Consider the following 47,403-nt stretch of genomic DNA (forward strand, 5'->3'; position numbering starts at 1 on the left):
TATAGAAAAAAAATATTCAGATATATTAAGTTAATGATCTCATAAATTATGTCTGTTTGTAAAAATCAACCTGTTCCTATAACTAATATCTTACCATTTGAAAATAGTTTTAGTAAAAATAATACTAATCCGCTTCAAGACCATGTGATCAATCTACTTAAAAAAGGAAATATTTTTTTGAAATTATAATAATTTTAGTTTAAACACTTCGCAAGTGCCCTCGTGGTGGAATTGGTAGACACAAAGGACTTAAAATCCTTGCCGCTTGCGGAGTGCCGGTTCGAGTCCGGCCGAGGGCACCATTCTTAGATCTTAATAATAAAATTTATAATTTAATATTATTAAATCTATAAAGATTTAAGTATATTGGATAAATTATTAGAAAATCTTTTACTGTCATAGAGTGGGGAACTAAGTTTATTGTTTTTAATTCTATTTTTTTCTTTAACTAAAAAATCAATATCCTTAGAATATTGAATAGCTTTATTTTTATATTCAATAATATCTTCACACACCCAATTATCCATTTTAATATTTTTATTAATGCTCAAGCCGCATCTAGTAAGAAAACTTTTTCCATAAATAGTTAGAACGGGTCTTTCCATGTAAATAGCCTCTAGTGTTGTGGTCCCGCCTGTATAAGGATAAGTATCAAGGACAATATCAATATTATTATATGCATTAAGCAAACTTGTTCTGTTTACATTACCTGTAAATTTTAAATTTTCTTTCTCTATGCCTTTTTGTGTAAAAAAGTTTGTAATTTTTTTTTTAAATATTTCATCATTAAATTCAGTTGATATTAAATGTATTTTTGAATTATCATTTTTTGATAAAATTTCTGACCATGTATTTAATAATGTCATATTAATTTTTGCAAACCTATTAAAGCATCCAAAAGTAACAAAGTTATTTTTTTCACATGGAAGATAATCTTTATGCTGAACCTCTTGAGGCTTGGAAAGGACAGTCCAAATTTCAGGCATATTTAAAATGTTTTCAGTGTAATATCTTTGCATTTCTTTTGGAGTACAATAAGGATCTCCCAGTATAAAATCCATATTTTCAATTCCAGATGTTGTTAAATGACCACACCAGTTAATTTGTATAGGGCATATTCTATTTTTAAAAATTTCAGTTTTATTATTTTTATTAAATCCTGAAAGTGAAAAAATATATTTCGAGCTTGTTTTTTTAATATTGCTTATCAATTCAGAATTGTTCATGTTATCAGTGTCAATCCAGTTTGATGCATAATTCTTAATTTCTTTTGTGATATCGTCGTTAATATCGGTATGATTAAAAATATTTATTTCATAGTTATTTGATAAATGTTTAATTACATCTTTAATTTGATGGGCTACAGCATGATTTTTAAGCTCACCAGATATAATTGAAATTTTTGATTTATTTGGATTTATGATGCTAAAAGTATTGAGTTCTTTTTTAAAATAACCCTCATATTCTTTAATAATTTTTGTATATTCTTCTTCATTTCTATTTGGAATAAAATCATTTAAAAAAATTAAGTTGGTTAAATATTTTTTTTTATTTAGTTTCTTGCAACTCTTTAAATAAAAAATAGATTTTTCATAATTTCCAAAATTTTTATAAAGGACTGATAGATTAAAGTTTAATTCATCATTATTTTTATCTATTTTTAAACCATATAGTCCAATTAGTAGAGATTTATAAAATTTTTTTTGCTGAAATCTTAGATGAGCATGTCTGTTGATAATATCAATATTTTTACCAAATTTTTTATAAGCGATATTAATATATTTTATTGCTTCTTTATATTTTTTTTGAAGAACATTTATTAGTATTAGATTTGTAATAATAGAAATTCTATCATCAACCAAGTTATAACTTTTTAAAAGTAGAGCTTCAGCTTTTTGATAGTTTTTATTTTCTATAAAAGTAAGAGATTCTAAAAAATGTTTTTTTGATTTCTCTAATTTAGCATCTGACATAGTTTTAAAATTAAATATCTAAAACTAAATTTTTTCCACTATTTTCCGAAATAAAGTTAAGTCTTTTTTCTGCATTTTTGCCCATAAGATCATCAACAAGTTTATTTGCTTTTTTAATTTTTGGTTTTTGAGTGGGCAAAGTTATTTTTATTAACTTTCTTGTTTCCTTGTTCATTGTTGTTTCTTTTAATTGAGCAGGCATCATTTCGCCAAGTCCTTTAAACCTACTAATTTCTATCTTTGCATTTTTATTTTCTTTAAGTAATTTATTTTTTTCATTATCATCAATGGCATAGGTTGATTTTCCAGAAATATTTAATTTATAAAGTGGCGGTACCGCTAAATATAAATGACCATCTAAAATTAATTGAGGCATCTCTGAAATGAAAAATGTTAAAAGTAGTGTTGAGATATGATCACCGTCAACATCAGCATCTGTCATAATAATAATTTTTTCATATCTTAAATTTTTTTTGCTGTAATTTTTCCCTCTTCCACAACCAAGCGCCTGTAGCAAATTATTAATTTCGCTATTTGCTAAAATTTTTGCTGCATTTGAACTTTTGACATTTAAAATTTTTCCCCTCAAGGGAAGTATAGCTTGAGTTATTCGGTCTCGTGCTTGTTTTGCCGAACCACCCGCCGAATCTCCTTCTACTATAAAAAGTTCAGTTCCTTCTGTTTTATCACTTGTACAATCTGATAATTTTCCCGGAAGTCTTATTTTTCTAAATGCGCTCTGTCTTTCAACATTTTGATTTAAATCATAAATATTTTTTTCTCTAATTTTTTCTTCTAAAACATTCAGTATATTTTTAGCTGATTTTGAGTTTCTATTTAACCATTCATCAAAAGCTGAACTTGTAAAGCTATCACAATATTTTTGAACAAAATTAGATGATAATTTATGTTTTGTCTGACCTTCAAATTCTGGGTTAGAGATATAAACTGAAACAATATAAGCTGCTTGATCAAATATGTCATCCTGTGTTGCTTTACTAACTACTTTGTTATTTTTATTTTTTGCATATTTTCGAATTGATTTCGCTATTCCAGATCTAAAACCTGCATCATGTGTACCACCATTCATGTTATAAACGGTATTACAGAATGCTTTATTATATTTTATCTTTTCCTTATTAAATTGAAGCGCAAATTCGATTTTACCTTTTTTATCTTCTAAGTTACCAGATTGGAAACACACCTTTTCATGAAGAACATTGTTTTGGTTAATTTCATTTTTTAAAAAATCTTCTAAACCTTTTGAGAATAATAATGTTTCTTTTGAGGGTACTGAACTTTTTCTATTAAGTAAGTCCTTGTTACATTCCCAATTAATTTTGATGCCTTTTTGAAGATACGCTTTGTTTTTAGCTAATTCATAAATTTTTTCTGGTTTAAAGTTTACATCTTTTCCAAAAATTTCAGGATCTGGAGAAAATGTAATCTGCGTACCGTTTTTTATTTTATTTTTACCTTTAGTTTTTAATTTATTTAATATTTTCCCTTTAGAATAATCTTGAGAATATATTTTAGAGCTTTTTGTAACTTGAATATTTAATTTAGAACTAAGAGCATTAACAACCGAGAGTCCTACACCATGCAATCCAGCTGATGATTTATAAACACTATCATTAAATTTACCTCCTGAGTGAAGTGTAGTCATAACTACCTCAAGAGCCGTTTTCTTTTTCTTTGGATGCTTATCTATTGGTATACCTCTTCCATCATCTGAAATTGTAATGGTATTTTTATTAACTAATTTAACGGCTATTTCTTTTGCATAACCAGCAACTGCTTCATCGATACTGTTATCTAATATTTCATTTGCCAAGTGATGATATGCGGTCTCATCAGTTCCACCAATATACATTCCAGGACGTTTTCTAACTGGGGCTAGACCTTCTAATACCTCAATGTCTTTAGCGGAATAAGTTTTTGAAACAACCATAACAAACCTTTAAGTAAAATTATGAAATTATCAATTATAAAAAAAACCCCGGGATTTAAGCCGGGGTTTTAATTATCGAAAAATTGTAAATATATTATGAGCTGTAATACATTTGAAACTCGATAGGGTGAGGGGTGTGTTCAAAATTATGAATTTCCTCCATCTTCAAGTCGATGTATGCATCAATTTGATCGTCAGTGAAAACCCCACCTTCAGTTAAGAATTTTCTGTCTGAGTCTAGCGATATTACAGCTTCTCTTAGTGAGCCACACACAGTTGGCACACCTTTAAGCTCTTCTTCTGATAAAGCGTATAAATCTTTATCAAAAGGTTTACCTGGATCAATTTTATTTTTAATTCCATCTAATCCGGCCATCAATAATGATGCAAAAGTTAAATATGGGTTACCCGCTGCATCTGGGAAACGTACTTCAACTCTTTTACCTTTAGGGCTTGTGCTAAAAGGAATTCTGCAACTTGCAGATCTATTTCTAGATGAATAAGCAAGTAATACTGGTGCTTCGAAACCAGGAATTAATCTTTTATAGCTGTTAGTTGTTGAGTTTGTAAAAGCGTTAATTGCTTTTGCATGTTTAATAATTCCACCAATGTAGTGCAAACAAGTATCAGATAAACCTGCATAACCATCACCAGCAAAAAGAGGTTTTCCATCTTTCCAAATTGATTGGTGGCAATGCATACCTGAACCGTTATCACCTTTAACTGGCTTCGGCATAAACGTTGCAGTTTTACCAAATGAGTTTGCAACTTGCTGAACAGCATATTTATAAACCTGCATGTTGTCTGCGTTTCTAGTTAAAGTGTCAAATAACACTCCAAGCTCATGCTGAGAGGGAGCTACTTCGTGGTGATGTTTTTCAACTTTTACACCCATATCCTTACATGCTTTTAAACATTCAGCTCTCAAATCTTGAGCAGAATCTACTGGAGGAACTGGGAAGTAACCACCTTTGATACCAGGTCTGTGACCTAAGTTTCCACCTTCATACCTTTTGTCTGTATTGTAAGGTCCTTCACTACTATCAATCTCAAAACTTGTTTTGTTCATTGAATTAGCAAACCTTACATCATCAAATACAAAAAATTCTGGCTCTGGACCAAAGTATACCGTGTCACCAACTCCAGATTTTTTTACATATTCTTCAGCTAATTTAGCCGTTGATCTTGGATCTCTTTCATATTTATCTTTTGTAATTGGATCATAAATGTCACAAAATAAAACTAATGTATTGTGAGACATAAATGGATCAATAAATGATCTACTTGTATCTGGTTTTAAAACCATATCAGACTCATTGATTGCTTTCCAACCAGCAATTGATGATCCGTCAAAAAACACTCCATCATTTAATAAATCTTCATCAACTGTAGAGATGTCTTGCGTTAAATGTTGAAGCTTACCTCTAGGGTCTGTAAATCTTAAATCTACGTATTCAACTTCTTTTTCTTTAATTGTTTTTAAAATATCAGCCGCGCTCATACTTTTACTCCTTTTTTAATTTTTCGATAACAGCTAATTATTAAAAAACGTTAAATATTGCAGTGTTTTTTAGTTATGTCAGATATGCATTTATGCATATATATATTAAAGAGGTTAAAATATATGAGAAAAAAGACTATCTTGGTTACTGGATCAACGGGGGCCATAGGGCTTTCTATAAGTGAGTATTTTTATAAAAAAGGCTACAATGTAATTATAAATGGCAAATGCAAACCTTCACAATTTAAACGCGTAAAAAAGAAATTTAAATCTTCTAGAGCGTTATTTTTTAATATCGATCTAACAAAAAGTTCAAATGTAAAGAGGGTTATAAATGCTACAGTTAAAAAATTTAAAACAATTGATGTATTAGTTAATTGTGCTGGAATCCAATATGTTGAAAGCATAGATAAATACCCTGAGAAAATATGGAGGAGCATGATGGACATAAACCTTACCGCTCCTTATCTTTTTATTAAAGAAACTCTGCCATTTATGAGAAAATCTAATTGGGGAAGAATAGTTAATATCGCATCTACCCACGGATTAATCGCTTCAAAGAAAAAATCAGCTTATACTGCATCAAAGCATGGATTAGTTGGTTTGTCCAAAGTGGTTGCTTTAGAAACTGCAGAAGAGAACATTACTTGTAACTCAATATGCCCCGGGTTTGTATTGACTGAGTTAATCCAAGATCAAATTGATGTAATTGCAAAAAACAAAAGATTATCAAACAAAGAAGCTGAAATTGAACTATTAAAAGAAAAGCAACCGTCACTAAATTTTATTAAAAAAGAACAGATTGCTAAATTAATTTACTTTTTATGCTCAAAAGAAGCGTCTGAAATTACAGGTTCTGCTATATCGATTGATGGAGCCTGGACAGCTCAATAAATCAAGGAAAAATCGATAATTGATAAAATGATCAAAAACATTATAAAAGCTGAAAATTTAACAGCGGGAGTGGTGGAATGGTAGACACGCTAGTCTTAGGAACTAGTTCGGCAACGAGTGAAGGTTCAAGTCCTTTCTCCCGCACCATTAAGGATTAAAATGAAAGTAAACGTAACATCATCAAAGGGTTTAGAGTCAAAGTTAAGCGTCATTGTAACTAAAAAAGAAATTCAAGAAAAAATTGATAAAAAACTCGATGAAGTAAAAGATACGATTAACCTTAAGGGATTTAGACCAGGGAAAGCTCCAAGGGAATTGTTAAAAAAACAGTTTGGAAAAGCTTTGTATGGTGAAGTAATAGAAAAAACTTTAAACGATTCTGCATTTCAAGCTTTAAAAGACAAAAACATTAAACCCGCTGGTCAACCAAAAATAGATATTAAATCTTCAGGTGAAGATAAAGATTTAGAGTTTACTATTGAAGTTGAAAAAGTTCCTGAAATTAAAAAAGTTGATTTAAGCAAAATAGAGATTGAAAAATATGAAGTTAAAGCAGATAAAAAAGATTTAGAAACAAGATTAAATTCATTAGCTGAAAGTTCTAAAAAATATAATGAAAAAGATGCATCAAAAACTGCTGCCAACAATGATTTAGTTGAATTTAATTATGAAGCTACAGTAGATGGGAAATCTTTTGAGGGAAACAAAGCTGAAAAACTTCAAATTGTTTTAGGTAAAGATCTTTTTATAAAAGGTTTTGATAAGCAAATTATTGGTGTTAAGAAAAATGATGAAAAGGTAGTTAAAATTAATCTACCAGATAATTATCCAAAAAAAGAACTTGCAGGCAAAGCTTCAGAGTTTAAATGCAAAATTACCAACATTAAATCACCCGAAGAGCAAAAAATTGATGATGCCTTTGCTAAAAACATGGGAGCAAAAGATTTATCAGATTTAAAATCAATGATTGAGAAACAAATTTCTAAAGAATTTGAAAGCATTACAGATCAGCTTTGCAAAAAAGAAATTTTAGATCAGCTTGATAAACAATTTAAAATTGATTTACCAAAGGGAATGCTAGATACTGAAGTTAAAACTGTAGAGCACACAATGATCCACGAGAAGATGCATGAAAAAGGTGAAAAGGATCATTCTAAAATTAAATTAGATGAAAATGATAAAAAAGAAGTTAAAAAAATTTCAGATAGAAGAGTAAAACTTGCTTTGGTATTAGCTAATATTGGTGAGGAACATTCAATAAAAGTATCTTCACAAGAATTACAAAGTGAACTTGAAAAACAACTTAGAATGTATCCCGGTCAAGAAAAAACAATTAGGGAGTATTACCAAAAAAATCCCGCAGAGTTAGCAAAACTTAGAGGACCAATATTTGAAGATAAAGTTTTGAATTTAATCAAAGATAAAGCAAAAACAAAAGTTAAATCAATTACTAAAGAAGAGCTTCAAAATATCATAAGCCCTAATTCAGATAATAAAACTAAATCTAAGACAAAAACTACCAAAAAAGCTACAGCCAAGAAGGCTAGTACTAAAAAAACTAGTAAAAAATAATCAATAGATATAAATTTAGCTCATCGATTCGTATGAAAGATCCTTTTGACGTTTACATGAATACATTAGTCCCAATGGTGATTGAACAGACACCAAGAGGAGAAAGGTCTTTTGATATTTATTCAAGACTGCTCAAAGAGAGAATAATTTTTTTAACAGGACCAATTAATTCATATATTTCAAGCTTAGTTTCTGCTCAGTTATTGTTTTTAGAGTCAGAAAATAACTCTAAAGAAATCTATTTATATATTAATTCTCCAGGTGGTGTTGTTACTGATGGTCTTGCAATTTATGATACTATGCAATTTATTAAACCAACCGTATCAACACTATGTATTGGTCAGGCTGCATCAATGGGTTCTTTCTTATTAGCAGCGGGTGAAAAAGGTTTGAGAATGTCTCTCCCGAATGCAAGAATAATGGTCCATCAACCATCGGCTGGTTTTCAAGGGCAAGCAACTGATATTGAAATACATACTAAAGAAATTTTAAGTACAAAAAAAAGGCTTAATGAAATTTACTCTAAACACACTGGCCAACCTGTAGAAACAATCAAAGAAGCTCTCGAAAGAGATAACTTTATGAGCGCTGAAGAAGCAAAAAAATTTGGTCTTGTAGATAAAGTCGTTGAAAAACGAGAAAATTAGAAAATATCCAATACAACTAATACTTGATTAAATGACTCTGACTGAGTTAATGTGAAGGATATTGATTCGAAATGTCTAAAGAAAATAAAAATACATTGTACTGTTCTTTTTGTGGCAAAAGCCAACATGAAGTTCGAAAATTAATTGCGGGACCCACCGTCTTTATTTGCGATGAATGTGTTGAGCTTTGTATGGATATAATTAAAGAAGAGAGTAAAAGTCATATTTCTAAAAATGAAGAGGGCGTACCGACTCCAAAAGAAATTTTTTCAATTTTAAATGAATACGTAATTGGACAAAAAAAATCTAAACAAATTTTATCAGTCGCAGTTCATAATCATTATAAAAGATTAGGACATACTGAAAAATCTTCTAGTGATGTTGAACTAGCAAAATCTAATATTCTTCTTATTGGTCCAACAGGATGTGGCAAAACTTTATTAGCACAAACCTTAGCTAAAATTTTAGATGTTCCTTTTACCATGGCTGACGCAACGACTTTAACAGAAGCGGGTTATGTAGGTGAAGATGTAGAAAATATAATTTTAAAATTGCTTCAAGCAGCAGATTATAATGTTGAAAAAGCTCAGCGTGGAATTGTGTATATAGATGAGGTTGATAAAATTAGCAGAAAAACAGAAAACCCTTCAATTACAAGAGATGTATCTGGAGAAGGTGTACAACAAGCATTACTGAAAATTATGGAAGGAACTGTTGCAAGTGTTCCACCTCAAGGTGGCAGAAAACACCCTCAACAAGAATTTTTACAAGTTGATACTACAAATATACTTTTTATAGTTGGCGGTGCATTTGCTGGAATTGATAAAATTATATCAGATAGAGGACAAGGCTCTTCAATTGGATTTGGCGCAAAAATAAAAGATAAAATAGAAAAGGGTGCTGGCGAGTTAATGAAAGATGTTCAACCTGAAGATCTTTTGAAATTTGGTTTAATTCCGGAATTTATTGGAAGACTACCCATCATATCTACCCTGGAAGATCTTGATGAAGAAAGTTTAGTTAAAATTTTAGAGGAGCCTAAAAATTCACTTACAAAACAGTATTCAAAATTATTTGAAATTGAAGGTGTTAAATTAACATTCGCGAAAGATGCCTTAAAGGCAATTGCTCAAAAAGCTATTGTTAGAAAAACTGGAGCAAGAGGTCTAAGGTCTATTATTGAAGAAGTTTTACTCGAGACAATGTTTGATCTACCATCGATCGAAGGGGTAGACGAAGTAATTCTGAATAAAGAGGTAATTAATGGAAAAACCAAACCATTGATGATTTACTCAAAAAATACTACAAAATCTGAAGATAAAGATACAAAAATAGCCAATTAATACTGGTGATAAATTCACATTATCATCTTGTTTTATAGGTTTTTATACTTATGTTTTATGTATGTCTGATGATCTAAAATCAATACCAGTATTGCCACTCCGTGATATTGTTGTATTTCCAAACGTTACAACACCACTTTTTGTAGGAAGAGAGAAATCTATTAATGCATTAGATTTTGTAATGACTGAGACAAAAAAAATTCTTCTTTTAGCTCAAAAAAATCCAGATGTAGATAATCCCAAAGATAAAGATTTGTATTCAATTGGGACAATTGCAGAGGTATTGCAGTTATTAAAACTACCAGACGGCACCGTTAAAATTCTTGTTGAAGGAAAGTCTGTAGCGAAAGTCTTAGAATTTAATAATAATGAAAAATTTTTAGACGTTAAAATTAATAAATGTAAATTAATTGAAGATAATAAAAATAATTTATTATCTCAAGCATTAGTAAATAAATTTAATAAACTATCCAAAACTTCAAAAAAATTTGGAGATGATAGTAATATAAATTTTAAAAATATTAGTAGTCCGGACATTATTGCTAATAAAGCTGTTTCAACCTTAGGTATTGAGCTTGAGGAAAAGCAAAAGATTCTAGAAACTCTAGATATTCAAAAAAAGTTAGAAATTATTATTGGGCATTTAGATAACGAACTTGAACTTATGTCAGTAGAAAAAAGAATTCGAGGAAGAGTGAAAAACCAAATGGAAAAAACCCAAAGAGAATATTATTTAAATGAACAACTTAAAGCCATTCAAAAAGAACTTGGAGAAATCGAAGAAGGAAAAGATGAATTAAAACAATTAGAAGAAACTATTAAAAAATCAAAAATGCCTAGAGAAGCAGAAGAAAAATGCTTCTCAGAATTAAAAAAGTTAAAAACAATGAGCCCAATGTCAGCAGAATCAACGGTTGTAAGAAACTATTTGGATTGGATGACTTCTATCCCTTGGCATGAAAATTCTCCTGTTAGTACAGATTTAGAAAAAGCTGAAAAAATTTTAGATAAAGATCACTACGGTTTAGAAAAAGTTAAAGACAGAATTTTAGAATTTTTAGCAGTTCAATCTAGAATAAAGAAAATTAAAGGACCTATATTATGTTTGGTTGGACCCCCGGGAGTTGGAAAAACTTCTCTAGGTAAGTCAATTGCAAAAGCTACTGGAAGAGAGTTTGTAAGAATGTCTTTAGGTGGAGTAAGAGACGAGGCTGAAATCAGAGGTCATCGAAGAACTTATATCGGTAGTTTGCCAGGTAAAATTATTCAAATGATGAAGAAAGCTGGAAAAAAGAATCCATTGTTTTTACTAGATGAAATTGACAAAGTTGGAATGGATTACAGAGGGGATCCATCATCTGCATTGTTAGAAGCTTTAGACCCTGAGCAAAATAAAGACTTTAATGATCATTATTTAGAAGTTGACTACGATTTATCAAACGTCATGTTTGTTACGACTGCAAATACACTGAATATACCTGGTCCTTTGCTAGATCGAATGGAGGTAATAAGGTTGGCAGGATACACTGAGGATGAAAAATTACAAATTGCAAAAAAGTATCTTTTACCAAAGCAGCTTAAAGATAACGGATTAAAAGAAAATGAACTTAATATTGGTGATGAACAAATTCTTGATGTGATAAGAAGTTATACTAAAGAATCTGGGGTAAGAAGTTTAGAAAGAGAACTTTCAAAAGTTGCTCGTAAAAGTGTCAAAGAAATTGTTTCAAATAAATCAACAAAAATAACATTAGATCAAAGTAACATCTCTGACTATCTTGGAGTGAAAAAATTTAAATATGGAGAAATAGAGAAATCAGATTTAGTAGGCGTTGTTACAGGTTTAGCTTGGACAGAAGTTGGAGGTGAATTACTTTCTATAGAGACCGTTGTTATGCCAGGTAAGGGAAAGTTAGAACATACAGGTAAATTAGGTGATGTAATGAAGGAGTCTATTAAAGCAGCAAAATCATTTATTAGATCAAGAAGTTTGGATTACGGTGTTATTCCTCCAGTTTTTGAAAAAAAAGATTTTCATGTTCACGTTCCTGAAGGAGCTACTCCAAAAGATGGTCCTTCAGCTGGTATAGCTATGGTAACCTCTATTGTATCTGCATTAACAAATATCCCTGTAAAAAAAGATGTAGCAATGACCGGAGAGGTTACATTAAGAGGCAGAGTACTACCCATTGGAGGTCTAAAAGAAAAACTTTTAGCAGCATTAAGAGGGGGAATTAAAACTGCAATAATACCATCAGAAAATGAAAAAGACTTAAAAGAGATTCCGCAAAATGTAAAAGATGGGATTAAAATTATCCCTGTAGAAAATGTTGAAGAGGTATTGAAAATTGCTTTAGTTAAGTTACCTGACCCTGTTAAGTGGATAGAGGTAGAGAACTTTCCAGAGGAAAACAAAGAAAATTTCAAAGAGCAAAAGTCTTCTCATTAAAAAAAATAGTTCTTTTCTATTTTGTTTATTTTGATAATAGTCAAATTTAGAGTTAGGGCGGTTAGCTCAGTTGGTAGAGCATCTCGTTTACACCGAGAGGGTCGGGAGTTCGAGTCTCTCACCGCCCACCAAAAACCGGGGGTGTAGCTCAGCTTGGTTAGAGCGCCTGCCTGTCACGCAGGAGGCCGCGGGTTCGAGTCCCGTCACTCCCGCCAGTCATTAAACATTGTTATTTTTTGGTTTGTTCTAATTTAATTTTAATATTTTTAGCTGTTTCTAATATTTGGTTTTTAATTTTTCTGTTAAAATTGCCATCTAAGTTCACAATTTTACAGGATTGAGCTGTGTCAGCGCATGACCTTTTAAAAGATTTTATTTGAAATGAACTTGCTTTTAGTTCGTTAGAAGTAAAGCTGACTTGGATTTTAATAGACTCATTACTTTTTTCATTTGAATACCAATCAGTAATTATAATTCCACCTGAGTAATTTGCCGTTGCCAAAGGTACAAAATCTACAGTTTGCATAGCAGCCCGCCACAAAACATTCTCTGCAGCAAATTGAGCCACTCCTCCGTCGCCACCTCTTAGAATTCCCTTTTTACCAAATATGATACCACCATCATACTCTTCTGCTCTTTTTTTAAGATTGTGATCTCTCTTTTTCTTCTTTAAGACACTCTGTTCGCTATTCTCTTCCTTGTTTTTATCCTTGTTTTTGTCAAAATAACTGCAGGAAAGGGTATTTGCTGCAATAAATGCGATTAATAAATAGCTAAGGATTTTGTTAATTTTTTTCATTTAAGCTATGTTGCATATATACAACACATTTGATTTTATTTTTGCTTAATAGCAGTTTTTATAGTGAGAATCAAAGTTTTAATTTAATTATCATCTCGTTAGTACGTACTAACTTAACATTCATATAGAAAGGTAAAAAATATGAAAAAACTATTAGCGACTACAGCATTAGTATCTGTAATGGCTGCACCAGTTTTAGCTGAAACTAAAATTGCTGGATCATTAGAGACTACTTTTGCTGATAAAGAGACTCCAACTACTGGAGCTCAATCAAGCACAGGTGCTGCTTTAGGTCATGAAACTAAATTTGAATTCGTATCAACTAAAGAATTAAATAATGGTTGGTCTTCAAAATTAGACATGGAAGTAATGGAAGTAGCAGGTGATGTAGCTGACACTGAAGTAACAATTTCAAACGGTGAAGGCCTAAACCTATACATCTCTAAAGATGGTGGTTCTTTCCACGATTGGGGAGTTGTTCCAGGTGCTTACAATGCAAGACCAGGCGATAACGCTGGTAATGACAGTGCTGCTATGGATGCAAACACTATCCACGGTGTACATAACTTCGGTATTGGTTACAAAACTGACTTCGGTACATTTGGATTAAGATATGCTCCAGATCACCAAGCTTCAAACACTGCAGGTGATAAAACTACTGGTGCTGGTGGTGGATCAGGAATGGAATATGGTTTCACTGGTTCATTAGGTGTTGACGGTCTAGCAGTTGGTTTGTCACAAGCTATCAAGCAAAACGAAGTAAGTAATGGCAATGACGACGCTGAGTCTACTCACTATGGTGTAGCATACAACATGGGTCAGTTTGCTTTTGGTGTAGAGAGAACTACTTTCTCAGACAAAAACAACTCAGACAATAATACATCAACTACAACTAACGATGTAGATTACACTTTATACGGTGTAACTTACGCTGCTTCAGATAACGTAACTTTAGGTATCAACATTGCAGAAACTGATGAAGATTCTAAAGCTGAAACTGAAGAAACTACTCAGTTAGAAATTGCTTATAACTTAGGTGGTGCTACTGTAGCGTTCTCTCACCAACAAACAGAGGACAACGGTGGAACAGCTGGTTCTGATGCTGACGCATGGTCAATCACGTACAAGCAATCATTCTAAGTTAATTATTTAACTTAAAATAATTTAAGGGCCCGTTTATCGGGCCCTTTTTTTTTGGTATAAATGATTGAATATTATTGCTGCAGAATTTGAAACATTTAAACTGTCGATTTTATCATTTTGATTAATTTTAAAAATTTCATCACTATTTTGAAGAAGTAATTTTTTTACCCCTTTAGACTCAGAACCTAAGATTATACAGTTGTTTGTATGAAAACTTATCCCTTCTAAAAACTTTTTTGAATTTAATGAAGATGCATAGATATAGAAATTATTTTTTTTTAACAAATTGATAGCGTTATTTAAATTTGAAACTTTAATAAAATTTATATGTTCTGTGGCACCAGATGCAGATTTGAATAGATAATGACTATCAATATTAATTGATTTTTCTAAAATGATATATTTAAAATCAAATGCTACAGCAGACCTAATTATTGAGCCAATATTCCTGGGATCTTCAATGCCATCCAGCATGACAATATTTTCGTTACTAGGAATGGTGTTTAGTGATTTATCTTTATCTGAATAAGTTTTTTCTACTTGTGCAGCAATTCCCTGGTGGACAAACAAGCTATCTTTAAAAATATTGTCAATTTCTAAGTTATTACAAACCTTAGGTTCAATATCTTGTTTTTCTAAATTGAATTGATTGTTTTTTGTTAAAAAAAGTTTTTTAATACGTCTTTTTTTTGATTTAATTACCTCAAGGACAGTATTTTTGCCGCCAATCCAAAAAAGGTTATTTTCTTGCTTCATAAAAAAAAAATAATAAATAGGTTTCTATTATTAATATACATTAATAATAAAGGAGGGGTACCAAAGCGGTCAAATGGGGCGGGCTGTAAACCCGTTGACTTCGGTCTTCGAAGGTTCGAATCCTTCCCCCTCCACCATAAAAAACCACTTGAAACTAAGGGTCAAATGAGTAAATACCCCCTTTACGCGGGTGTAGTTCAGTGGTAGAACTCCAGCCTTCCAAGCTGGTTGCGTGAGTTCGATTCTCATCACCCGCTCCAGATTGGAAAAATATAAATATTAGGAGAGAAATAAAATAAGATGTCAAAAGAAAAATTCGATAGAAGTAAACCGCATTGTAATATTGGTACAATCGGACACGTAGATCATGGTAAAACTACGTTAACTGCAGCAATAACAAAAGTTATGTCTGAAAAAGGTGGAGCAAACTTTGTAGCCTATGATCAGATTGATAAAGCTCCAGAAGAAAAAGAAAGAGGAATTACAATTTCAACAGCTCACGTTGAATACGAAACTGATAAACGTCACTATGCTCACGTTGATTGTCCAGGTCACGCTGACTATGTAAAAAACATGATTACAGGTGCAGCACAAATGGACGGAGCAATTTTAGTTGTGAATGCAGCAGACGGACCAATGCCTCAAACAAGAGAGCACATTCTTTTAGCAAGACAGGTTGGTGTTCCAGCGATTGTTGTATTCTTAAATAAAGTAGACACAGTGCAAGATAAAGAATTATTAGAATTAGTTGAAATGGAAATTAGAGAACTATTGACATCATATCAATTTCCAGGTGATACAATTCCAATCATCAAAGGGTCTGCATTAAAAGCAATTGAAGGTGATGCTGAATTAGGTATTAAACCAATTGAAGAATTAATGAAGGCGGTTGACGAAACTATTCCTCAACCCGAAAGACCAAAAGACAAGCCTTTCCTAATGCCAATTGAAGATGTTTTTTCAATTTCTGGAAGAGGTACAGTTGTAACTGGAAGAATTGAGCAAGGGGTTGTTAATACTAACGATGAATTAGAAATTATTGGTATTAAAGAAACACAAAAAACGGTTTGTACTGGAGTTGAGATGTTTAGAAAACTTCTTGATTCAGGTGAAGCCGGAGATAACATAGGTGCTTTATTAAGAGGTATTGACAGAGACCAAGTTGAAAGAGGACAAGTTCTAGCGAAACCTGGTTCAATTAAACCTCACACTAAATTTGAAGCAGAGGCATACATTTTAAAAAAGGAAGAGGGTGGAAGACATACTCCGTTCTTTTCAAAGTATAGACCTCAGTTTTATTTCAGAACAACTGACGTAACAGGAGAAGTGACGTTACCAGAAGGCACTGAAATGATTATGCCTGGAGATAACGCAAAAATGACTGTTACTCTAATTAGCCCGATTGCAATGAATGATGGTTTGAAGTTTGCAATTCGTGAAGGCGGAAGAACAGTAGGAGCTGGAGTAGTAACTAAGATTATAGAGTAAGCTTCACTTTATAACATTAAAGAAGGAGTGTAGCTCAATTGGTAGAGTACGGGTCTCCAAAACCCGGGGTTGAGGGTTCAAGTCCCTCCGCTCCTGCCAATAGGCTAAAACTAAAATGCAAAACCCTATAAATTTTTTTAGATCTGTAAAACAAGAAGCTTTTAAAATTACCTGGCCATCAAGAAAAGAAACTTTGATGGGTTCGGTTACAGTTATTTTTATGGCAATCATTGCTTCATTGTTTTTTTTACTTTTGGATCAGATTTTTAAATTTGGGTTAGGGTTCTTGATAGGTTAAGTTATGAAATGGTATATTGTACAAGCACACGCTAGTGCAGAAAAAAAGGTTTCTGAACAGATAAAAGAAGAGCTTGAAAAAGCAGACTTAGGGTCAAAGTTTGGTGAAATTTTAGTGCCAACACAAGACGTTACAGAAATAAAAAAAGGTAAGAGATCTATAGTAAAGAAAAAGTACTTCCCAGGTTATATTTTAGTAAAGTTAGATATGACAAATGACGTTTATCACTTAATCAAATCATTAAAAAAAGTAAGCGGATTCTTGGGTCCTCAAGGTAAACCATCACCAATATCAGAAGAAGAAGTAAACAAAATTGTTGGAAATATGGAGGAAAGTGTAGCAAATCCATCCTCATCCATTACTTTCCAAGTTGGTGAGCAAGTTAAGGTTTGCGACGGCCCATTTGCCTCATTTAATGGCTCAATTGAAGAAATTGATGAAGATAAATCTAGACTTAAGGTCTCTGTTTCTATATTTGGTAGGCCGACACCGGTGGATTTAGATTATTCGCAGGTTGAAAAGGTTTAATAAATTATGGCAAAAGAAATTGCAGGTTATTTAAAATTACAAATTAAAGGTGGGCAAGCTAATCCCGCTCCTCCGGTTGGTCCAGCATTGGGACAAAGAGGAATTAATATAATGGAATTTTGCAAGGCGTTTAACGATAAAACAAAAGATAGAATGGGACAACCAGTTCCAGTAGTTATAACAGTTTACAAAGATAAAAAATTTGACTTTGTAATCAAAACTCCACCAGCTTCACATTTAATTAAAGAAGCAATTAAATTAAAATCTGGATCAAAAGAGCCAGGAAGAGTTGTTGCAGGATCAATCACAAAAGAGCAATTAAAGAAAATAGCTGAAGCAAAAATGACAGATTTAAATGCTTTTGATATTGAAGAAGCTATTAAAATTATTGCAGGATCTGCAAGATCAATGGGAATTCAAGTTAAGGAATAGTTTTATGAAGTCTCTAGAAAAAAAATCAAAAAGATTTAAATCACTTTTAAAAGATCTTGATCAGTCTAAATCATATAAAATTGAGGAAGCTGTTAAGCTTATTAAAGATAGATCTAAAACAAAGTTTGTTGAGTCTATTGATTTAAGTTTAAACTTAAATATTGAAAAAACAAAATCAGATCAAACTCTAAGAACTACTGTAGATCTTCCGCATGGAAATGGAAAAAAGATTTCAGTCGCTGTTATTTGCGCTAATGATAAAATAGATGAGGCTAAATCATCTGGAGCGGAAAAGGTAGGTTCTGAAGATTTAGTAGAAACTATAAATAATGGAAAAATAGATTTTGATATATTGGTTTGTACACCTGATATGATGTCAAAAGTTGGAAAATTAGGAAAAGTATTAGGACCAAAAGGTTTAATGCCAAATCCAAAGTTTGGAACAGTTTCTCCAAATATTAAAAAGGCAGTTGAGGATATTAAAAAAGGAAAAGTAGAAATACGATGCGATAAAGACGGAAATTTATCTTTATCAATAGGAAGAGCTAACTTTGATGATAAAAAAATTGTCGAGAATTATAAAAGTGTTTTAGAAGTTGTGGAAAAAGAAAAACCAACAGGATCTAAAGGTAATTTTATAAATTCAGCTCATATTACTAGTTCAATGGGCCCATCAACAAAGGTTGCTTTAGGAGCATAATTATTATTATGAATAGAATAGAAAAAACAAATTATATTAATAATCTTAAAAAAGATCTTGAAGCAAATAATGCAATGATGGTTTATCATTACGAAGGTTTAAACGTTAATCAACTTGATGAATTAAGAGAAAAAATGAGAGCGGCAGGAGCTTTACTTAAAGTAACAAAAAATAGAATTACAAAATTAGCTTTAAAAGAAACGTCTTATTCTGAAGCTGAAAATTTATTTACTGGACCTACAGGAGTAGCACTATCAAAAGACCCAATCACTTTAGCAAAAATCTTAGTAAATTTTCAAAAAGCTAACAATAAACTAAAAATAGTTGGCGGAATAATGGACACCAAGCTTTTAGCCCCTTCAGATGTGGCTGAAATTGCGACATTACCGACACTAGATGAGGCGAGAGCTAAAATCGTTGGAATTTTACAGGCACCACAGCAAAAATTATTAAGTATTTTACTTGCGCCGGGACGAAAAATAGCTAATTTGGCGCACGCTAAAAGTTTGAAAAAAGATTAACCTCGAGGGAATAAAAAAAATGGCAGATCTAAATAAAATTGTTGATGAATTATCAACTCTATCAGTTGTGGAAGCTGCAGAGCTTTCAAAGTTATTAGAAGAAAAATGGGGTGTAACAGCAGCAGCACCAGTTGCAGCAGCAGCAGCACCAGCGGCAGGCGGAGCACCAGCAGAAGAAAAAGATGAATTTTCCGTTGTTCTTTCTGCAGCAGGCGATAACAAAATTGGAGTAATTAAAGAAGTAAGAGCTTTCACTGGACTAGGTTTAAAAGAAGCTAAAGATTTAGTTGAAGGTGCTCCAAAAGAGTTAAAAGCTGGCGTGAATAAAAAAGATGCTGAAGAAGTTAAGAAAAAATTCGAAGCAGCAGGCGCTAAAATAGAACTTAAGTAACTAACTAGGAATTTTACAGCCTGATTAATTTATTTAATCAGGTTAAATATATATGGAATTATCGTTTACTGATAAAAAAAAGATCAGAAAAAGTTTTGGTAAGTTAGAAAATATTGTTAACATACCAGACTTAATTGAAGTTCAAAAAAAATCTTACGATAGTTTTTTACAATTTAACGAAGATAATAAATCAGGATTAGAAAAAGTTTTTAAGGAAGTTTTTCCTATTGAAGACTTTGCTGGTTTAGCGACAATTGAATACGTTAGCTATAGATTTGAAAAAGAAAAATATGATGTTGAAGAGTGCAAACAAAGAGGATTAACTTATTCTGCTCCTCTAAAAGCTACGTTAAGATTGGTTGCTTATGATGTAAACGAGGAAGAGCAAACAAAACAAATTCTTTCAGCAAAAGAACAAGAAGTTTACATGGGCGATCTTCCGTTAATGACACCTCGAGGGACCTTTGTTGTTAACGGCATTGAAAGAGTAGTAGTAAACCAAATGCACCGAAGCCCAGGAATTTTCTTAGATCATGATAAAGGAAAAGGACATTCAAGTGGAAAACTTTTGTTTAATTGTAGAGTAATTCCATACAGAGGATCTTGGTTAGATTTTGAATACGATATAAAAGATATTTTATATTTTAGAATTGATAGAAAGAAAAAAATTCCATCAACCACTTTATTAATGGCTCTTGGTTACCCAAGAGATGAATTATTAAATTTATTTCATGAAAAAATAAAATTTGATTTTGTTGATAAAGATAAACTTAAAACTAAATTTATTCCACAGAGATATAAAAATTATAAATTAAAACACGATCTTGTAAACGCTGATAATAATAAAAAAGTTTTAAAAGAAGGTGCTAAAGTAAATATTCCCATAGCAATGAAACTGCAAAAAGAGGGCTTAAAAAATATTTTTGCATCATTAGAAGAGGTTCATGGAAGATATTTTGCTGATGATATCTTTAATGAAAAAACTGGTGAAGTTTATTTTGAATCTGGAGATGAGGTTACCGAAGAAAGTTTAAAAAAATTAAAAGCGTTAAATATTAAATCTTTTTATTTATCTGAAATTGATGGTTTAAATATTGGTTCTTACTTAAGAAATACTTTGATTGTAGACAAAAATAATACTGCTGATGAAGCGGTGATGGATATATATAGAATTTTAAGACCAGGAGAGCCACCTACATTAGAAACATCAAGGAATTTATTTAATAATTTATTTTTTAATAATACCAGATACGACCTTTCAGACGTTGGAAGAGTTAAATTAAACTCTAGACTAGATTTAAATTGCGATCCAAAAATTACTGTATTGAGAAAAGAGGATATCCTCAAAATAGCAGAAACAATGCTTAGATTAAAAGATGGAAAAGAAGAAGTCGATGATATTGATCATCTGGGAAATAGAAGAGTTAGATCAGTTGGAGAACTTGTAGAAAATCAATTTAGGATAGGTCTTGTGAGAATGGAAAGAGCTATCAAAGAAAAAATGTCATCAGTTGAAATTGATACTGTGATGCCACAAGACTTGATCAACTCAAAACCAATTGCAGCATCATTAAAAGAATTTTATGGCACATCTCAACTATCTCAATTTATGGATCAAACTAACCCGCTGTCTGAAATTACACATAAAAGAAGAGTTTCAGCGTTAGGTCCAGGAGGCTTGACTAGAGAAAGAGCTGGCTTTGAAGTACGTGATGTTCACCCAACGCACTATGGAAGAATTTGCCCAATCGAAACTCCAGAGGGACCAAACATTGGTTTAATTAATAGTTTAGCAACATACTCGAGAGTAAATAAATACGGTTTTATTGAGAGCCCATACCGGTCTGTGAAAAATGGAAAAGTTACAAAAGAAATTCATTATTTGTCTGCTATGGAAGAAGGAAGATATACAATTGCACAGGCAAACTCAGTGCTAAATACTGATGGAACTTTTAAAGATGAACTTGTTTCATGCAGAAGAAATCTTGGTTTTGAATTGGCTAAACCAGAAAACATAGACTTTATGGACGTTTCTCCTAAGCAAGTTGTTTCAGTTGCTTCAGCTTTAATCCCATTTTTAGAAAATGATGATGCGAATAGAGCATTAATGGGATCTAATATGATGAGACAAGCAGTTCCTTTAATTAAAAATGAATCTCCTTTAGTTGGAACTGGAATTGAAAAAGATGTAGCCTTAGATTCAGGCGCAACAATTATTGCAAAAAGAGATGGTGTAGTAGAAAAAATTGATGGGAAAAGAATAGTTGTAAAAGCAACATCTGATAAAGATTTAACAAAATCAGGTGTCGATATTTATAATTTATTAAAATTCCAAAGATCAAATCAAAACACATGCATTAACCAAAGACCTTTGGTAAAAGTTGGCGATGTAATCAAAAAAGGTGATGTGATTGCTGATGGACCATCAACTCAACTTGGCGAATTAGCTCTTGGTAAAAATGTTACTGTAGCATTTATGCCTTGGCTTGGTTACAACTTTGAAGATTCTATTTTAATTTCAGAGAGATGTGTGTCTGATGATGTGTTTACATCTATTCATATTGAAGAATATGAGGTTATGGCAAGGGATACTAAATTAGGTCCTGAAGAAATCACAAGAGATATTCCTAATACTAGCGAAGAGGCTCTACGTAACCTTGATGAATCTGGAATTGTATATGTAGGTGCAGAAGTTAAACCTGGAGATATTTTGGTTGGAAAACTTACACCTAAGGGAGACACAAAAGTTTCCTCAGAAGAAAAATTATTAAGATCTATTTTTGGAGAAAAAGCAACTGACGTAAGAGATACATCATTAAAAATGCCTTCAGGAACAGGTGGTACTGTTGTTGAAGTTAGAGTGTTTAATAGACATGGAATTGAAAAAGATGAAAGAGCTTTATCAATTGAAAAATCTGAAATTGAAGCTGTAATGTCGGATAAGCAAGCTGAGGAAAGCATTTTAGAATTAAATATAAAAATTAGAGCTCAACAGATTTTATCTAAAACAAGTTTATCTGAAGGCTACAAGACTTTCTCAAAAGGAAGCAAATTAAGTGATGATGAAGTTAGAACATTATCTTTATCAGATATATTCAAACTGAAACTAGATGATGCAATGTCAAATGAAGATTTATCTACATTGAAAGAGCAGTACAATAAGGCAAAAAAAGATATCCAATCAAGATTTGAAGACAAAGTTGATAAGATTGAAAGAGGTGATGAATTATTACCTGGTGTGATGAAAATGGTAAAAGTTTTTGTAGCCATGAAAAGAAAACTTCAGCCTGGTGATAAAATGGCCGGTCGACATGGAAATAAAGGTGTTATTAGCAGAATAGTTCCTGTTGAAGACATGCCTTATATGGCTAACGGAAAACCAGTTGATGTTTGTTTAAATCCACTAGGCGTTCCAAGTCGTATGAACGTAGGTCAAATTTTAGAAACTCATTTAGGTTGGGCATGCTCCGAGTTAGGTGAAAAAGTAAATAAATTATACAACGAATATAAAGCTAAACAAAAAACATTTGAACAAGCAAAAGACGCGCTTGGTAAGATTTATAACAATAGTGAAATTGACAAAGAAATTAAAAAATTAAAAGAAGATGAAACCAAAGATCTTCTTCACAATTTATCAAGTGGAGTTCCTATTGCTACTCCAGTCTTTGATGGCGCTAGTGTTGAAGATGTAACAGGAATGTTAAAATTTGCAGATTTACCAGAGAGTGGGCAAACAATTCTATACGATGGAAGAACTGGTGAAAAATTTGATAGAGAAGTAACCGTTGGTATTATTTATATGTTAAAACTTTATCACATGGTTGATGATAAAATTCATGCAAGATCAACTGGACCTTATAGTTTAGTTACACAACAACCTCTTGGTGGCAAAGCTCAGTTTGGTGGCCAAAGATTTGGAGAAATGGAAGTCTGGGCCCTTGAAGCATATGGAGCCGCTTATACATTACAAGAAATTTTAACAGTTAAATCAGATGATGTTGCGGGTAGAACAAAAGTTTATGAAACAATTGTAAAAGGTGATGATGATTTTGAATCTGGTATTCCAGAGTCATTTAACGTTTTGGTAAAAGAAATTAGATCATTAGCATTAAACCTGGAGTTAAATTAATGAGCAAGGAATTAACAAATTTATTTTCAAAAAAAGTTAATAAACAAGACTTTTCTAAAATTAAAATTTCATTAGCAAGTCCTGAAAAAATAAGATCCTGGTCATTTGGTGAAATAAAGAAACCAGAGACTATTAATTATAGAACTTTTAAACCTGAAAAAGATGGTCTTTTCTGTGCAAGAATTTTTGGACCAGTTAAAGATTACGAGTGTTTATGTGGAAAATACAAAGGGATGAAATTCAGAGGTATTATTTGTGAAAAGTGTGGAACTGAAATTACCAAATCTAATGTTCGTAGAGAAAGAATGGGTCATATTGAATTATCAACTCCCGTATCACACATTTGGTTTTTAAAATCTTTACCAAGTCGAATAGCATTATCATTAGACTTAAAACTTAAAGATCTAGAAAAAGTTTTATACTATGAAAACTTTATTGTAATTGAACCCGGTCTTACAAAATTAGAAAAAAATCAGATAATTTCAGAAGAAGAGTTTTTAAAAGCACAAGATGAATATGGAGAAGACCAATTCTCTGCTGGCATTGGCGCTGCAGCCATTAGAGAATGCTTGGCCAATATTGATGTTGAAGCAGAGAGAGATAAATTAAGAGAAGATATAAAAACAATTAATTCAAAAGTTGTTTTAGAAAAAACTATAAAAAGATTAAAGCTATTAGAATCTTTTGCAGATTCAGGGAATAAACCTGAATGGATGGTACTTACAACATTACCAGTAATTCCACCAGAGCTAAGACCTTTAGTTCCTTTAGATGGCGGTAGATTTGCAACATCAGATCTAAACGATCTGTACAGAAGAGTTATAAATAGAAATAACCGATTAGGAAGACTGATGGACCTTAGAGCTCCTGATATTATTGTAAGAAATGAAAAAAGAATGCTTCAAGAGTCAGTGGATGCATTATTTGATAATGGTAGAAGAGGAAGAGTGATAACTGGAACAGGCAAAAGACCATTAAAGTCTTTAGCTGAAATGTTAAAAGGTAAACAAGGAAGATTTAGACAAAACTTACTAGGTAAACGAGTAGATTACTCTGGAAGATCAGTAATTGTTGCCGGACCTGAATTAAAACTTCATCAATGTGGTTTACCAAAGAAAATGGCTTTAGAGTTATTTAAACCTTTTGTTTATGCAAGATTAGATAAATTAGGTTACGCTACAACAATTAAACAAGCAAAAAAAATTGTTGAAAAAGAAAAGCAAGAAGTTTGGGATATTTTAGATCATGTAATTAGACAACATCCAATTTTATTAAATAGAGCTCCAACACTTCACAGACTAGGTGTTCAAGCTTTTGAACCTATTCTAACTGAAGGTAAAGCAATTCAATTACACCCATTAGTTTGTGCTGCATTTAACGCTGACTTTGATGGTGACCAAATGGCAGTACACGTACCTTTGAGTATTGAAGCGCAACTTGAGGCAAGGGTGTTAATGATGTCAACGAATAATATTTTACATCCTGCTAACGGAAAACCAATTATAGTTCCTTCGCAAGATATGGTATTAGGAATTTATTATTTATCACAAGAGCCACTTGGTAAAAAAGAAGACAAGCCTCAAGGATACTTTTTAAATACTGACCAAATTATGCTTGCGTTAGAAAGTGGTGATATCAATATTCATACTAAAATAGTCTCAAGATTTGAAACCAAAGATGAAGATGGAAATCAAAAGTTTTTAAAATACACAAGTACTGCTGGAAGATTTTTATTGGCAAACGTATTACCTAAAAACAAAAGTATTAAATTTGATTTAGTAAATAGAGTACTTGCAAAAAAACAAATATCAGAAGTTATAGATGTTGTATTTAGATTCTGTGGTCAAAAAGAAACAGTTATTTTCTGTGATAAAATCATGGCACTTGGTTTTAAAAATGCGTTTAAAGCAGGTATTTCATTCGGAAAAGATGATCTAATCATTCCAGAGAGTAAAGAGACAATTATTTCTGAAGCAAAAAAAATGGTTGAAGAATACGAAAACCAATATGCTGAAGGATTAATAACAAGAGGTGAAAAATACAATAAAGTTATCGATCAATGGTCTAAGTGTACTGACAAAATTGCATCTGAAATGATGGAAATTATCTCAAGTCCTCAACAAGATAAAGACGGAAGAGTAAAATCAAATTCAGTATTTATGATGGCAGATTCTGGTGCAAGAGGATCACCTGCTCAAATGAAACAGTTAGCTGGTATGAGGGGTTTAATGGCAAAACCTTCAGGTGAAATTATTGAAACTCCAATTATTTCAAACTTTAAAGAGGGTTTAACTATTTTAGAGTATTTCACATCAACACACGGAGCACGTAAAGGTCTTGCTGATACCGCCTTGAAGACTGCAAACTCTGGGTATTTAACTAGAAGACTGTGCGATGTATCCCAGGATGTTATTATTAATGAAAAAGATTGCGGTTCCAAAAAATCAATTACAATTTCTGAAATTATTGAAGGTGGAAATGTTGTTGTAAGCTTATCTGAAAGAGCATTAGGTAGAAATGCTGCAGAAGATATTAAAAACGCTCTTACGGGTGAAGTTATCGTTAAAAAAAATCAAATGATTGATGAATTTAAGTGTGAAGATATTGAAGCTGCTGGAGTTAAAAGTTGCAATGTTTATTCAGTAATGACCTGTGAAAGTAATCAAGGAGTTTGTTCAAAGTGTTATGGTAGAGATTTAGCTAGAGGTATTCCGGTATCTATAGGAGAGTGCGTTGGAATGATTGCAGCACAATCAATTGGAGAGCCTGGTACTCAGTTAACAATGAGAACTTTCCACGTTGGTGGAACTGCGCAAATTAAAGACGATTCATCTATAACAGCACCAGATGCTGGAACATTAAAAATATCTAATAAAAACTTAGTTGAAGACTCAAGTAAAAACTTAATCATCATGGGAAGAAACATCGAATTAACCCTTGAAAAAGATGGTGTAGTTTTCGCGTCGTTTAAAGTTCCGTATGGTTCAAAGTTATATGTTAAGCCAGATGAACAAGTTAAAAAAGGACAAAAAATTTGTGATTGGGATCCATATACAGTACCGGTTATTGCCGAGACATCTGGAATTGCAAATTATGTTGATCTAGTTGATGCAGTATCTATTGCAGACAAGACTGATGAAGCAACAGGTATTTCATCTAAAATAGTTTTAGATTGGAGATCTCAGTCTAAAAATTTAGATTTAAAACCTAGAATTACTTTGAGAGATAGTAAAGACAAAGTTGTTTTAAAAGCAGATGGAAATGAAGCTAGATATTATTTGTCCCCTGAAACGATTTTATCAGTGGCAGATGGAGACAAAGTGAACGCAGGAGATGTATTAGCAAGATTGCCAAAAGCAACTTCAAAAACTAAAGATATTACTGGAGGTCTACCAAGAGTTGCCGAATTATTTGAAGCTAGAAAACCAAAAGATGGCGCGATAATTGCTGAAAATGATGGTGAAATTATTTTTGGAAAAGAAATTAGAGGTAAGCAAAAAATTATTATTAAAGGAAAAGATGGAATAGAGTCTAATTATCTGATCCCTAAAGGAAAGCAAATCAATTACAATCCTGGTGAAAAAATTACAAAAGGTGAATATTTGTTAGACGGAAGTCCAGCACCACATGATATTTTAAGAATATTAGGAATAGAAGCGCTAACAGATTACTTTGTTAACGAAGTTCAAGATGTTTATCGATTACAAGGTGTTGTGATTAACGATAAGCATATCGAGGTTATTTTAAGACAAATGTTAAGAAAATTAGAAGTTAAAGATCCTGGGGAGAGTAGTTTATTAGCAGGTGAGGTGATGGATAAAATAGATGCCAAACATTTAAATGCTAAATTAAAAGAAGAAGGTAAAAAACAAATAGAATTTGATCCTGTAATGCTTGGTATTACAAAAGCTTCATTACAAACCAAATCATTTATATCTGCAGCTTCTTTCCAAGAAACTACTCGTGTATTAACTGATGCTTCAATTAAAGGGAAAGCTGATGATTTAATGGGATTAAAAGAAAACGTGATTGTAGGTCGATTAATTCCAGCAGGTAGCGGAAAAAGTAGACAAAAATACAATAAAATTGCCAAGGACAAAGACATTGAACTACAAAATAAGATGGCAGCTGAAGCAATTACCTCTGAGACTGAAGAACAGCCAGCAGAGGTATAATAGCCTTAAAAATTAACGATTTTTTTACATTAAATCACACACGCAATTGTTGACGTTCTTAAAATAATCAGTATTAATAGCGCACTTTTTAAGGTAGCACGTAAAGCTGAGTTGGCTTTAAACTACTACCAACTGCTTACCAAATTGTTTCCTTAAAAAGAATGTTATTATGCCAACTATAAACCAGTTGTTAAAAAAGAAACGTGTAAAGCAAGTGATTAGGAATAAAGTTCCTGCATTACAAGCTTGCGCTTTAAAACGTGGTGTTTGTACAAGAGTGTATACAACAACTCCAAAAAAACCAAACTCAGCTTTAAGAAAAGTTGCGAGAGTAAGATTGTCAAATGGATTTGAAGTTACCGCATACATTCCAGGCGAAGGTCATAATTTGCAAGAACACTCAGTTGTTATGATTAGAGGTGGTAGAGTAAAAGATTTACCAGGTGTTAGATACCACGTTGTAAGAGGTTTGTTAGATACTCAAGGTGTTGCTAATAGAAAACAACAAAGATCTAAGTACGGAGCGAAGAGGCCTAAATAATGTCAAGACGTAGAAGACAAGCGAAAAGACAAATTGTAGATGATCCAATTTACGGATTAAAATCAGTTTCAAAATTTATAAATGCATTAATGATTGGTGGTAAAAAAACCACTGCAGAAAAAATTTTTTATAATTCATTTAGTTTAATTAAAGAAAAAGCAAAAGAAGATCCTGTTAAAGTTTTTAATGAGGCTATTAAAAATGTAAAACCAAATTTAGAAGTTAAATCAAGAAGAGTTGGTGGTGCTACTTACCAAGTACCCGTTGAGGTAAAAGCTGATCGTGGCCAAGCATTAGCGATTAGATGGTTACTAGATGCTGCAAAAAAAAGAGGTGACAAAACAATGCAAGAAAGATTGATGAAAGAATTTCTTGATGCATCAACAAATAAAGGATCGGCAATTAAAAAAAGAGAGGACACACATAAAATGGCAGAGTCGAATAAAGCTTTTGCTCATTTTAGATGGTAGAAAGTTATGGGTAAAGTTTACGCTAAAGATAAATACAGAAATATTGGTATCATGGCACATATTGATGCTGGAAAAACTACAACAACTGAAAGGGTTTTATATTACACAGGTAAGTCTCATAAAATTGGTGAAGTGCATGATGGTGCAGCAACAATGGATTGGATGGAGCAAGAACAAGAAAGAGGAATAACAATTACTTCAGCTGCAACAACCTGTTTTTGGAAAGATCACAGAATTAATATTATCGATACCCCGGGCCACGTAGATTTTACTATTGAAGTTGAAAGATCTTTAAAAGTATTAGACGGAGCTGTTGCTGTATTTGATGGCGTTGCAGGTGTTGAGCCACAATCAGAAACTGTTTGGAGACAAGCAGATAAGTACAAAGTTCCAAGAATGTGCTTTGTAAATAAACTAGACAGAACTGGTGCTGATTTCTACCGATGTGTAGACATGATTAAAGAAAGATTAGGTGCAACTCCTTTAGTTTTACAAATTCCAATTGGCGCTGAAGCTGATCTACAAGGTGTTGTAGACCTAGTTAAAATGAAGGGTCTAGTTTGGGAAGCAGAAGATCTTGGAGCAAAATTTAATGAAGTTGATATTCCTGATGACTTAAAAGAAAAAGCTGAAAAATATAGACAAGATCTTGTTGAAACGGCAGTTGAGCAAGATGAAAAGTTGATGGAAGCTTACTTAGAAGGCAAAGAAATTAGTGAAGAAGACTTAAAAAAATGCATTAGAAAAGGTACATTAAATTTCAGTTTTGTACCTGTATTGACTGGTTCTGCATTTAAAAACAAAGGTGTACAGCCTTTATTAGATGCAGTAGTTGATTTTCTTCCAAGTCCTTTAGATCTTAAAGAAATAAAAGGTACAAAACCTGGTTCAGATGAAGAATTAGTTAGAAAATTTGAAGATAACGAACCTTTCTCAGCGCTAGCATTTAAGGTCGCCAATGACCCTTTCGTTGGAACTATTACATTCATTAGAATTTACTCTGGAAAGTTAGTTTCTGGAACTGGAGTATTAAATTCATCTACAGATAAAGAAGAGAGAATTGGAAGAATGCTTTTAATGCATGCTAACGATAGAGAAGATATTAAAGAAGCAAGCACAGGAGATATTGTTGCTTTAGCAGGTTTAAAATATACAGTTACAGGACATACTCTTTGCGTTAAAAACAACCCAGTAGTTTTAGAGCCGATGGAGTTTCCTGACCCAGTTATTGAGATTGCTGTTGAACCAAAAACAAAAGGTGACCAGGAAAAAATGGGTGAAGCTTTACAGAGACTGGCAAAAGAAGATCCATCTTTCAGAGTGTCATCAGATACTGAGTCTGGTCAAACCATTATTAAAGGTATGGGCGAACTTCATTTAGATATTATTGTAGATAGAATGAAAAGAGAATTTAAAGTAGATGCAAATATTGGTGCACCACAAGTTGCTTATAGAGAAACAATCGAAAGATCAGCTGAAGTTGATTATACACACAAAAAACAGTCTGGTGGCTCAGGACAGTTTGCAAGAGTAAAATTAATTGTAGAACCACAAGAACCAGGCAAGGGTAGAGAAGTTGAAAGTTTAATTAAAGGTGGTGCGATACCTAAAGAATTCATTCCCGGTGTTGAAAAAGGAATTGAAGGTGTGGCAGACACTGGAATTTTAGCAGGCTTTCCTGTTATTGATTATAAAGTTCAAATTATTGATGGGTTACACCATGATGTTGACTCTAGTGTCTTGGCTTTTGAAATAGCTTCAAGAGCTTGTTTCAAAGAAGCATGTCAAAAAGGTGGTCTAAAGCTTTTAGAGCCAATTATGAAAGTTGAAGTAGTAACCCCTGAAGATTACATGGGTGATGTTATTGGTGATTTAAATAGTAGACGTGGTCAAGTTGGGTCAACCGACAAAAGAGGAAATGCAACAGTGATTAATGCAAATGTTCCTTTGGCTAATATGTTTGGTTATGTAAACAACTTAAGGTCAATGTCTCAAGGAAGAGCCCAATATACTATGCAATTCTCTCATTATGAAAAAGTTCCTCAAAATGTTCAGGACGAAGTAACAAAGAAACTGGCAGGATAATAACAAATGGATCAACAACATATTAGAATTAGACTGCAAGCTTACGATCACAAAATATTAGATCAATCAACTGAAGAGATTGTAAATACTGCTAAAAGAACTGGTGCTCAAATTAAAGGACCTATTCCACTTCCAACAAAAAAAGAAATTTATACTGTATTGAGATCACCTCATATTGATAAGAAGAGTAGAGAGCAATTTGAGACAAGAACTCATAAGAGACTAATTGATATTATGGAACCAACACCAGCTACAATTGAAGCTTTAATGAAGTTAGATTTAGCAGCAGGTGTAGATGTGGAGATTAAAATTTAGTTATGGCTATTGGATTGGTAGGAAAAAAATTAGGAATGACACAAAGATTCTTTGAAAATGGAGAGTCTCTGCCAGTGACTGTATTAAAAATTGAAAAAGCGAAAGTTGTTGATGTTATTAATAAAGAAAAAAAAGGCTATTCAGCTGTTCTAGTTGGGTACGGATATATAAAAAATTCAAAACTTACAAAACAAATGAAAGGCTTTTTTGCAAAAAAATCACAGGAGCCCAAAAAAATTCTTAAAGAATTTAGATTAGAAAACACTGAAGAGTTAAAGCCAGGAACTGAAATTAATTTAGACGTTTTAAAAGATAAAAAATATGTAGACGTAAGAGCAAAAACTATCGGTAAAGGTTTTGCTGGATCAATGAAAAGGCACAATTTTGGCGGTATGAGAGCAACTCACGGGGTATCAATTTCTCATAGAGCACACGGTTCAACTGGTCAATGCCAAGATCCTGGTAAAGTGTTTAAAGGTAAAAAAATGGCTGGGCACATGGGGGCTAAATACAGAACCACGTTGGGCTTAGAGGTAGTTGAGGCAGATTTAGAAAATAGTTTACTGTATCTAAAAGGAGCAGTTCCAGGAAGTAAAAATAGTTACGTTGAAATTCAAGAAGCAATTAAAAATAAAAACAAATTATCAATTAAAGAAAGAGTTGAAAAATACAAGGCTTCATTAGCAGAAATGCAATCTACAAAGAAAGATAAAAAGAAAAAAGATAAAAAAACTGAAACTCCCGCAACTCAAAAAAGTGAAGGTGAAGGAGCTGAGAAAAAGTAATGAAAATTAATGAAATAAGTATTGATGGTAAAAATGTTGGTTCTTTAGAAGCTTCGGATAAAGTTTTTAAAGTTAAACCAAGAAAAGATATTATTCAGCAAGTGATTGACTGGCAACAAAATAGAATGTTTAAAAAAACTGGTCACACTAAGAGCAGAGGTGAAGTTAAAGGTTCAAGAAAAAAAATAGTACAACAAAAAGGATCAGGTGGTGCAAGACATGGTAATATTACTGCACCTATATTTGTAGGTGGTGGTATTGCTCACGGACCAAGACATAGAGGTAATTACGCAGTTAAAAAATTAAATAAAAAAGTTAGAAAATTAGGACTAGTCCATGCTCTATCGGTAAAGGCGAAGTCAGATCAAATTGCAATATTTAATGAACCAAAAATGTCAGGTTTAAAAACTAAAAATTTTAAAGATTTTTTAAAAAATATTAAGTCAAAAAGTGCACTATTTATTCACCATAAAGACGCTCCAAAAGAATTTGTTAGAAGTATTAAAAACATTCCAAACTCAAAAAAGTTAGAAGATGTGGGAACGAATGTTTACGATTTAATTAAATATGAAAAAGTTCTTTTCACAAAAGAATCTTTTAAAGCAATTGAAGAAAGATTAAATAAATAATGAAAAACGAAAACGCAGCATTTGATATTATTTTATCTCCAGTCATTACTGAGAAATCTACAAATTTAAATGCATTAAACAAATTAACTTTTAAAGTTGCGAAAGATGCAAACAAATCTTCAATTAAAAAAAGCATTGAGAAACTTTACAAAGTAGAAGTAATCAAAGTGAATACGATTTTATCGAAGCCAAGAGTTAAAATTGTAAGAGGTAAAGTTGGCAGTAAAACAGGATACAAGAAAGCAATTGTCACTTTAAAAGAAGGTCAGACAATTGATATGACAGCAGGAGTTTAACAAATGGCATTAAAAAGTTTTAAACCTTATACAAAATCAACAAGATCAACAATATTGGTTGATAGAAGTGATTTATGGAAAGGAAAACCTGAAAAAAGTCTAACAAAGTTTAAAAAAAGAGCTGTTGGAAGAAATAACCAAGGTCGTATTACAACGAGACACAAAATGATGGGTCACAAAAAAAGATACCGTTTAATTGATTTTAAAAGATCTAAGAATGATATTCCAGCTGAAGTAAAACGTTTTGAATATGACCCGTTTAGAAGTGCAAATATAATGCTTATAGAATATCAAGACAAAGTTTTAAGTTATGTTTTGGGAGTCGAAGGACTTAAAATTGGAGATAAAGTAGTTTCTGGAGACAAAACAGAGGTTCAAAAAGGAAATTCAATGATGTTAAAAAATATCCCAGCAGGGACACTAGTTCATAATATAGAAATAACTCCTGGAAAAGGTGGAATATTGGCAAGATCCGCAGGATCTTCGGCAACAGTTATGGGTCAGGATGATGATTATACTTTAATCAAACTTGGATCCGGTGAAACAAGAAAAATTTTATCAAAGTGTAAAGCGACAATCGGGCAAGTTTCTAACGTAGATAATAAAAACAAAAAAATTGGTAAAGCAGGAAGAAATAGATGGTTAGGTAAAAGACCTACTGTAAGAGGTGTAGTTATGAACCCTGTAGATCACCCACATGGTGGTGGTGAAGGTAAAACATCAGGTGGAAGAAACCCAGTCACTCCTTGGGGACAAGGAACTAGAGGATTAAAAACAAGAAATAATAAAAAAACAGATCAATTTATTATTTCTAGAAAGAAAAAGAGAAGATAATTTATGGCTAGATCAGTTTGGAAAGGACCATTCGTTCACCCAAGTCTATTAAAGAAAGTAGAAAAAGGTGGTGATGCTTTAAAAAGACCAATTAAGACATGGTCACGTAGTTCTACTATTGTCCCTGAATTTGTTGGTTTAAAATTTGAAATACATAACGGAAAAAAATTTATCCCAATTACTATTTCCGATGAAATGGTTGGTCATAAATTAGGTGAGTTTGCTCCTACTAGACAATTCTTAGGACATACTCCAGCTGATAAAAAAGCAGGCGCGGCTGCTGCACCAAAAAAGGATGCTAAATAATGCCTAAAAACACAAAGCCTACAAAAGACTTATCTACTGTAAAAGCGGTCTACAGAAATTTAAGATCAAGCCCTAGGAAAATTAACGACATTTTAAGATCTATAAGAGGAAAAAAAGCTGATATCGCTTTAAGAAATTTACAATTTTCAGAAAAAAGAGTTTCAAAAGAAATTTCAAAAACAATCAAATCAGCAGTGGCAAATGCTGAAAATAATAATCAATTAGATATTGATAATTTATTTATCAAAGAAGCTTATGTTGGAAAAGGAATGGTAATGAAGAGATATAGACCTAGAGCAAGAGGAAGAGCTGGCGAAATTAAAAAACCATTTTCTAACCTAACAATTATTGTTAGTGAAAAAAAAGAAACTGAAGGAAAAAGAGCTTAATTATGGGACAAAAAGTTAATCCAATTGGAATTAGGTTAAAAATTAACAGAACTTGGGATTCTGTGTGGTTTGCTAAAAAGCAAAATTATGGGACCTATTTAATAGAAGATTTTAAAATCAGAAAATACATTAATAAAACAATTAAAAACTCTGGTGTTTCTAAAATTTTAATAGAAAGACCTTCAAAAAAATGTGTTGTAACAATCTATACATCAAGACCAGGTTTTGTAATTGGAAAAAAAGGCTCTGATATTGAAAAGATAAAAAATAATATATCAAAAATTACTAATGATGAAGTAAGTGTAAATATTAAAGAAATTAGAAAACCTGAACTTGATTCATACTTAGTTGCTGAGAATATTGCACAACAATTAGAGAAAAGAGTTGCATATAGAAAAGCAATGAAAAGAGCTATGTCTTCAGCTTTAAGACTTGGGGCAAAAGGAATTAAAGTTACTGTGAGTGGTCGTTTAGGTGGAAATGAAATCGCAAGAACTGAATGGTTAAGAGAAGGTAGTATACCACTTCACACATTAAGAGCAGACGTAGATTATGCCGAAGCTGAAGCTTCTACTACTTATGGAATTATAGGTGTAAAAGTTTGGATATACAAAGGTGTTGTTTTCCAAAAAGATTTACAAAAGAAAATTGAAGCTGAAAAAAAAGAGGAAGCTAATTAATGTTACAACCATCAAGAACAAAGTTTAGAAAAGCACACAAGGGTAGAATTAAAGGAAAAGCTACAAGAGGTGCAGCTTTGAATTTCGGGTCACATGGCTTACAGGCTTTAGAACCTGAAAGAGTAACTTCTAGACAAATAGAGGCAGCTAGAGTTGCTTTAACAAGACACATGCAAAGAAAAGGACGTGTTTGGTTGAGAATTTTTCCTAATATTCCTGTTTCAAAAAAACCAATAGAAGTTAGGATGGGTAAAGGAAAAGGTTCACCCGAATATTGGGTATATAGAGTAAAACCTGGTCGAGTAATTTTCGAAATAGATGGAGTTAGTGATACGGTCGCAAAAGAATCTTTTGATAGAGCAGCTTCTAAACTGCCTATCAAAACAAAAATTATTAAAAGGAATTTAAATTTATAGAAATGAAAACCTCAGAAATTAAAAAATTAACAGTAGCTCAACTTCAAAAGGAGTTAACGAATTTTAAAAAGGAGCAATTCAATTTAAGATTTCAAAAAGTTAATTCTCAAGTTCAAAATACTGCTAGAGTTAGAACTGTAAGAAGATCTATTGCAAAAATTTTAACTTTTCTAAACCAAAAGAAGAAAGATAACTAATGCCAAAAAGAGTTTTAACAGGAAAAATTGTAAGTGCTAAAAATCAAAATACTTTAGTAATTCAGGTAGAAAGAAAATTTAGACACCCAGTATTAAAGAAAGTTTTAAAAAGATCTAAAAAGTATCATGCTCATTATGATACAGGTGAATTTAAAGTTGGAGATGAAATTAAAATTATTGAGTCTAAACCAATTTCTAAATTAAAAAAATGGAGAGTTTTGGAGAATTAATATGATTCAAGTTCAAACAGAAATGGAAGTTGCTGATAACACTGGTGCAAAAAGGATTGAATGCATCAAAGTTCTTGGTGGCTCTAAAAGAAGATACGCTAGTATCGGTGACATCGTAGTGGTTAGTATCAAAGATGCTATGCCAAAAGGCAAAGTTAAAAAAGGTGATGTTCACAAAGCCGTGATCGTAAGAACAAAAAAACAAATTCAAAGAAATGATGGTTCGGCTATTAAATTTGACAAAAATGCTGCTGTATTAATAGCTGCAAGTGGAGAGCCCATTGGGACAAGAATATTTGGCCCTGTAACTAGAGAACTTAGAGATAAAAAACATATGAAAATTATATCTCTGGCACCAGAGGTTTTATAAAAATGAAAACAAAACTTAAAAAAGGACAAACAGTTCAATTAATTACAGGTGCTGACAAAGGTAAGTCAGGTGAAATAATTAAGCTGTTTCCAAAAAATTACAGCGCTCTTGTAAAAGGGGTAAATGTGAAGAAAAAACATCAAAAACCAACTAAAGAACAAAAAGGTGGAATAGTTAGTATTGAAAAACCTGTTCATTTATCAAATTTGAAAATTATTGATGGTGAAAAAAACCAAGAGAAATCAAAAAAACAAGACACAAAAAAAACCGAAACAAAAGTGAATAAAACTGAAACAAAAACAAAAAAAACTGCAGTGAAAAAAAAGGTAGCAAAATAAAATGGAACCAAGATTAAAATCTATCTATAAATCAGAAATTCTTCCTCAATTAAAAGATAGCCTAGGAGTAAAAAATGTTATGCAAGTTCCAAGACTTGAAAAGATTGTAATTAATATGGGTCTTGGTTTAGATGCGAATGATAACAAGGTTTTAAAAACAATTGAAACTGACCTTGCTAACATAGCAGGGCAAAAACCTGTTGTAACGAAATCAAAAAAAGCAATCTCTAACTTTAAAACAAGAGCAAAGATACCTTTGGGATTAAAAGTGACTTTAAGAAAAAATAATATGTACTTTTTTCTTGATAGATTGATTAATATTGCTTTACCAAGAATTAAAGATTTTAGAGGATTAAATCCAAAAAGTTTTGATGATAATGCAAATTATAGCTTTGGTGTTAAAGAGCATGTAATTTTCCCTGAAGTAAACTTCGATAAAGTCGACAAAGTTAGAGGAATGGACATTACAGTGGTAACCTCAACAACTGATAAAAACCAAGCAAAAGCATTATTAGATAAATTTAATTTTCCATTTGTAAAGAAAGGAGCTAACTAATGGCAAAAGTATCAGCTGTAGAAAAAAATAAAAAAAGAATAAAGTTAGCAAAGAAATATGAAGCTAGGAGAAAAAAATTAAAAAAGATAGTTATGGATAAGAAAGTAAATTTAAACGAAAGATTTGAAGCAGCATTGAAGCTTGCAAAGTTACCAAAGAATTCTGCAAAAAATAGAATAAGAAATAGATGTGAAATAACAGGTAGACCACATGGTTATTACCGTAAACTTAAAATGTCTAGAATAGCCCTTCGAGAACTTGCTTCTATGGGTAAAATTCCAGGCATGACAAAATCAAGTTGGTAGGAGATAGATTATGACAATAAGCGATCCAGTAGGAGATATGTTTGCAAGAATTAGAAATGCACAACAAAGAAACCATCCACATGTAATGGTCCCGTCTTCTAAGTTTAAAAAATTTGTTTTGGATGCGATGGAAAGAGAAGGATTTATCGCAGGCTATGAAACAGTTAAGAATGAGGATACTTCATATGATCATTTAAAGGTTAATTTAAAGTATGTTCATGGTAACCCAGTAATTAATGAAATTAGCAGAGTTTCTAAACCTGGAAGAAGAATCTATACAAGATTTGGTAGTTTGCCTAGAGTTCAAAACGGTCTAGGTATTGCAATTATTTCAACATCTTTTGGAATTTTAACTGACAATGAAGCTAGAGAAAAAAAAGTTGGAGGAGAAATAATCTGTAATATTTCTTAATAATATGTCTAAAATTGGAAAAAAACATATACCGGTACCAAGTGATGTAAAAGTCCAAATTAATGGTAATAAGATTAATTTAGAAGGACCAAAAGGTAAGAAGTCTCTTGATATTAATATTGAGTTTTTAAATATTACTTTTGAAGAAGGTAAAATTATTGTTGCTCCAAAAGATCCAAAAAAACAAAACAAAATTATTTGGGGTTTACAAAGAAGTTTAATTAATAATGCGGTTATTGGAGTTGGAAAAGGTTATGAAGAGACTTTAAAATTAAATGGTGTAGGTTTTAGAGCAAATTTAAAAGGTAAACAATTACAACTTCAACTAGGATTTAGCCATGACATTATGTACGATATACCTGAGGGAATTACCTTAAAGGTTGATAAACAAACTACGATTATTATCAGTGGTGTTGATAAAGAATTGGTTGGAAAAACTGTTGCTGATATTAAATTTTATAAACCTGTAGAACCTTATAAGCAAAAAGGAATAACTTCGGAGGGGCAATTTATTTTGAAAAAAGAAGGTAAAAAGAAATAATGATAAGCAAAAGTAACAAACGAAAAAATAGAGTAAGATTTAAAATTAAAAAAGTAAATAAAGATAAACCACGTCTTACTGTTTTTAGATCTGCAAAAAATATTTATGCTCAAGTTATAGATGATAATAAAAAAGTAACTCTAGCAAGTGCTTCATCAGTAGAAAAAAATATTGAAAAAAAACCTAAAAAAGATCTTTCTGAGATAGTAGGAAAGTTAATTGCTGAGAGGTGCTTAGAAAAAGGATGTAAAGAAGTTTATTTTGACAGAGGTAAATACAAGTATCATGGTAGAGTCAAACAACTGGCGGAAAGTGCAAAAACTGGAGGATTAAAATTTTAAAGTATGAGTCAAACAAGTGAATTTAAAGAAAAATTAGTTGCAATTAATAGAATTACAAAAGTTGTAAAAGGTGGAAGAAGATTTGGATTTGCAGCGCTTGTGGTAACTGGAAATCAAAAAGGACAGGTAGGATTTGGTCAAGGTAAAGCCAAACAAGTTCCAGACGCAATAAAAAAAGCCTCTGAAGCTGCAAGAAAATCTTTAGTAAAAGTTGCGTTAAGAGAAGGAAGAACACTTCACCATGATGTAAGAGGAAGAAATGGTGCAGGTAAAGTTTTATTAAGAAGTGCACCAGCTGGTACAGGTATTATTGCGGGTGGTCCTGTTCGTGCAATATGCGAGATGTCAGGAATTCAAGATGTCGTTGGAAAATCTATTGGATCTTCTAACCCTTATAACTTAGTTAGAGCTTCTTTTGATGCATTAACTAAGCAAAAATCACCTAAAGAAATATCTTTAATTAGAGGTAAAAAAATTAAGGAAATAGTTTCAAGGAGATAAAGAATGCAACTTAATACTTTAAACAAAAAAATTCATAAAGCTAAAAAAAGAGTTGGAAGAGGTATTGGCTCTGGTCTAGGGAAAACATCAGGAAGAGGTGTAAAAGGTCAAAAATCAAGATCTGGAGTTGCGATCAAAGCTTATGAGGGCGGACAAATGCCCTTGTACAGAAGATTACCGAAAAGAGGTTTTAACTCTCTTTATAAAAAAGAAAAAAATATTGCTATAAATTTAGATAAAATTTCTAAATTAATAGAATCTAAAAAATTAGATTCATCAAAATCTATTGATTTAAGAAAATTTTTATTAAGCTCAAAAGCTCCTAAAAAGTTGAAAGTAAAAGTTCTGGGTACAGGAGATTTAAAAGTAAAAGTAAGTATTCTTGCTGATCAATTTAGTAAATCCGCGCAAGCTAAAATTGAAAAAGCTGGCGGATCTATAGAATTAGTCAAATAATATAAATGTCTGGTTTTGCTCAAAATGCAGAAAGTGGCTTAGGGGCCTTTTCAAAAGCTGACGATTTAAAAAAAAGAATATTATATACTTTATTAATTCTTATAATTTATCGGTTTGGGACTTATGTTCCTTTACCCGGTATTGATCCAACATCATTAAAAGAAATTGTAGGTGGTAATCAGAGAAGCCTTCTTGGTATGTTCAATGTATTTGCAGGTGGTGCTGTACAAAGAATGGCAATATTTGCGCTTGGTATTATGCCATATATTTCAGCATCAATTATAATTCAATTGCTTACTGGAGTAACAGAGTACTTTAAAAATTTAAAGGCTCAAGGTGAAGTCGGAAGACAAAAAATTACTCAATATACAAGATATGGAACTGTGATTTTAGCTTTAATACAAGGTTATGGAGTTGCGATTAGCTTAGAAAATTCTCAAGGCATTGTACAAGACCCTGGACTTTATTTTAGATTCGTAACTACTGTTACACTATTAACTGGAACAGTATTTTTAATGTGGCTGGGTGAACAAATTACGGCTAGAGGTATAGGAAATGGAATTTCGTTAATAATCTTCTCTGGAATAGTTGCAGAGATCCCTGGTGCTCTTGCTTCTACTTTTGAATTAGGAAGAACTGGAGCAATATCTAGTGGAGTAATAATTTTAATTTTATTGCTTTTATTAATAGCGATCTATTTTATTGTTTTTGTTGAAAGAGCTCAAAGAAGAGTTTTGATTCAATATCCAAAAAGACAGCAAGGTAATAAAATGTACGGTGGTGAATCTTCATATTTACCGTTAAAAGTAAATACTGCTGGAGTAATACCTGCAATTTTTGCATCAGCATTATTATTATTACCAATAACTCTTTCTAATTTTTCATCATCTTCAGAAAATTCTATTTTAATCTCAATAACTTCAATGCTGGGTCAAGGAAAACCTCTTTATATGATATTTTTTGCAGCTGGTATAGTTTTCTTTTCATTTTTTTATACATCAATTGTTTTTAATCCAACTGAAACAGCAGATAATTTAAAAAAATATGGTGGATTTGTTCCTGGTATTAGACCAGGTGAGCGTACAGCTTTATTTATTGAAAATCTTTTAACTAAATTAACAGTTATTGGGTCTGCCTATTTGGTGATTATATGTTTATTACCTGAAGTTTTGATAGCAAACTATCCTGTGCCATTTTATTTAGGTGGAACATCATTATTAATCGTTGTTGTAGTTGGCATGGATACAATCACGCAAATACAAACAAGATTAATGAGTGTTCAATATGAATCATTAATTAAAAAAACTAAATTTAATAGATAAAATATGAACTTAATATTATTTGGACCACCAGGCGCTGGCAAAGGAACTCAATCTTCTTTTTTAGTCGAGAGTGAAAAAATGTTTCAACTATCAACAGGAGATCTTTTAAGAGCAGAATTAAAAAGTGGCTCAGATTTATCAAAACAATTGAAAGAAATCATGGATGCTGGAAAATTAGTCTCAGACGATATAATCAATAATTTAATAGAGAAAAAAATTTCAGACCCGAGTGTAAAAAATAATATAATTTTTGACGGTTTTCCTAGAAACTTAGAACAGGCAAAGTCACTAGATGATATGCTTGACAAGTATAATCAAAAAATATCAGCAATTATAAATCTAAAAGTAGATTATTCTGTACTTGTAAAAAGAATTTCTGGCAGGGTTTCATGTTCAATTTGCAAAAAACCATTTAATGAATTTTTCGACCCACCTGTAGAACCAAATAACTGTTCAAATAACAAATGTGATTCTAGAGAATTAATTAAAAGATCTGATGATAATGAAAGTACTGTGACAAATCGTTTAAAAACTTATGATGACCAAACGCTACCTATACTTGATTATTACAGAAAAAAAGGAATCGTGAAGGATGTAGATGCTATGAAAGCAATTAATGAAGTTACAGGCGAAATAAAGTCTATTATCAGTAACTTATAACGTTGACTTTAATAGTTCGATTACTATAATCCAGCGATTTTAAAAATAAGGCAATCTAAACTATGGCTCGTATATCAGGTGTAAACCTACCGTTAAATAAGCAAGTGCATGTCGCTTTACAGTATATTTATGGGATTGGTGATCACTATGCAGATAAGATTTGCAAAGAGTTAAATATTGAAAAATCAAAACGAGTAAATAGTTTAACTGATGACGAAGTTTTAAAAATTAGAGAACTTATTGACGAAAAGTTTACTGTCGAAGGTGATTTAAGAAGAGAGATTTCATTAAATATAAAAAGATTAAGAGACCTGGGTACTTATAGAGGTACAAGGCATAGAAAAAAACTTCCTGTAAGAGGACAAAGAACATCATCTAACGCAAGAACAAGAAAAGGAAAAGCAATTGCAATCGCAGGTAAAAAATTAACAATGGCTAAAAAATAATGAGTAAAGAAGAAGTTAAAAAAAAAAGTAAATTTAAAGGTAAGAAAAAAGAAAAAAAAGTTGTAACGTCAGGTAAAGCTTTCGTGAATGCTACATTTAATAATACTATTATTTCAATAACAGACAAAAGTGGAAATGTTTTATCTTGGTCATCTGCGGGATCAAAAGGTTTTAAAGGATCAAGAAAATCTACCCCATACGCTGCTCAAGTAGCCGCTGATGATGCTGCTGCTAAAGCATCAGAATATGGTTTAAAAACTCTAGACGTTGAAGTCAAAGGTCCTGGATCAGGGAGAGAAACTGCTTTAAGAGCTTTGCAAGCAAGAGGTTTTAAAATTGTCTCTATTAAAGATACGAGTCCAATTCCACACAATGGATGCAGACCACCGAAGAAAAGAAGAGTTTAATTAAAAATTAAAAGGAGAATAAATTGATAGAAAAAAATTGGAAAGAATTAGTAAAGCCATCTAAATTAGATGTTCAAACTAATGATGATAAAAGTTATGCAAAGATAACTATTGAGCCTTTAGAAAAAGGCTTTGCCTTAACACTTGGAAATGCACTTAGAAGAATTCTTCTTTCTTCTATTCAAGGAACAGCAGTAACTGCGATTCAAATTGATGGTGTAGTGCATGAATTTTCTTCTATTAACGGGGTTAGAGAAGACGTTACAGATATTGTTTTAAATATTAAAGCTTTATCATTAAAGCTAAAAAATCCAGGACCAAAAAAACTCGTATTAGATGCTCAAGGACCAGGTGAAATTAAAGCTAAAGATTTAAAAGAAAGTGCAGATATTGAAATATTAAATCCAGAACAAGTTATCTGTAACCTTGATGATAATACAAAAATTTATATGGAATTGACAGTCAACACTGGAAAAGGTTATGTATCTGCTGAAAAAAATAGAGAAAAAGATTCTCCATTAGGTCTAATACCTGTAGATTCAGTATACAGTCCAGTTAAAAGAGTTTCTTACAATGTATCAGAAACAAGAGAAGGTTTATCAATTGATTATGATAAACTTACAATGGAAGTTGAAACTAATGGCTCAGTAGAAGCGGAGGATTGTGTAGCTTATGCAGCCAGAATACTTCAAGATCAGCTTGGCATGTTTATAAATTTTGAAGAACCAAAAGAGGTAGTTGCTCAACAGACAAAATCTGAGCCAGAATTTAATAAAAATTTATTAAGAAGAGTAGATGAATTAGAGCTTTCAGTGAGATCTATGAATTGTTTAAAAAACGACAACATTATTTACATTGGAGATTTAGTTCAAAAAACCGAAGGTGAAATGCTAAGAACTCCTAATTTTGGAAGAAAATCTCTAAATGAAATAAAAGAAGTTTTATCTGGAATGTCTTTATATCTAGGTATTGAAATTCCAAATTGGCCACCAGAAAATATAGCCGAATTATCTAAAAAATTAGAGGAAGAATATAAATAGATGAGACATAAAATTGCTCATAGAAAACTTAATAGGACTGCTGAACATAGAAAAGCTCTTATTAAAAACATGCTAAACGCATTAATTAAACATGAGCAAATTGAAACAACTTTACCTAAAGCAAAAGAATTAAAAGTAGCGATAGATAAAATTATTACATTAGGAAAAAAGAATACTCTTGCTTCTAAAAGAATACTTATTTCTAAACTTCAAGACCAAAGTATTGTTAAAAAGATAACTACAACACTTTTAAAGAGATATGAAAAAAGAAATGGCGGTTATTCAAGAGTTGTAAGATCTGGTTACAGATACGGAGATAACGCACCTAAAGCTTTTATTGAACTAGTTGATAAAGATTTTAATGCAAAAGGACAAGATTCTGGCCCATCACAAAAAAAAGTTGAAAACAAAGATCAAGAAAAAGCAGAAGTAAAAAAAGATAAAAAATAATGAGCAACTTATTTCTTGTTGCTTTGTTTGGAGCAATAGGAAGTTTATCTAGATTTGTTTTAATCCAAGCAACGCCAAAATTAATATATTTAAATTTTCCCATAGGTACAATTCTTGTTAACTTAATTGGTTCTTTTTTTATTGGAATTGTAGCTTCACTTTTTGAAAAACAAATTTTAAGTAATGAATTTAGATCAGTAATTGTTTTTGGATTTTTAGGTGGGTTTACAACTTTTTCAGCTTTTACGCACGAAGTGTTTAATTTTTTAAAAACTGGAGATTATTTAAATCTTTTTATTTACTTATTTTTATCAATTATAGTTAGTTTAATTTTATTTTATGTCGGTTATAAATTAATTAAAATTTTGATATGAAAAAACCATTAAAATCTTTTGTTATCAATAAAGATTTTGAAGGTTCTAGAGTAGACAGATTTCTTAAAAAACAATTTCCAAATATTCCTCAATCTTTATTTGAAAAAAATCTTAGAAAAAAAAATATTACAGTAAATAACAAAAAAGTTAAAAATTTATTCAAACTTGAAATAAACGATATTGTAAATATTTTTACTGAACTGAAAATTGAAAATAAAATTAATAAAAAAAAACAAATTTTTAATATTAATGATTACAATGAATTAAAAAAAAATTTTGTCTTTGAGTGTGAAGATTATTGTGTGTTAAATAAACCTTATGGATATGCTTCTCAAGATGGCTCAAAAGTTAAACAGAATGTAATAGATATATTGAATTCTATTAAAAAAAATTACTATATAGTTCACAGACTAGATAAAGACACCTCGGGTTTGATGCTCCTAGCTAAAAATAGATTTTACGCTAAAAAATTTTCTGAAATGTTTAAATCAAGAGAGGTGAAAAAAAAATATCTTGTGATTATAAATGGAAAAATTAAAAAAAATAAAGGCGAAATTCATTCAAAAGAAAAGTTAAATGGAAAAGAAATTGAGTCTAAGCTTTATTTTGAAGTAATATCAAAAAAAAATAACTTTTCTTATCTGGAAATTGATTTGATAACTGGAAGAAAACACCAAATAAGAAAGCAATTTTCGGATATTGGCCATCCTGTAGTCGGTGATTCAAAGTATGGAGATAAAAAAAATAATACTCAACTATGTTTATTGAGTTATGAAATAGAGTTTGAATATAATAATAAGATCAAAAAATATAAGGCAACTATTCCAGATAATTTCAAAACATGTTTGGAAAAGTTTTTTTAAATTCTGAAATTATTATATCATTTAAATCGTTGATTTCTGAAAAATTTATAAAATCTGTCATGTTAGCAATTCCTCTATCCCTGATGCCACATGGAACAATTCCATTATAGTCTTTCTTATTAACATTTACATTTAGTGAAAAACCATGAAATGCTACCCATTTTTTAACTCTGATACCAATAGCTGCAATTTTTTCAGAATTATTTTTATTTTTAACCCAAATGCCAATGTTATTTGGGTCACTAAAAGATTTGATTTGATAATTATCTAAGATTCTGATTATTACAGTCTCAATATTTCTTACAAAATTTTTAATATTTTTTTCTGTATTTAAATCAATTGCAAAATATATTACTTTTTGTCCATCACCATGAAACGTCCATTGTCCGCCTCTATTTGTTTTGTAAATTGGAAATTTATTTTTGTTCAATAAATCTTTATCTTTTGCAGAAGTTCCAGCGCTATATAAATTTGGATGTTCTAGAATCCACAGAAGATTATTTGATTCTTTATTTTGTATTTTTTTCACTCGTTCTTCTAATAATTCAATTGCATCCTGATATTCCACAGGTTTTTGGCTTATTTTTATTTCGAGTTTCATAAAAAGATTTGTTAAAAGTATTTATTATTATGTCAAACGAACAAACTATAGAAAAAAAGACATTTGAAGTCACTAAAGAACTTATTGATAATTTAGTTAGTTTGATTAATGAAAAAAGGGTAGTCGAGATCAATAATACTTTACATGCATTACACCCTTCAGATGCCGCGGAAGTCTTATCTAATCTTCCAGAAAAAGCTCGCTTCAATTTATTGTTACTTGAAGCGTTAGACTTACGACCTGATACTGTAAAAGAGTTAAACAACACTCTTCAAAAAGATATTCTAAATCAATTGCCTACGGATAATGTGGCAGAAATTGTTAATCAATTAGAGTCAGATGATGCTTTGCAAATTGTTTCAAATTTAGATGAAGAAAAAAAGATTGATGTATATGAAAAAATTCCATTACAAGACAAAAAACTTTTAGAAGAAGTATTAAAAGCTTATCCCGAAGACTCTGCTGCTAGAATAATGCAAACAGAGTATTGTTCTGTCTCGCCAGAGTGGACAGTTGGGGAAACAATAGATTACCTAAGAGAAACCGATGATTTACCTAAAGAATTTTTACAAATATTTATTGTTGACGATAAAAAACGACCATTAGGCTCAGTTCCCTCATCAAGAGTTTTAAGAAATCCAAGGTCTACAAAGATGAAGGATATTATGGATGAAACTCAAATGCTTATTTATGGAGATTGGGATAAAGAGCAAGTTGGTTACCTATTTGAGCAATATAATTTAATTTCAGCTGGTGTAGTTGATAAAAATAATAAACTTATTGGTATGATTACTGCCGATGATATTTTAACAGTATTAAAAGAAGAAGCCGAAGAAGATGCTTTAAAGTTAGCAGGTGTACAAGATGAAGCTATTACTGACAATGCAGTAAAAATTACGAAAAAAAGATTTGTTTGGTTATTAATAAATTTATTTACTGCTGTAATCGCATCATACGTCATTGGTTTATTTGATGGCAATATTCAAAAAGTAGTCGCCTTAGCTGTTTTGATGCCAATCGTAGCATCCATGGGGGGTAATGCTGCAACTCAAACATTAACTGTAACTGTAAGATTAATAGCAACAAAAGAACTTACCGCAGAAAACTTATTTAAAATAATCGGAAAAGAATTTAGCGTAGGTTTTTTAAATGGTGTTTTGTTTTCTTTAATTTCAGGTTTATTTGTCTATTTTTGGTTTTACGAAATTAAGCTTTCAATTTTAATTGCTGTTTCAATGGTAATTAATATGGCTTGTGCTGGATTATCTGGAATAGCGATCCCTGTTGTATTAGATAAGTTTAAAATTGATCCTGCAATTGCATCAACAGTTTTTGTTACAACTGTTACCGATGTTGTTGGATTTGTATCTTTTTTAGGTTTAGCCGGGATAATACTTGGTATTTAAATATTATCTATCAACCTCACCTTTCCTATATAGAATGCAACAAATAATCTTGATTGATTATTAATTTTATCAGTAATTTTGAATGTCTTTAAATTAATATTTTCAATATAATCGTACTTAATTTTATTTTTTTTAAAATTTTCTTTTATAT

General features: G+C 31.5%; 54 protein-coding genes and 7 tRNA genes. 54 read left to right on the forward strand and 7 right to left on the reverse strand.

What is annotated here, in order from left to right; genetic code table 11:
• Positions 1-216 precede the first annotated feature (216 nt).
• Positions 217-302 (forward strand) — tRNA-Leu (locus ACTTAT_RS05415).
• A gap of 45 nt (positions 303-347) precedes the next feature.
• Here the strand turns inward: ACTTAT_RS05415 and ACTTAT_RS05420 are convergent.
• From ACTTAT_RS05420 to glnA, 3 genes are all read right to left on the reverse strand, one after another.
• On the reverse strand, positions 348-1,973 hold the full coding sequence (locus ACTTAT_RS05420; protein ID WP_440680024.1) for an O-linked N-acetylglucosamine transferase family protein: 1,626 nt from the start codon (positions 1,971-1,973) through the stop codon (positions 348-350).
• Between the two features lie 10 nt (positions 1,974-1,983).
• Positions 1,984-3,924 carry a DNA topoisomerase IV subunit B gene (parE, locus tag ACTTAT_RS05425; protein WP_440680025.1) on the reverse strand — a complete coding sequence of 647 codons (1,941 nt, stop codon included), beginning with the start codon at positions 3,922-3,924 and terminating at the stop codon, positions 1,984-1,986.
• A 94-nt stretch (positions 3,925-4,018) separates the two neighbouring features.
• Positions 4,019-5,425 carry a type I glutamate--ammonia ligase gene (gene glnA, locus ACTTAT_RS05430; protein WP_440680026.1) on the reverse strand — a complete coding sequence of 469 codons (1,407 nt, stop codon included), beginning with the start codon at positions 5,423-5,425 and terminating at the stop codon, positions 4,019-4,021.
• 123 nt (positions 5,426-5,548) lie between these two features.
• Between glnA and ACTTAT_RS05435 the strand changes: the two genes are divergently transcribed.
• From ACTTAT_RS05435 to ACTTAT_RS05470, 8 genes are all read left to right on the forward strand, one after another.
• Positions 5,549-6,319 carry a 3-hydroxybutyrate dehydrogenase gene (locus tag ACTTAT_RS05435; RefSeq protein WP_440680027.1) on the forward strand — a complete coding sequence of 257 codons (771 nt, stop codon included), beginning with the start codon at positions 5,549-5,551 and terminating at the stop codon, positions 6,317-6,319.
• 63 nt (positions 6,320-6,382) lie between these two features.
• Positions 6,383-6,466, forward strand: a tRNA-Leu gene (locus ACTTAT_RS05440).
• Between the two features lie 12 nt (positions 6,467-6,478).
• The gene (gene tig, locus ACTTAT_RS05445; protein ID WP_440680028.1) at positions 6,479-7,891 is read left to right on the forward strand and encodes a trigger factor; all 1,413 of its coding nucleotides are present in this window, start codon (positions 6,479-6,481) and stop codon (positions 7,889-7,891) included.
• Between the two features lie 32 nt (positions 7,892-7,923).
• Positions 7,924-8,538: an ATP-dependent Clp endopeptidase proteolytic subunit ClpP gene (gene clpP / locus ACTTAT_RS05450; protein WP_440680029.1), complete on the forward strand. Its 615-nt coding sequence runs from the start codon at positions 7,924-7,926 to the stop codon at positions 8,536-8,538.
• A 71-nt stretch (positions 8,539-8,609) separates the two neighbouring features.
• Positions 8,610-9,881 (forward strand): ATP-dependent Clp protease ATP-binding subunit ClpX, encoded by a 1,272-nt coding sequence (gene clpX / locus ACTTAT_RS05455; RefSeq protein WP_440680030.1) that lies wholly within the window; start codon positions 8,610-8,612, stop codon positions 9,879-9,881.
• 61 nt (positions 9,882-9,942) lie between these two features.
• On the forward strand, positions 9,943-12,330 hold the full coding sequence (gene lon / locus ACTTAT_RS05460; RefSeq protein WP_440680031.1) for an endopeptidase La: 2,388 nt from the start codon (positions 9,943-9,945) through the stop codon (positions 12,328-12,330).
• 55 nt (positions 12,331-12,385) lie between these two features.
• Positions 12,386-12,461: transfer RNA gene (locus tag ACTTAT_RS05465), tRNA-Val, on the forward strand.
• 6 nt (positions 12,462-12,467) lie between these two features.
• Positions 12,468-12,545 (forward strand) — tRNA-Asp (locus ACTTAT_RS05470).
• Positions 12,546-12,559: 14 nt separating this feature from the next.
• Here the strand turns inward: ACTTAT_RS05470 and ACTTAT_RS05475 are convergent.
• Positions 12,560-13,129, reverse strand: coding sequence for a DUF3576 domain-containing protein (locus ACTTAT_RS05475; RefSeq protein WP_440680032.1), 570 nt, complete (start codon positions 13,127-13,129; stop codon positions 12,560-12,562).
• A 141-nt stretch (positions 13,130-13,270) separates the two neighbouring features.
• Between ACTTAT_RS05475 and ACTTAT_RS05480 the strand changes: the two genes are divergently transcribed.
• Positions 13,271-14,269: a porin gene (locus ACTTAT_RS05480; RefSeq protein ID WP_440680034.1), complete on the forward strand. Its 999-nt coding sequence runs from the start codon at positions 13,271-13,273 to the stop codon at positions 14,267-14,269.
• A gap of 36 nt (positions 14,270-14,305) precedes the next feature.
• On the opposite strand, the gene ACTTAT_RS05485 is transcribed toward ACTTAT_RS05480, so the two are convergent.
• Positions 14,306-15,028 carry a 23S rRNA (guanosine(2251)-2'-O)-methyltransferase RlmB gene (locus tag ACTTAT_RS05485; protein ID WP_440680035.1) on the reverse strand — a complete coding sequence of 241 codons (723 nt, stop codon included), beginning with the start codon at positions 15,026-15,028 and terminating at the stop codon, positions 14,306-14,308.
• 51 nt (positions 15,029-15,079) lie between these two features.
• Between ACTTAT_RS05485 and ACTTAT_RS05490 the strand changes: the two genes are divergently transcribed.
• The 43 genes from ACTTAT_RS05490 to ACTTAT_RS05700 all read left to right on the forward strand — a co-directional run bounded on the left by ACTTAT_RS05490 (position 15,080) and on the right by ACTTAT_RS05700 (position 45,245).
• Positions 15,080-15,165: transfer RNA gene (locus ACTTAT_RS05490), tRNA-Tyr, on the forward strand.
• 49 nt (positions 15,166-15,214) lie between these two features.
• Positions 15,215-15,288, forward strand: a tRNA-Gly gene (locus tag ACTTAT_RS05495).
• Positions 15,289-15,328: 40 nt separating this feature from the next.
• Positions 15,329-16,516 carry an elongation factor Tu gene (tuf, locus tag ACTTAT_RS05500; RefSeq protein WP_440680036.1) on the forward strand — a complete coding sequence of 396 codons (1,188 nt, stop codon included), beginning with the start codon at positions 15,329-15,331 and terminating at the stop codon, positions 16,514-16,516.
• Positions 16,517-16,539: 23 nt separating this feature from the next.
• Positions 16,540-16,615: transfer RNA gene (locus ACTTAT_RS05505), tRNA-Trp, on the forward strand.
• 16 nt (positions 16,616-16,631) lie between these two features.
• A complete protein-coding gene (gene secE, locus ACTTAT_RS05510) occupies positions 16,632-16,814 on the forward strand; it encodes a preprotein translocase subunit SecE (RefSeq protein ID WP_040747083.1) in 183 nt (60 codons plus the stop codon).
• A gap of 3 nt (positions 16,815-16,817) precedes the next feature.
• Positions 16,818-17,342 carry a transcription termination/antitermination protein NusG gene (nusG, locus tag ACTTAT_RS05515; RefSeq protein WP_440680037.1) on the forward strand — a complete coding sequence of 175 codons (525 nt, stop codon included), beginning with the start codon at positions 16,818-16,820 and terminating at the stop codon, positions 17,340-17,342.
• A 6-nt stretch (positions 17,343-17,348) separates the two neighbouring features.
• On the forward strand, positions 17,349-17,774 hold the full coding sequence (gene rplK / locus ACTTAT_RS05520) for a 50S ribosomal protein L11 (RefSeq protein ID WP_009360095.1): 426 nt from the start codon (positions 17,349-17,351) through the stop codon (positions 17,772-17,774).
• A 4-nt stretch (positions 17,775-17,778) separates the two neighbouring features.
• Positions 17,779-18,474: a 50S ribosomal protein L1 gene (gene rplA, locus ACTTAT_RS05525; RefSeq protein ID WP_440680038.1), complete on the forward strand. Its 696-nt coding sequence runs from the start codon at positions 17,779-17,781 to the stop codon at positions 18,472-18,474.
• Between the two features lie 8 nt (positions 18,475-18,482).
• The gene (gene rplJ, locus ACTTAT_RS05530) at positions 18,483-18,995 is read left to right on the forward strand and encodes a 50S ribosomal protein L10 (protein WP_440680039.1); all 513 of its coding nucleotides are present in this window, start codon (positions 18,483-18,485) and stop codon (positions 18,993-18,995) included.
• Between the two features lie 19 nt (positions 18,996-19,014).
• Entirely contained in the window at positions 19,015-19,386 is a 372-nt protein-coding gene (gene rplL, locus ACTTAT_RS05535; RefSeq protein ID WP_440680040.1) for a 50S ribosomal protein L7/L12, read from the forward strand.
• A 52-nt stretch (positions 19,387-19,438) separates the two neighbouring features.
• Positions 19,439-23,515 (forward strand): DNA-directed RNA polymerase subunit beta, encoded by a 4,077-nt coding sequence (gene rpoB / locus ACTTAT_RS05540; RefSeq protein ID WP_440680041.1) that lies wholly within the window; start codon positions 19,439-19,441, stop codon positions 23,513-23,515.
• Positions 23,515-27,690 carry a DNA-directed RNA polymerase subunit beta' gene (gene rpoC, locus ACTTAT_RS05545; RefSeq protein WP_440680042.1) on the forward strand — a complete coding sequence of 1,392 codons (4,176 nt, stop codon included), beginning with the start codon at positions 23,515-23,517 and terminating at the stop codon, positions 27,688-27,690. Before rpoB ends, rpoC begins: the two co-directional genes overlap by 1 nt.
• Before the next feature lie 169 nt (positions 27,691-27,859).
• Positions 27,860-28,231 (forward strand): 30S ribosomal protein S12, encoded by a 372-nt coding sequence (gene rpsL / locus ACTTAT_RS05550; RefSeq protein WP_009360101.1) that lies wholly within the window; start codon positions 27,860-27,862, stop codon positions 28,229-28,231.
• Positions 28,231-28,701, forward strand: coding sequence for a 30S ribosomal protein S7 (gene rpsG, locus ACTTAT_RS05555; protein WP_440680043.1), 471 nt, complete (start codon positions 28,231-28,233; stop codon positions 28,699-28,701). Before rpsL ends, rpsG begins: the two co-directional genes overlap by 1 nt.
• A gap of 6 nt (positions 28,702-28,707) precedes the next feature.
• Entirely contained in the window at positions 28,708-30,786 is a 2,079-nt protein-coding gene (gene fusA, locus ACTTAT_RS05560; RefSeq protein ID WP_440680044.1) for an elongation factor G, read from the forward strand.
• Between the two features lie 6 nt (positions 30,787-30,792).
• Positions 30,793-31,101 (forward strand): 30S ribosomal protein S10, encoded by a 309-nt coding sequence (rpsJ, locus tag ACTTAT_RS05565; RefSeq protein WP_009360104.1) that lies wholly within the window; start codon positions 30,793-30,795, stop codon positions 31,099-31,101.
• A 2-nt stretch (positions 31,102-31,103) separates the two neighbouring features.
• On the forward strand, positions 31,104-31,886 hold the full coding sequence (rplC, locus tag ACTTAT_RS05570) for a 50S ribosomal protein L3 (protein ID WP_440680045.1): 783 nt from the start codon (positions 31,104-31,106) through the stop codon (positions 31,884-31,886).
• Entirely contained in the window at positions 31,886-32,515 is a 630-nt protein-coding gene (gene rplD / locus ACTTAT_RS05575) for a 50S ribosomal protein L4 (RefSeq protein ID WP_440680046.1), read from the forward strand. Before rplC ends, rplD begins: the two co-directional genes overlap by 1 nt.
• Positions 32,515-32,811, forward strand: coding sequence for a 50S ribosomal protein L23 (gene rplW / locus ACTTAT_RS05580; protein WP_440680047.1), 297 nt, complete (start codon positions 32,515-32,517; stop codon positions 32,809-32,811). The genes rplD and rplW overlap by 1 nt, the downstream gene beginning before the upstream one ends.
• A 3-nt stretch (positions 32,812-32,814) precedes the next feature.
• Positions 32,815-33,645: a 50S ribosomal protein L2 gene (rplB, locus tag ACTTAT_RS05585; protein WP_440680048.1), complete on the forward strand. Its 831-nt coding sequence runs from the start codon at positions 32,815-32,817 to the stop codon at positions 33,643-33,645.
• A 3-nt stretch (positions 33,646-33,648) separates the two neighbouring features.
• Positions 33,649-33,951 carry a 30S ribosomal protein S19 gene (gene rpsS, locus ACTTAT_RS05590; RefSeq protein ID WP_440680049.1) on the forward strand — a complete coding sequence of 101 codons (303 nt, stop codon included), beginning with the start codon at positions 33,649-33,651 and terminating at the stop codon, positions 33,949-33,951.
• A complete protein-coding gene (gene rplV, locus ACTTAT_RS05595; RefSeq protein ID WP_440680050.1) occupies positions 33,951-34,340 on the forward strand; it encodes a 50S ribosomal protein L22 in 390 nt (129 codons plus the stop codon). The genes rpsS and rplV overlap by 1 nt, the downstream gene beginning before the upstream one ends.
• A gap of 2 nt (positions 34,341-34,342) precedes the next feature.
• Positions 34,343-35,020, forward strand: coding sequence for a 30S ribosomal protein S3 (gene rpsC, locus ACTTAT_RS05600; protein WP_440680051.1), 678 nt, complete (start codon positions 34,343-34,345; stop codon positions 35,018-35,020).
• Positions 35,020-35,436 carry a 50S ribosomal protein L16 gene (rplP, locus tag ACTTAT_RS05605; RefSeq protein ID WP_009360112.1) on the forward strand — a complete coding sequence of 139 codons (417 nt, stop codon included), beginning with the start codon at positions 35,020-35,022 and terminating at the stop codon, positions 35,434-35,436. The genes rpsC and rplP overlap by 1 nt, the downstream gene beginning before the upstream one ends.
• A 2-nt stretch (positions 35,437-35,438) precedes the next feature.
• Positions 35,439-35,633: a 50S ribosomal protein L29 gene (gene rpmC / locus ACTTAT_RS05610; protein ID WP_009360113.1), complete on the forward strand. Its 195-nt coding sequence runs from the start codon at positions 35,439-35,441 to the stop codon at positions 35,631-35,633.
• Positions 35,633-35,863 (forward strand): 30S ribosomal protein S17, encoded by a 231-nt coding sequence (gene rpsQ, locus ACTTAT_RS05615; RefSeq protein ID WP_440680052.1) that lies wholly within the window; start codon positions 35,633-35,635, stop codon positions 35,861-35,863. Before rpmC ends, rpsQ begins: the two co-directional genes overlap by 1 nt.
• A 1-nt stretch (position 35,864) precedes the next feature.
• Positions 35,865-36,233 (forward strand): 50S ribosomal protein L14, encoded by a 369-nt coding sequence (gene rplN / locus ACTTAT_RS05620; protein ID WP_440680053.1) that lies wholly within the window; start codon positions 35,865-35,867, stop codon positions 36,231-36,233.
• 2 nt (positions 36,234-36,235) lie between these two features.
• Positions 36,236-36,571: a 50S ribosomal protein L24 gene (gene rplX, locus ACTTAT_RS05625; RefSeq protein ID WP_440680055.1), complete on the forward strand. Its 336-nt coding sequence runs from the start codon at positions 36,236-36,238 to the stop codon at positions 36,569-36,571.
• Between the two features lies 1 nt (position 36,572).
• On the forward strand, positions 36,573-37,127 hold the full coding sequence (gene rplE, locus ACTTAT_RS05630) for a 50S ribosomal protein L5 (protein ID WP_440680056.1): 555 nt from the start codon (positions 36,573-36,575) through the stop codon (positions 37,125-37,127).
• Positions 37,127-37,432, forward strand: coding sequence for a 30S ribosomal protein S14 (gene rpsN, locus ACTTAT_RS05635; RefSeq protein WP_440680057.1), 306 nt, complete (start codon positions 37,127-37,129; stop codon positions 37,430-37,432). The genes rplE and rpsN overlap by 1 nt, the downstream gene beginning before the upstream one ends.
• Positions 37,433-37,442: 10 nt before the next feature.
• Positions 37,443-37,844: a 30S ribosomal protein S8 gene (rpsH, locus tag ACTTAT_RS05640; RefSeq protein WP_440680058.1), complete on the forward strand. Its 402-nt coding sequence runs from the start codon at positions 37,443-37,445 to the stop codon at positions 37,842-37,844.
• 4 nt (positions 37,845-37,848) lie between these two features.
• Complete coding sequence (gene rplF, locus ACTTAT_RS05645; RefSeq protein ID WP_440680059.1) at positions 37,849-38,385, forward strand: 50S ribosomal protein L6; 537 nt, start codon at positions 37,849-37,851, stop codon at positions 38,383-38,385.
• On the forward strand, positions 38,385-38,726 hold the full coding sequence (gene rplR, locus ACTTAT_RS05650) for a 50S ribosomal protein L18 (RefSeq protein ID WP_440680060.1): 342 nt from the start codon (positions 38,385-38,387) through the stop codon (positions 38,724-38,726). Before rplF ends, rplR begins: the two co-directional genes overlap by 1 nt.
• 3 nt (positions 38,727-38,729) lie before the next feature.
• Positions 38,730-39,227, forward strand: a complete 498-nt coding sequence (gene rpsE / locus ACTTAT_RS05655; protein ID WP_009360122.1) for a 30S ribosomal protein S5 — start codon at positions 38,730-38,732, stop codon at positions 39,225-39,227.
• 3 nt (positions 39,228-39,230) lie between these two features.
• Positions 39,231-39,683, forward strand: a complete 453-nt coding sequence (gene rplO, locus ACTTAT_RS05660; protein WP_440680061.1) for a 50S ribosomal protein L15 — start codon at positions 39,231-39,233, stop codon at positions 39,681-39,683.
• A 5-nt stretch (positions 39,684-39,688) separates the two neighbouring features.
• Positions 39,689-41,005, forward strand: coding sequence for a preprotein translocase subunit SecY (gene secY / locus ACTTAT_RS05665; protein WP_440680062.1), 1,317 nt, complete (start codon positions 39,689-39,691; stop codon positions 41,003-41,005).
• A 3-nt stretch (positions 41,006-41,008) separates the two neighbouring features.
• Entirely contained in the window at positions 41,009-41,665 is a 657-nt protein-coding gene (locus ACTTAT_RS05670) for an adenylate kinase (RefSeq protein ID WP_440680064.1), read from the forward strand.
• 62 nt (positions 41,666-41,727) lie between these two features.
• Entirely contained in the window at positions 41,728-42,111 is a 384-nt protein-coding gene (gene rpsM / locus ACTTAT_RS05675) for a 30S ribosomal protein S13 (protein WP_440680065.1), read from the forward strand.
• Complete coding sequence (rpsK, locus tag ACTTAT_RS05680) at positions 42,111-42,518, forward strand: 30S ribosomal protein S11 (RefSeq protein WP_440680066.1); 408 nt, start codon at positions 42,111-42,113, stop codon at positions 42,516-42,518. The genes rpsM and rpsK overlap by 1 nt, the downstream gene beginning before the upstream one ends.
• 23 nt (positions 42,519-42,541) lie before the next feature.
• Positions 42,542-43,558 carry a DNA-directed RNA polymerase subunit alpha gene (locus ACTTAT_RS05685; RefSeq protein ID WP_440680067.1) on the forward strand — a complete coding sequence of 339 codons (1,017 nt, stop codon included), beginning with the start codon at positions 42,542-42,544 and terminating at the stop codon, positions 43,556-43,558.
• Positions 43,559-44,008 (forward strand): 50S ribosomal protein L17, encoded by a 450-nt coding sequence (rplQ, locus tag ACTTAT_RS05690; protein WP_440680068.1) that lies wholly within the window; start codon positions 43,559-43,561, stop codon positions 44,006-44,008.
• Positions 44,008-44,382, forward strand: coding sequence for a fluoride efflux transporter CrcB (crcB, locus tag ACTTAT_RS05695; RefSeq protein WP_440680069.1), 375 nt, complete (start codon positions 44,008-44,010; stop codon positions 44,380-44,382). Before rplQ ends, crcB begins: the two co-directional genes overlap by 1 nt.
• Positions 44,379-45,245 carry an RluA family pseudouridine synthase gene (locus ACTTAT_RS05700; protein ID WP_440680070.1) on the forward strand — a complete coding sequence of 289 codons (867 nt, stop codon included), beginning with the start codon at positions 44,379-44,381 and terminating at the stop codon, positions 45,243-45,245. The genes crcB and ACTTAT_RS05700 overlap by 4 nt, the downstream gene beginning before the upstream one ends.
• Here the strand turns inward: ACTTAT_RS05700 and lipB are convergent.
• Positions 45,217-45,846: a lipoyl(octanoyl) transferase LipB gene (lipB, locus tag ACTTAT_RS05705; protein WP_440680071.1), complete on the reverse strand. Its 630-nt coding sequence runs from the start codon at positions 45,844-45,846 to the stop codon at positions 45,217-45,219. The genes ACTTAT_RS05700 and lipB overlap by 29 nt on opposite strands.
• Positions 45,847-45,875: 29 nt before the next feature.
• On the opposite strand from lipB, the gene mgtE reads away from it, so the two are divergent.
• Positions 45,876-47,252 (forward strand): magnesium transporter, encoded by a 1,377-nt coding sequence (gene mgtE / locus ACTTAT_RS05710; RefSeq protein ID WP_440680073.1) that lies wholly within the window; start codon positions 45,876-45,878, stop codon positions 47,250-47,252.
• Here mgtE and ACTTAT_RS05715 read toward each other — a convergent pair.
• Positions 47,249-47,401, reverse strand: coding sequence for a pantoate--beta-alanine ligase (locus tag ACTTAT_RS05715; protein ID WP_440680074.1), 153 nt, complete (start codon positions 47,399-47,401; stop codon positions 47,249-47,251). The genes mgtE and ACTTAT_RS05715 overlap by 4 nt on opposite strands.
• Between the last annotated feature and the right edge of the window lie 2 nt (positions 47,402-47,403).

It is taken from the genome of Candidatus Pelagibacter sp. HIMB1517 (assembly GCF_052047895.1).
Taxonomy (GTDB): domain Bacteria; phylum Pseudomonadota; class Alphaproteobacteria; order Pelagibacterales; family Pelagibacteraceae; genus HIMB114.

What these genes read in the sequence shown, in the direction of transcription:
- rpsC (WP_440680051.1), top strand. Translation starts at nt 34,343, where the DNA reads ATGGGACAAAAAGTTAATCCAATTGGAATTAGGTTAAAAATTAACAGA.
- ACTTAT_RS05475 (WP_440680032.1), bottom strand. Translation starts at nt 13,129, where the DNA reads ATGAAAAAAATTAACAAAATCCTTAGCTATTTATTAATCGCATTTATT.
- rplP (WP_009360112.1), top strand. Translation starts at nt 35,020, where the DNA reads ATGTTACAACCATCAAGAACAAAGTTTAGAAAAGCACACAAGGGTAGA.
- parE (WP_440680025.1), bottom strand. Translation starts at nt 3,924, where the DNA reads ATGGTTGTTTCAAAAACTTATTCCGCTAAAGACATTGAGGTATTAGAA.
- ACTTAT_RS05670 (WP_440680064.1), top strand. Translation starts at nt 41,009, where the DNA reads ATGAACTTAATATTATTTGGACCACCAGGCGCTGGCAAAGGAACTCAA.
- ACTTAT_RS05700 (WP_440680070.1), top strand. Translation starts at nt 44,379, where the DNA reads ATGAAAAAACCATTAAAATCTTTTGTTATCAATAAAGATTTTGAAGGT.
- rplD (WP_440680046.1), top strand. Translation starts at nt 31,886, where the DNA reads ATGAAAATTAATGAAATAAGTATTGATGGTAAAAATGTTGGTTCTTTA.
- nusG (WP_440680037.1), top strand. Translation starts at nt 16,818, where the DNA reads ATGAAATGGTATATTGTACAAGCACACGCTAGTGCAGAAAAAAAGGTT.
- rpsQ (WP_440680052.1), top strand. Translation starts at nt 35,633, where the DNA reads ATGCCAAAAAGAGTTTTAACAGGAAAAATTGTAAGTGCTAAAAATCAA.
- rplE (WP_440680056.1), top strand. Translation starts at nt 36,573, where the DNA reads ATGGAACCAAGATTAAAATCTATCTATAAATCAGAAATTCTTCCTCAA.
- secY (WP_440680062.1), top strand. Translation starts at nt 39,689, where the DNA reads ATGTCTGGTTTTGCTCAAAATGCAGAAAGTGGCTTAGGGGCCTTTTCA.
- rpsK (WP_440680066.1), top strand. Translation starts at nt 42,111, where the DNA reads ATGAGTAAAGAAGAAGTTAAAAAAAAAAGTAAATTTAAAGGTAAGAAA.
- clpX (WP_440680030.1), top strand. Translation starts at nt 8,610, where the DNA reads ATGTCTAAAGAAAATAAAAATACATTGTACTGTTCTTTTTGTGGCAAA.
- crcB (WP_440680069.1), top strand. Translation starts at nt 44,008, where the DNA reads ATGAGCAACTTATTTCTTGTTGCTTTGTTTGGAGCAATAGGAAGTTTA.
- rplK (WP_009360095.1), top strand. Translation starts at nt 17,349, where the DNA reads ATGGCAAAAGAAATTGCAGGTTATTTAAAATTACAAATTAAAGGTGGG.
- rplV (WP_440680050.1), top strand. Translation starts at nt 33,951, where the DNA reads ATGCCTAAAAACACAAAGCCTACAAAAGACTTATCTACTGTAAAAGCG.
- rpsH (WP_440680058.1), top strand. Translation starts at nt 37,443, where the DNA reads ATGACAATAAGCGATCCAGTAGGAGATATGTTTGCAAGAATTAGAAAT.
- rpsG (WP_440680043.1), top strand. Translation starts at nt 28,231, where the DNA reads ATGTCAAGACGTAGAAGACAAGCGAAAAGACAAATTGTAGATGATCCA.
- rplN (WP_440680053.1), top strand. Translation starts at nt 35,865, where the DNA reads ATGATTCAAGTTCAAACAGAAATGGAAGTTGCTGATAACACTGGTGCA.
- rpsM (WP_440680065.1), top strand. Translation starts at nt 41,728, where the DNA reads ATGGCTCGTATATCAGGTGTAAACCTACCGTTAAATAAGCAAGTGCAT.
- fusA (WP_440680044.1), top strand. Translation starts at nt 28,708, where the DNA reads ATGGGTAAAGTTTACGCTAAAGATAAATACAGAAATATTGGTATCATG.
- ACTTAT_RS05485 (WP_440680035.1), bottom strand. Translation starts at nt 15,028, where the DNA reads ATGAAGCAAGAAAATAACCTTTTTTGGATTGGCGGCAAAAATACTGTC.
- rpoC (WP_440680042.1), top strand. Translation starts at nt 23,515, where the DNA reads ATGAGCAAGGAATTAACAAATTTATTTTCAAAAAAAGTTAATAAACAA.
- rpsS (WP_440680049.1), top strand. Translation starts at nt 33,649, where the DNA reads ATGGCTAGATCAGTTTGGAAAGGACCATTCGTTCACCCAAGTCTATTA.
- rplR (WP_440680060.1), top strand. Translation starts at nt 38,385, where the DNA reads ATGATAAGCAAAAGTAACAAACGAAAAAATAGAGTAAGATTTAAAATT.
- rplQ (WP_440680068.1), top strand. Translation starts at nt 43,559, where the DNA reads ATGAGACATAAAATTGCTCATAGAAAACTTAATAGGACTGCTGAACAT.
- lipB (WP_440680071.1), bottom strand. Translation starts at nt 45,846, where the DNA reads ATGAAACTCGAAATAAAAATAAGCCAAAAACCTGTGGAATATCAGGAT.
- tig (WP_440680028.1), top strand. Translation starts at nt 6,479, where the DNA reads ATGAAAGTAAACGTAACATCATCAAAGGGTTTAGAGTCAAAGTTAAGC.
- glnA (WP_440680026.1), bottom strand. Translation starts at nt 5,425, where the DNA reads ATGAGCGCGGCTGATATTTTAAAAACAATTAAAGAAAAAGAAGTTGAA.
- ACTTAT_RS05480 (WP_440680034.1), top strand. Translation starts at nt 13,271, where the DNA reads ATGAAAAAACTATTAGCGACTACAGCATTAGTATCTGTAATGGCTGCA.
- rplC (WP_440680045.1), top strand. Translation starts at nt 31,104, where the DNA reads ATGGCTATTGGATTGGTAGGAAAAAAATTAGGAATGACACAAAGATTC.
- rplB (WP_440680048.1), top strand. Translation starts at nt 32,815, where the DNA reads ATGGCATTAAAAAGTTTTAAACCTTATACAAAATCAACAAGATCAACA.
- rplF (WP_440680059.1), top strand. Translation starts at nt 37,849, where the DNA reads ATGTCTAAAATTGGAAAAAAACATATACCGGTACCAAGTGATGTAAAA.
- rpsE (WP_009360122.1), top strand. Translation starts at nt 38,730, where the DNA reads ATGAGTCAAACAAGTGAATTTAAAGAAAAATTAGTTGCAATTAATAGA.
- lon (WP_440680031.1), top strand. Translation starts at nt 9,943, where the DNA reads ATGTCTGATGATCTAAAATCAATACCAGTATTGCCACTCCGTGATATT.
- rplX (WP_440680055.1), top strand. Translation starts at nt 36,236, where the DNA reads ATGAAAACAAAACTTAAAAAAGGACAAACAGTTCAATTAATTACAGGT.
- clpP (WP_440680029.1), top strand. Translation starts at nt 7,924, where the DNA reads ATGAAAGATCCTTTTGACGTTTACATGAATACATTAGTCCCAATGGTG.
- ACTTAT_RS05435 (WP_440680027.1), top strand. Translation starts at nt 5,549, where the DNA reads ATGAGAAAAAAGACTATCTTGGTTACTGGATCAACGGGGGCCATAGGG.
- rplA (WP_440680038.1), top strand. Translation starts at nt 17,779, where the DNA reads ATGAAGTCTCTAGAAAAAAAATCAAAAAGATTTAAATCACTTTTAAAA.
- rplL (WP_440680040.1), top strand. Translation starts at nt 19,015, where the DNA reads ATGGCAGATCTAAATAAAATTGTTGATGAATTATCAACTCTATCAGTT.
- ACTTAT_RS05420 (WP_440680024.1), bottom strand. Translation starts at nt 1,973, where the DNA reads ATGTCAGATGCTAAATTAGAGAAATCAAAAAAACATTTTTTAGAATCT.
- rpmC (WP_009360113.1), top strand. Translation starts at nt 35,439, where the DNA reads ATGAAAACCTCAGAAATTAAAAAATTAACAGTAGCTCAACTTCAAAAG.
- rpsN (WP_440680057.1), top strand. Translation starts at nt 37,127, where the DNA reads ATGGCAAAAGTATCAGCTGTAGAAAAAAATAAAAAAAGAATAAAGTTA.
- rpsL (WP_009360101.1), top strand. Translation starts at nt 27,860, where the DNA reads ATGCCAACTATAAACCAGTTGTTAAAAAAGAAACGTGTAAAGCAAGTG.
- rpsJ (WP_009360104.1), top strand. Translation starts at nt 30,793, where the DNA reads ATGGATCAACAACATATTAGAATTAGACTGCAAGCTTACGATCACAAA.
- rpoB (WP_440680041.1), top strand. Translation starts at nt 19,439, where the DNA reads ATGGAATTATCGTTTACTGATAAAAAAAAGATCAGAAAAAGTTTTGGT.
- rplJ (WP_440680039.1), top strand. Translation starts at nt 18,483, where the DNA reads ATGAATAGAATAGAAAAAACAAATTATATTAATAATCTTAAAAAAGAT.
- rplW (WP_440680047.1), top strand. Translation starts at nt 32,515, where the DNA reads ATGAAAAACGAAAACGCAGCATTTGATATTATTTTATCTCCAGTCATT.
- mgtE (WP_440680073.1), top strand. Translation starts at nt 45,876, where the DNA reads ATGTCAAACGAACAAACTATAGAAAAAAAGACATTTGAAGTCACTAAA.
- secE (WP_040747083.1), top strand. Translation starts at nt 16,632, where the DNA reads ATGCAAAACCCTATAAATTTTTTTAGATCTGTAAAACAAGAAGCTTTT.
- tuf (WP_440680036.1), top strand. Translation starts at nt 15,329, where the DNA reads ATGTCAAAAGAAAAATTCGATAGAAGTAAACCGCATTGTAATATTGGT.
- rplO (WP_440680061.1), top strand. Translation starts at nt 39,231, where the DNA reads ATGCAACTTAATACTTTAAACAAAAAAATTCATAAAGCTAAAAAAAGA.